Annotated in this window: 56 protein-coding genes, 1 tRNA gene and 1 riboswitch (1 of these 58 cut by a window edge); of the genes, 33 read left to right on the top strand and 24 right to left on the bottom strand. The window is 62.5% G+C overall.

Annotated features, from left to right (window positions below):
• Nucleotides 1-214 precede the first annotated feature (214 nt).
• From fdnG to J3B00_RS26185, 7 genes are all read left to right on the top strand, one after another.
• Nucleotides 215-3,283 carry a formate dehydrogenase-N subunit alpha gene (gene fdnG, locus J3B00_RS26215; protein ID WP_209874396.1) on the top strand — a complete coding sequence of 1,023 codons (3,069 nt, stop codon included), beginning with the start codon at nt 215-217 and terminating at the stop codon, nt 3,281-3,283.
• Nucleotides 3,283-4,233, top strand: coding sequence for a formate dehydrogenase subunit beta (fdxH, locus tag J3B00_RS26210; protein ID WP_209874393.1), 951 nt, complete (start codon nt 3,283-3,285; stop codon nt 4,231-4,233). Before fdnG ends, fdxH begins: the two co-directional genes overlap by 1 nt.
• Nucleotides 4,230-4,892 carry a formate dehydrogenase subunit gamma gene (locus tag J3B00_RS26205; RefSeq protein WP_209874390.1) on the top strand — a complete coding sequence of 221 codons (663 nt, stop codon included), beginning with the start codon at nt 4,230-4,232 and terminating at the stop codon, nt 4,890-4,892. Before fdxH ends, J3B00_RS26205 begins: the two co-directional genes overlap by 4 nt.
• A gap of 4 nt (nt 4,893-4,896) precedes the next feature.
• Complete coding sequence (fdhE, locus tag J3B00_RS26200; RefSeq protein WP_209874387.1) at nt 4,897-5,817, top strand: formate dehydrogenase accessory protein FdhE; 921 nt, start codon at nt 4,897-4,899, stop codon at nt 5,815-5,817.
• Nucleotides 5,818-5,976: 159 nt separating this feature from the next.
• Entirely contained in the window at nt 5,977-7,404 is a 1,428-nt protein-coding gene (gene selA / locus J3B00_RS26195) for an L-seryl-tRNA(Sec) selenium transferase (protein WP_209874384.1), read from the top strand.
• On the top strand, nt 7,401-9,323 hold the full coding sequence (gene selB, locus J3B00_RS26190; RefSeq protein WP_209874381.1) for a selenocysteine-specific translation elongation factor: 1,923 nt from the start codon (nt 7,401-7,403) through the stop codon (nt 9,321-9,323). Before selA ends, selB begins: the two co-directional genes overlap by 4 nt.
• A 6-nt stretch (nt 9,324-9,329) precedes the next feature.
• Nucleotides 9,330-9,425, top strand: a tRNA-Sec gene (locus J3B00_RS26185).
• Between the two features lie 15 nt (nt 9,426-9,440).
• Here the strand turns inward: J3B00_RS26185 and J3B00_RS26180 are convergent.
• Both J3B00_RS26180 and J3B00_RS26175 read right to left on the bottom strand, forming a co-directional pair.
• Nucleotides 9,441-10,430 (bottom strand): asparaginase, encoded by a 990-nt coding sequence (locus J3B00_RS26180; RefSeq protein ID WP_209874378.1) that lies wholly within the window; start codon nt 10,428-10,430, stop codon nt 9,441-9,443.
• A gap of 72 nt (nt 10,431-10,502) precedes the next feature.
• A complete protein-coding gene (locus J3B00_RS26175; protein ID WP_209874375.1) occupies nt 10,503-11,945 on the bottom strand; it encodes a sodium:alanine symporter family protein in 1,443 nt (480 codons plus the stop codon).
• Nucleotides 11,946-12,122: 177 nt separating this feature from the next.
• On the opposite strand from J3B00_RS26175, the gene J3B00_RS26170 reads away from it, so the two are divergent.
• Nucleotides 12,123-12,935 carry an XRE family transcriptional regulator gene (locus J3B00_RS26170; RefSeq protein ID WP_209874371.1) on the top strand — a complete coding sequence of 271 codons (813 nt, stop codon included), beginning with the start codon at nt 12,123-12,125 and terminating at the stop codon, nt 12,933-12,935.
• 6 nt (nt 12,936-12,941) lie between these two features.
• Here J3B00_RS26170 and J3B00_RS26165 read toward each other — a convergent pair whose 3' ends face one another.
• Complete coding sequence (locus tag J3B00_RS26165; protein ID WP_209874368.1) at nt 12,942-13,781, bottom strand: alpha/beta hydrolase; 840 nt, start codon at nt 13,779-13,781, stop codon at nt 12,942-12,944.
• Between the two features lie 299 nt (nt 13,782-14,080).
• On the opposite strand from J3B00_RS26165, the gene J3B00_RS26160 reads away from it, so the two are divergent.
• Nucleotides 14,081-14,965 (top strand): sugar nucleotide-binding protein, encoded by an 885-nt coding sequence (locus J3B00_RS26160; protein ID WP_209874365.1) that lies wholly within the window; start codon nt 14,081-14,083, stop codon nt 14,963-14,965.
• On the top strand, nt 14,958-15,890 hold the full coding sequence (locus J3B00_RS26155; RefSeq protein ID WP_209874362.1) for an NAD-dependent epimerase/dehydratase family protein: 933 nt from the start codon (nt 14,958-14,960) through the stop codon (nt 15,888-15,890). Before J3B00_RS26160 ends, J3B00_RS26155 begins: the two co-directional genes overlap by 8 nt.
• Before the next feature lie 162 nt (nt 15,891-16,052).
• On the opposite strand, the gene J3B00_RS26150 is transcribed toward J3B00_RS26155, so the two are convergent.
• The gene (locus tag J3B00_RS26150; protein WP_209874359.1) at nt 16,053-16,496 is read right to left on the bottom strand and encodes a helix-turn-helix domain-containing protein; all 444 of its coding nucleotides are present in this window, start codon (nt 16,494-16,496) and stop codon (nt 16,053-16,055) included.
• Nucleotides 16,497-16,598: 102 nt separating this feature from the next.
• Here J3B00_RS26150 and J3B00_RS26145 point away from each other — a divergent pair, with 102 nt between their 5' ends.
• Nucleotides 16,599-17,852: an MFS transporter gene (locus J3B00_RS26145; RefSeq protein WP_209874356.1), complete on the top strand. Its 1,254-nt coding sequence runs from the start codon at nt 16,599-16,601 to the stop codon at nt 17,850-17,852.
• On the opposite strand, the gene J3B00_RS26140 is transcribed toward J3B00_RS26145, so the two are convergent.
• The 5 genes from J3B00_RS26140 to J3B00_RS26120 form a co-directional block, all read right to left on the bottom strand.
• Nucleotides 17,840-18,523 carry an OmpW family outer membrane protein gene (locus tag J3B00_RS26140; protein ID WP_209874353.1) on the bottom strand — a complete coding sequence of 228 codons (684 nt, stop codon included), beginning with the start codon at nt 18,521-18,523 and terminating at the stop codon, nt 17,840-17,842. The genes J3B00_RS26145 and J3B00_RS26140 overlap by 13 nt on opposite strands.
• A gap of 109 nt (nt 18,524-18,632) precedes the next feature.
• Entirely contained in the window at nt 18,633-19,145 is a 513-nt protein-coding gene (locus tag J3B00_RS26135) for a DUF3299 domain-containing protein (RefSeq protein ID WP_209875176.1), read from the bottom strand.
• Nucleotides 19,146-19,183: 38 nt separating this feature from the next.
• Nucleotides 19,184-20,449, bottom strand: a complete 1,266-nt coding sequence (locus tag J3B00_RS26130; RefSeq protein WP_209874350.1) for an ABC transporter permease — start codon at nt 20,447-20,449, stop codon at nt 19,184-19,186.
• Nucleotides 20,449-21,159 carry an ABC transporter ATP-binding protein gene (locus J3B00_RS26125; RefSeq protein WP_209874347.1) on the bottom strand — a complete coding sequence of 237 codons (711 nt, stop codon included), beginning with the start codon at nt 21,157-21,159 and terminating at the stop codon, nt 20,449-20,451. Before J3B00_RS26125 ends, J3B00_RS26130 begins: the two co-directional genes overlap by 1 nt.
• Nucleotides 21,160-21,723 (bottom strand): DUF2796 domain-containing protein, encoded by a 564-nt coding sequence (locus tag J3B00_RS26120; RefSeq protein WP_209874344.1) that lies wholly within the window; start codon nt 21,721-21,723, stop codon nt 21,160-21,162.
• 132 nt (nt 21,724-21,855) lie between these two features.
• Between J3B00_RS26120 and J3B00_RS26115 the strand changes: the two genes are divergently transcribed.
• Complete coding sequence (locus J3B00_RS26115) at nt 21,856-22,200, top strand: hypothetical protein (RefSeq protein ID WP_209874341.1); 345 nt, start codon at nt 21,856-21,858, stop codon at nt 22,198-22,200.
• An 87-nt stretch (nt 22,201-22,287) separates the two neighbouring features.
• On the opposite strand, the gene trxA is transcribed toward J3B00_RS26115, so the two are convergent.
• Genes trxA through J3B00_RS26100 form a run of 3 tightly spaced genes read right to left on the bottom strand, consistent with a single transcriptional unit; the run spans nt 22,288 to nt 24,304 of the window.
• The gene (gene trxA, locus J3B00_RS26110; protein ID WP_209874337.1) at nt 22,288-23,160 is read right to left on the bottom strand and encodes a thioredoxin; all 873 of its coding nucleotides are present in this window, start codon (nt 23,158-23,160) and stop codon (nt 22,288-22,290) included.
• Nucleotides 23,161-23,191: 31 nt separating this feature from the next.
• Nucleotides 23,192-23,851 carry a 50S ribosomal protein L11 methyltransferase gene (locus J3B00_RS26105; RefSeq protein ID WP_209874334.1) on the bottom strand — a complete coding sequence of 220 codons (660 nt, stop codon included), beginning with the start codon at nt 23,849-23,851 and terminating at the stop codon, nt 23,192-23,194.
• Nucleotides 23,852-24,304, bottom strand: a complete 453-nt coding sequence (locus J3B00_RS26100; protein WP_209874331.1) for a YbaY family lipoprotein — start codon at nt 24,302-24,304, stop codon at nt 23,852-23,854.
• A gap of 105 nt (nt 24,305-24,409) precedes the next feature.
• Between J3B00_RS26100 and nrdR the strand changes: the two genes are divergently transcribed.
• The 12 genes from nrdR (at nt 24,410) to J3B00_RS26040 (ending at nt 33,217) form a co-directional block, all read left to right on the top strand.
• Entirely contained in the window at nt 24,410-24,874 is a 465-nt protein-coding gene (gene nrdR / locus J3B00_RS26095; protein WP_209874328.1) for a transcriptional regulator NrdR, read from the top strand.
• Nucleotides 24,875-24,876: 2 nt separating this feature from the next.
• Complete coding sequence (gene ribD, locus J3B00_RS26090) at nt 24,877-26,007, top strand: bifunctional diaminohydroxyphosphoribosylaminopyrimidine deaminase/5-amino-6-(5-phosphoribosylamino)uracil reductase RibD (RefSeq protein WP_209874325.1); 1,131 nt, start codon at nt 24,877-24,879, stop codon at nt 26,005-26,007.
• Nucleotides 26,008-26,050: 43 nt separating this feature from the next.
• The gene (locus tag J3B00_RS26085; RefSeq protein WP_209874322.1) at nt 26,051-26,716 is read left to right on the top strand and encodes a riboflavin synthase; all 666 of its coding nucleotides are present in this window, start codon (nt 26,051-26,053) and stop codon (nt 26,714-26,716) included.
• A gap of 18 nt (nt 26,717-26,734) precedes the next feature.
• The gene (gene ribBA, locus J3B00_RS26080) at nt 26,735-27,826 is read left to right on the top strand and encodes a bifunctional 3,4-dihydroxy-2-butanone-4-phosphate synthase/GTP cyclohydrolase II (protein WP_209874319.1); all 1,092 of its coding nucleotides are present in this window, start codon (nt 26,735-26,737) and stop codon (nt 27,824-27,826) included.
• 90 nt (nt 27,827-27,916) lie between these two features.
• Complete coding sequence (gene ribE, locus J3B00_RS26075; RefSeq protein ID WP_003255395.1) at nt 27,917-28,393, top strand: 6,7-dimethyl-8-ribityllumazine synthase; 477 nt, start codon at nt 27,917-27,919, stop codon at nt 28,391-28,393.
• Nucleotides 28,390-28,890 (top strand): transcription antitermination factor NusB, encoded by a 501-nt coding sequence (gene nusB, locus J3B00_RS26070; RefSeq protein ID WP_209874316.1) that lies wholly within the window; start codon nt 28,390-28,392, stop codon nt 28,888-28,890. The genes ribE and nusB overlap by 4 nt, the downstream gene beginning before the upstream one ends.
• 17 nt (nt 28,891-28,907) lie before the next feature.
• Nucleotides 28,908-29,873, top strand: a complete 966-nt coding sequence (gene thiL / locus J3B00_RS26065) for a thiamine-phosphate kinase (RefSeq protein ID WP_209874313.1) — start codon at nt 28,908-28,910, stop codon at nt 29,871-29,873.
• Complete coding sequence (locus J3B00_RS26060; RefSeq protein ID WP_209874310.1) at nt 29,870-30,373, top strand: phosphatidylglycerophosphatase A; 504 nt, start codon at nt 29,870-29,872, stop codon at nt 30,371-30,373. The genes thiL and J3B00_RS26060 overlap by 4 nt, the downstream gene beginning before the upstream one ends.
• A gap of 16 nt (nt 30,374-30,389) precedes the next feature.
• Complete coding sequence (locus J3B00_RS26055; protein WP_209874307.1) at nt 30,390-31,139, top strand: transporter substrate-binding domain-containing protein; 750 nt, start codon at nt 30,390-30,392, stop codon at nt 31,137-31,139.
• A 232-nt stretch (nt 31,140-31,371) separates the two neighbouring features.
• Nucleotides 31,372-31,989: a GTP cyclohydrolase II gene (gene ribA, locus J3B00_RS26050; RefSeq protein ID WP_119138138.1), complete on the top strand. Its 618-nt coding sequence runs from the start codon at nt 31,372-31,374 to the stop codon at nt 31,987-31,989.
• Nucleotides 31,986-32,405 (top strand): MFS transporter, encoded by a 420-nt coding sequence (locus tag J3B00_RS26045; RefSeq protein ID WP_209874304.1) that lies wholly within the window; start codon nt 31,986-31,988, stop codon nt 32,403-32,405. The genes ribA and J3B00_RS26045 overlap by 4 nt, the downstream gene beginning before the upstream one ends.
• Nucleotides 32,405-33,217, top strand: coding sequence for a cobalamin-binding protein (locus J3B00_RS26040; RefSeq protein WP_209874301.1), 813 nt, complete (start codon nt 32,405-32,407; stop codon nt 33,215-33,217). The genes J3B00_RS26045 and J3B00_RS26040 overlap by 1 nt, the downstream gene beginning before the upstream one ends.
• Here J3B00_RS26040 and J3B00_RS26035 read toward each other — a convergent pair.
• The 4 genes from J3B00_RS26035 to J3B00_RS26020 all read right to left on the bottom strand — a co-directional run bounded on the left by J3B00_RS26035 (nt 33,195) and on the right by J3B00_RS26020 (nt 38,360).
• Nucleotides 33,195-35,072 carry a TonB-dependent receptor gene (locus J3B00_RS26035; RefSeq protein WP_209874298.1) on the bottom strand — a complete coding sequence of 626 codons (1,878 nt, stop codon included), beginning with the start codon at nt 35,070-35,072 and terminating at the stop codon, nt 33,195-33,197. The two genes, J3B00_RS26040 and J3B00_RS26035, sit on opposite strands and share 23 nt — an antisense overlap.
• 107 nt (nt 35,073-35,179) lie before the next feature.
• Nucleotides 35,180-37,075, bottom strand: coding sequence for a 1-deoxy-D-xylulose-5-phosphate synthase (gene dxs / locus J3B00_RS26030; RefSeq protein ID WP_209874295.1), 1,896 nt, complete (start codon nt 37,073-37,075; stop codon nt 35,180-35,182).
• Nucleotides 37,076-37,233: 158 nt separating this feature from the next.
• Complete coding sequence (ispA, locus tag J3B00_RS26025; protein WP_209874291.1) at nt 37,234-38,121, bottom strand: (2E,6E)-farnesyl diphosphate synthase; 888 nt, start codon at nt 38,119-38,121, stop codon at nt 37,234-37,236.
• On the bottom strand, nt 38,118-38,360 hold the full coding sequence (locus tag J3B00_RS26020; protein ID WP_028690287.1) for an exodeoxyribonuclease VII small subunit: 243 nt from the start codon (nt 38,358-38,360) through the stop codon (nt 38,118-38,120). Before J3B00_RS26020 ends, ispA begins: the two co-directional genes overlap by 4 nt.
• A 285-nt stretch (nt 38,361-38,645) precedes the next feature.
• Between J3B00_RS26020 and J3B00_RS26775 the strand changes: the two genes are divergently transcribed.
• Entirely contained in the window at nt 38,646-38,960 is a 315-nt protein-coding gene (locus J3B00_RS26775; protein ID WP_245362631.1) for a hypothetical protein, read from the top strand.
• Nucleotides 38,961-39,034: 74 nt separating this feature from the next.
• On the opposite strand, the gene ribB is transcribed toward J3B00_RS26775, so the two are convergent.
• Both ribB and J3B00_RS26005 read right to left on the bottom strand, forming a co-directional pair.
• Nucleotides 39,035-39,685 (bottom strand): 3,4-dihydroxy-2-butanone-4-phosphate synthase, encoded by a 651-nt coding sequence (gene ribB / locus J3B00_RS26010; protein ID WP_209874288.1) that lies wholly within the window; start codon nt 39,683-39,685, stop codon nt 39,035-39,037.
• Between the two features lie 80 nt (nt 39,686-39,765).
• A riboswitch (FMN riboswitch) is annotated at nt 39,766-39,907 on the bottom strand.
• A 74-nt stretch (nt 39,908-39,981) separates the two neighbouring features.
• The gene (locus J3B00_RS26005; RefSeq protein WP_209874285.1) at nt 39,982-40,872 is read right to left on the bottom strand and encodes an alpha/beta hydrolase; all 891 of its coding nucleotides are present in this window, start codon (nt 40,870-40,872) and stop codon (nt 39,982-39,984) included.
• 522 nt (nt 40,873-41,394) lie between these two features.
• Between J3B00_RS26005 and J3B00_RS26000 the strand changes: the two genes are divergently transcribed.
• From J3B00_RS26000 to J3B00_RS25965, 8 genes are all read left to right on the top strand, one after another.
• Nucleotides 41,395-43,470: a type VI secretion system tip protein VgrG gene (locus J3B00_RS26000; protein ID WP_209874282.1), complete on the top strand. Its 2,076-nt coding sequence runs from the start codon at nt 41,395-41,397 to the stop codon at nt 43,468-43,470.
• Nucleotides 43,467-44,312, top strand: a complete 846-nt coding sequence (locus J3B00_RS25995) for a DUF4123 domain-containing protein (protein ID WP_209874279.1) — start codon at nt 43,467-43,469, stop codon at nt 44,310-44,312. Before J3B00_RS26000 ends, J3B00_RS25995 begins: the two co-directional genes overlap by 4 nt.
• On the top strand, nt 44,309-45,106 hold the full coding sequence (locus J3B00_RS25990; protein WP_209874276.1) for a hypothetical protein: 798 nt from the start codon (nt 44,309-44,311) through the stop codon (nt 45,104-45,106). The genes J3B00_RS25995 and J3B00_RS25990 overlap by 4 nt, the downstream gene beginning before the upstream one ends.
• A gap of 252 nt (nt 45,107-45,358) precedes the next feature.
• Nucleotides 45,359-46,156 carry a hypothetical protein gene (locus J3B00_RS25985; protein WP_209874273.1) on the top strand — a complete coding sequence of 266 codons (798 nt, stop codon included), beginning with the start codon at nt 45,359-45,361 and terminating at the stop codon, nt 46,154-46,156.
• Between the two features lie 251 nt (nt 46,157-46,407).
• On the top strand, nt 46,408-47,205 hold the full coding sequence (locus J3B00_RS25980) for a hypothetical protein (protein ID WP_209874270.1): 798 nt from the start codon (nt 46,408-46,410) through the stop codon (nt 47,203-47,205).
• Entirely contained in the window at nt 47,202-47,429 is a 228-nt protein-coding gene (locus J3B00_RS25975; RefSeq protein ID WP_209874267.1) for a hypothetical protein, read from the top strand. Before J3B00_RS25980 ends, J3B00_RS25975 begins: the two co-directional genes overlap by 4 nt.
• A 29-nt stretch (nt 47,430-47,458) precedes the next feature.
• A complete protein-coding gene (locus tag J3B00_RS25970) occupies nt 47,459-48,256 on the top strand; it encodes a hypothetical protein (RefSeq protein ID WP_209874264.1) in 798 nt (265 codons plus the stop codon).
• Nucleotides 48,253-50,577 (top strand): lipase family protein, encoded by a 2,325-nt coding sequence (locus tag J3B00_RS25965; RefSeq protein ID WP_209874260.1) that lies wholly within the window; start codon nt 48,253-48,255, stop codon nt 50,575-50,577. The genes J3B00_RS25970 and J3B00_RS25965 overlap by 4 nt, the downstream gene beginning before the upstream one ends.
• Nucleotides 50,578-50,922: 345 nt before the next feature.
• Here J3B00_RS25965 and J3B00_RS25960 read toward each other — a convergent pair whose 3' ends face one another.
• The 6 genes from J3B00_RS25960 to eutC form a co-directional block, all read right to left on the bottom strand.
• Nucleotides 50,923-51,621 carry a S24 family peptidase gene (locus J3B00_RS25960; protein ID WP_209874257.1) on the bottom strand — a complete coding sequence of 233 codons (699 nt, stop codon included), beginning with the start codon at nt 51,619-51,621 and terminating at the stop codon, nt 50,923-50,925.
• A gap of 184 nt (nt 51,622-51,805) precedes the next feature.
• Complete coding sequence (gene ppa, locus J3B00_RS25955; RefSeq protein WP_016497835.1) at nt 51,806-52,333, bottom strand: inorganic diphosphatase; 528 nt, start codon at nt 52,331-52,333, stop codon at nt 51,806-51,808.
• A gap of 93 nt (nt 52,334-52,426) precedes the next feature.
• Entirely contained in the window at nt 52,427-53,242 is an 816-nt protein-coding gene (locus J3B00_RS25950) for a M90 family metallopeptidase (protein WP_209874253.1), read from the bottom strand.
• 7 nt (nt 53,243-53,249) lie between these two features.
• The gene (locus J3B00_RS25945) at nt 53,250-53,897 is read right to left on the bottom strand and encodes a DedA family protein (RefSeq protein ID WP_209874250.1); all 648 of its coding nucleotides are present in this window, start codon (nt 53,895-53,897) and stop codon (nt 53,250-53,252) included.
• Between the two features lie 309 nt (nt 53,898-54,206).
• On the bottom strand, nt 54,207-54,665 hold the full coding sequence (locus J3B00_RS25940) for a GNAT family N-acetyltransferase (protein WP_209874247.1): 459 nt from the start codon (nt 54,663-54,665) through the stop codon (nt 54,207-54,209).
• A 108-nt stretch (nt 54,666-54,773) separates the two neighbouring features.
• Nucleotides 54,774-55,272, bottom strand: partial view of an ethanolamine ammonia-lyase subunit EutC gene (gene eutC / locus J3B00_RS25935; RefSeq protein WP_209874244.1) — the 3' portion only. 320 nt of this gene lie beyond the right edge of the window; only the last 499 of its 819 coding nucleotides appear in the window; the start codon falls outside the window, past its right edge; the stop codon is at nt 54,774-54,776.

The following is a 55,272-nucleotide window of genomic DNA, read 5'->3' as shown; positions in this document are numbered from 1 at the left end:
CACCACACCGAAAACCCGAGGCGTATGCCTCGGGTTTTTTTCTGGGTGGAAGAAAGTGTACGCCACCAAGCGCCTGCCCGACCCAGCAGCAAACAGGCACCTTGCCAATTCTTGACTAGTCTTATCCATTGACGGCCCATAACCAGCCGTCACCGTGATGACCTAGAGGCGCCGGCCCAGTGCTAGGTACCCGAACCCTGATCAGGAGTGCACGATGGACCTCAACCGTCGGCAGTTCTTCAAGGTCGCCGCTGTCGGCCTTGGAGGCTCGAGCCTCGCGGCGTTGGGCATGGCCCCGACACCGGCGTTCGCCGAGCAGGTGCGCCACTTCAAGCTGGCGCACACCAAAGAGACGCGCAACACATGCCCCTATTGCTCGGTCGGCTGCGGCCTGATCCTCTACAGCCAGGGCGATGGCGGCAAGAACGTCAAACAGAACATCATCCACATCGAGGGCGACGCGGACCACCCGGTCAACCGCGGCACGCTGTGCCCGAAAGGCGCGGGCCTGCTCGACTTTATCCACAGCCCCAGCCGGTTGACCTACCCCCAGGTGCGCAAGCCCGGCAGCAAGGAATGGACGCGGGTCAGCTGGGACGAAGCGCTCGAGCGCGTCGCCGGCCTGATGAAGCAGGACCGCGATGCCAACTTCATCGAGAAGAATGCTCAGGGCCAGACCGTCAATCGCTGGATTTCTACCGGTTTTCTGGCCGCTTCCGCTGCCTCCAGTGAAGCCGGCTACCTGACTCACAAGGTCGTACGCTCTTTGGGCATGTTGGGGTTCGATAACCAAGCGCGTGTCTGACACGGCCCGACGGTGGCAAGTCTTGCCCCGACGTACGGCCGTGGCGCCATGACCAACCACTGGTCGGATATCGCCAACGCGAATCTGATCCTGGTGATGGGTGGCAACGCAGCAGAAGCGCACCCTTGCGGCTTCAAATGGGTAACCGAGGCCAAGGCGCATAACCAGGCCCGGTTGATCGTGGTCGACCCGCGCTTTACCCGCACCGCTTCGGTGGCGGACTACTACGCGCCGATCCGCACGGGTAGCGACATCGCCTTCATGGGCGGGCTGATCAATTACCTGCTGGCCAACGACAAGATCCAGCACGAGTACGTGCGTAACTACACCGACGTATCGTTTGTGGTGAAGGAGAACTACGGCTTCGAAGATGGCCTGTTCAGCGGCTATGACGCCGACAAGCGGGTCTACGCCGACAAATCCGGCTGGGGCTACGAGCTCGGCGAGGATGGCTTTGCCGTGGTCGACCCGACCCTGCAGCACCCGCGCTGCGTGTTCCAGTTGATGAAGCAGCACTACAGCCGTTACACCCCGGAACTCGCCAGCATGACCTGCGGCATGCCGCAGGACGCCATGATGAAGATCTGGGAGGAGATCGCCACCTGCTCGCAACCGGGCAAGACCATGACGATCCTCTATGCACTCGGTTGGACCCAGCACTCGATTGGCGCGCAGATCATCCGCAGCGCAGCGATGGTCCAGCTGCTGCTGGGTAACGTCGGCATGCCCGGCGGCGGGGTCAATGCCCTGCGTGGGCACTCCAACATTCAGGGGCTGACCGATCTCGGGTTGTTGTCCAACTCGCTGCCCGGTTACCTGACCCTGGCCGGCGACGCCGAGCAGGACTACGCCACCTTCATCGACAAGCGGGCCATGAAACCGCTGCGCCCTGGCCAGCTCTCCTACTGGCAGAACTACGGCAAGTTCCACGTAAGCCTGATGAAAGCCTGGTATGGCGCCAATGCCACGGCTGAAAACAATTGGGGTTACGACTGGCTGCCGAAACTCGACGTGGGCGCCTATGACGTGCTGCGCATGTTCGAGATGATGAGCCAGGGCAAGGTCAACGGCTACGTGTGCCAAGGCTTCAACCCGATCGCCGCGTTGCCCGACAAGAACCGCGTCACTGCAGCGCTGGCCAAGCTCAAATGGCTGGTGATCATGGATCCGCTGGCCACCGAAACCTCGGAGTTCTGGCGCAACGCCGGACCCTACAACGATGTCGACACCGCCAATATCCAGACCGAAGTGATCCGCCTGCCCACCACCTGCTTTGCCGAGGAGGACGGCTCGCTGGTCAACAGCAGCCGCTGGCTACAGTGGCACTGGAAGGGCGCCGACGGCCCGGGCGAGACCCGTACCGATGTGCAGATCATGAGCGAGCTGTTCTTGCGCCTGCGCCAACGCTACCAGGCCGAAGGCGGCGCCTATCCAGAGCCGATGCTCAACATCAGTTGGCCGTACAAGATCCCCGACGAGCCGTCGCCGGAAGAGCTGGCCAAGGAAATGAACGGCTGGGCAGTTACCGACCAGACCGATCCGGCTGGCGCCGTGACCAAGGCCGGCCAGCAGTTGGCAGGCTTCGGTCAGCTCAAGGACGACGGCAGTACCGCCTCGGGTTGCTGGATCTTCGCCGGCAGCTGGACCGAGCAGGGTAACCAGATGGCCCGGCGTGACAACAGCGACCCGTTCGGCATGCACCAGGCGCAAAACTGGGCCTGGGCCTGGCCGGCCAACCGGCGGATTCTCTACAACCGCGCCTCGAGCGACCCGCAAGGCAAACCGTGGGACGCTGACAAGAAGCGCCTGGTGTGGTGGAACGGCAAGGCCTGGACCGGCACCGACGTGCCGGACTTCAAGGTCGACTCGCCACCGGAAGCAGGCATGAACCCGTTCATCATGAACCCCGAGGGTGTGGCGCGCTTCTTCGCCATCGACAAGATGGCCGAGGGGCCGTTCCCCGAGCACTACGAGCCGTTCGAAACGCCGATCGGGATCAACCCGCTGCACCCCGAGAACAAGAAGGCCACCAGCAACCCGGCCGGACGTATCTTCGACTCGGTGTGGGAAACCTTGGGTACCCATCAGGAATTCCCCTACGCAGCGACCACCTACCGGCTGACCGAACACTTCCACTTCTGGAGCAAACATTGTCGGCTCAATGCGATTGCCCAGCCCGAGCAATTCGTCGAGATCGGCGAGGTGCTGGCCAACGAGAAAGGCATCAAGGCCGGCGACCGGGTGCGGGTGTCGAGCAAGCGTGGACACATCGAAGCAGTGGCGGTGGTGACCAAGCGGATTCGTCCGCTCAAGGTCAACAACCAGACCGTGCACCAGATCGGCATCCCGTTGCACTGGGGCTTCACCGGCGCAACCCGGCATGGCTACCTGACCAACACCCTGGTGCCGTTCCTCGGTGACGGCAATACCCAGACGCCGGAGTCCAAGTCGTTCCTCGTCAACGTGGAGAAAGCCTGATGGCCAGCCAAGACATCATTGCCCGCTCGGCCACCACCACGCTGCCGTCCTCGGTACGCCAGCTGGAGGAAGTCGCCAAGCTGATCGACACCACCAAGTGCATCGGCTGCAAGGCCTGCCAGGTGGCGTGCTCGGAGTGGAACGAACTGCGGGATGAGGTCGGCCACAACCACGGCACCTACGACAACCCGCAAGACCTGACGGCCGAGACCTGGACGCTGATGCGCTTTACCGAGCACGAGCGTGACGACGGCAACCTGGAATGGCTGATCCGCAAGGACGGTTGCATGCACTGCGCCGAGCCAGGTTGCCTGAAGGCGTGCCCGAGCCCGGGGGCGATCATCAAGCACGCCAACGGCATCGTCGACTTCAATCAGGATCACTGCATCGGGTGCGGTTACTGCATCACCGGCTGCCCGTTCAACATCCCGCGGATTTCGCAGAAGGACCACAAGGCCTACAAATGCACCTTGTGTTCCGACCGCGTCAGCGTCGGCCTCGAGCCGGCCTGCGTGAAAACCTGCCCGACCGGCGCGATCGTGTTTGGCAGCAAGGAAGAAATGAAAGTGCACGCAGCCGAACGCGTGGTCGACCTGAAGTCGCGCGGCTATGACAACGCCGGGCTGTATGACCCGGATGGCGTCGGCGGCACCCATGTGATGTACGTGCTGCACCATGCCGACACGCCGCGACTGTATGCCGGGCTGCCTGATCAGCCAGTCATCAGCCCGCTGGTAGGGTTGTGGAAGGGCATCAGCAAGCCACTGGCATTGCTGGCAATGGGCGCAGCGGTGCTGGCGGGGTTCTTCCACTACGTGCGGGTCGGCCCGCAGCGGGTCGAGGAGGACGAACATCCCCAGCCTGTGGATAACAGCGTGCAGCAGGTGGACCCGGCGGTGCATATCTATGACCCGGGCAAACCCGGTGGGCAAGGGGAGCAGCGGCCATGAACAACCACCCACACAAGCCGATCCTGCGGTATACCGCCAATGAGCGGAGCAATCACTGGATCGTCGCCATCCTGTTTTTCATGGCCGGGCTGTCGGGGCTGGCGCTGTTTCACCCGGCGCTGTTCTGGCTCAGCCACCTGTTCGGTGGCGGGCCGTGGACGCGCATCCTGCACCCGTTCATGGGCGTGGCGATGTTCGTGTTCTTCCTCGGCCTGGTGGTGCGCTTCTGGCGGGCCAACTTCATCACCGCCAATGATCGCCTGTGGTTGCGGCGCATCGACCGGGTGATGCTCAACCAGGAAGAGGGCGTGCCGCCGATTGGCAAATACAACGCCGGGCAGAAATTGCTGTTCTGGACCCTGCTGCTGTGCATGCTGGTGCTGCTGCTCAGTGGCGTGGTGATCTGGCGGGCTTACTTCAGCCACCTGTTCGACATTGGCGCGATCCGCGTGGCGAGCTTGGCTCATGCCGTGGCGGGCTTCGTTCTGGTGCTCAGCATCATCGTGCACATCTACGCCGGCATCTGGATCAAGGGCTCGGTCGGCGCCATGCTGCATGGCTGGGTCAGTCGCGCCTGGGCACGCAAGCACCATGAACTGTGGTACCGGGATGTGACGGGCGACAAGAACCCGCCAGGCCCTGGCAGAAAAGAAGGATGAGCGCTTGAGCACGATACTTGAACCCGGCCAGATCGAAGCGGCTGCCACTGCGCCGCCGTTTATCCATCTGCCCGGCACCGATGTGTTTGCTGTACGTGCGGCGCGCCTGGAGCAGCTCGCCGAGGGCCATGCACTGGGTGACTACTTGCGCCTGATCGCCCGGCTCTGCCGTGTCCAGCAACAGTTGCTGGAGCAGCCACCGAGCGGATTGCCAATGGCTGCGGAGCGTCAGCGGCTGTGTATAAGCCACGGCTTGCCGCCGCTGGCGGCGGACAGCCTGGTTCGCGAAGGGCCGTGGCTTGATTGGCTGCAGGCACTGCTCGATCGCTTCGAGACGCAGGCGGAGGGCCCCTTGGGCGAGGCCTTGAGCTGTTTGCGCCAAAACGATCAGGCCCAACGCAAGGGCTGGGGCATCGCCTTGTTGGGCGGTCAGTACGACGCTGTGCCGGCCGCCCTGGTGCCGTTTATCGGTGCCGCCCTGCAAGCGGCCTGGAGCCACTGGTTGTTCAGCCTGCCAAGCCAGGATCTCAAACCTGTCGACAGCCTTGCGCAATGTCCGGCCTGTGGCTCGCCGGCGATGGCCGGTGTGGTGCGCAATCGCGGCCGGCATAACGGCCTGCGCTACCTGGCCTGCTCGCTGTGTGCCTGCGAATGGCACGTGGTGCGGGTCAAATGCGTGTACTGCGAGTCGAGCAAGGACCTGCGCTACAGCAGCCTGGAGGATGACCGCCACGCCCCCGGCAAGGCGCCCCTGCGCGCCGAGTGTTGCCCTGGCTGCAGCACCTACCTCAAGCAGAGCTACCTGGAGAACGACGCCCGCGCCGAGCCCTTGGCCGATGACCTGGCCAGCCTGGCCCTGGACATGCGCCTCGACGAGGAGGGCTTTCAACGCCTGGCGCCCAATCTGATGCTGGCGCCGGGTTGAAGATGAGTGTCTACACTGCAAGCTCGAGTCGCCCCTTTCACGGGGCAAGCCCGCCCCACAGGCACAGGCTCGCTGCAGGCATCACCCAGTACCTGCAGGAGCCGGCTTGACCCGCGAAGAGGCCAGAACAGACAACGGATCAGTTGAAGGTAGTACCTGATGTCTTCAAGCCCCGCCAGCGACACCCTACGCCTGCCCTCGATCGATACCCTCCTGCGCCACCCGGCCTGCCAACCGCTGACCGACCGCCATGGCCGCGATGCGGTGTTGGCCACCCTGCGCCAGCTGCTCGACGATTTGCGTGAGCCAACCCGTCTTGGCCAACTGAGTGCCGCCGAACTGGCGCTGCAAGTCCTGCTCGGCCGCGCCGGCGAGCGCCTGGCGCTTCAGCAGCGCAGCCAGGTCCGCCGCGTCTTCAACCTCACCGGCACCGTGCTGCACACCAACCTCGGCCGCGCCCTGTTGCCCGATGAAGCGATCGCGGCCATGCACACCGCTGCCCGCTATCCACTCAACCTCGAATTCGACCTCGCCACCGGCAAGCGTGGCGACCGCGACGACCTCATCGAAGGCCTGATTCGCGAGCTCACCGGCGCCGAGGCGGTCACTGTAGTCAACAACAATGCCGCTGCCGTATTGCTGGCGCTGAACAGCCTTGGCGCACGCAAGGAGGGCATCATTTCGCGTGGCGAGCTGATCGAGATCGGCGGCGCCTTCCGCATCCCGGACATCATGGCCCGCGCCAGTGTGCGCCTGCACGAGATCGGCACCACCAACCGCACCCATGCCCGCGACTACCAGGCAGCGATCAACCCGCGCACCGGCCTGCTGATGCGAGTTCACTGCAGCAACTACAGCATTCAGGGCTTCACCACCCAAGTGGCGACCGCCGAGCTGGCGCAGATTGCCCATGCCCACCAGTTGCCACTGCTGGAGGATTTGGGCAGCGGTAGCCTGCTCGACCTGACCCGCTGGGGCCTGCCCGCCGAGCCGACAGTGCGCCAGGCATTGGCAGACGGCGCCGACATCGTCACCTTCAGCGGCGACAAGCTGCTCGGCGGTCCGCAGGCCGGCATCATCGTCGGCCGCAAGGAGCTGATCGCCAAGATCAAGAAGAACCCGCTCAAGCGCGCCCTGCGCGTCGACAAGATCACGCTGGCAGCGCTCGAAGCGGTGCTGGCGCTGTATCGCGACCCGGACCGCCTGGCCGAGCGTCTGCCCAGCCTGCGCCTGCTGACGCGCGCCGAAGCCGATATCCGTGCCCAGGCCGAGCGCCTCGCGCCGGCCCTGGCAGCTCGCCTGGGCGCGCAGTGGACGGTTACTGTCGAGGCGGCGCTGGGCATGATCGGCAGTGGCAGCCAGCCGGTAGCGCGGCTGCCCAGCGCCGCCCTGTGCATGCGACCGCTCACCTCGAAGAAACTGCGCGGGCGTAGCCTGCATGTACTCGAGCGGGCCCTGCGCGAGCTGCCCGTGCCCGTGCTGGGGCGCATCGACGCTGACGCGCTGTGGCTCGACCTGCGCCAGTTGGACGACGAGGTCCAGTGGCTGGCGCAACTGCCTGAGCTGCACGTGGGGCCGGGGCAATGATCGTCGGTACCGCCGGGCATATCGACCACGGCAAGACCGCGCTGTTGCAGGCCCTGACCGGCCAGGCCGGTGACCAGCGCCAGGAGGAGCGCGCCCGCGGCATGACCATCGACCTTGGTTACCGCTACGCAGCGCTGGCCGAGGGCGCGCCGTTGACCGGCTTCATCGATGTGCCGGGGCACGAGCGATTTATCCACAACATGCTGGCCGGTGCGCAAGGCGTCGATCTGGTCCTGCTGGTGGTGGCTGCCGATGACGGCGTGATGCCGCAGACCCGCGAGCACCTGGCAATCATCGAGCTGCTGGGCATCCCCGAGGCGCTGGTGGCAATCAGCAAGTGCGACCGGGTCGAACCGGACCGGGTCGCCGAGGTGCAGGCGCAGGTTGCGGCGCTGCTGGCGCCAGGCCCGTACGCCCAGGCCGCGCAGTTTCCGCTGTCCAGTGTCACCGGCGCCGGCATCGAGCCCTTGCGTGAAGCCCTGCAGGCAGCTGAACGGCGGGTAGCGCAGCGCAGCAGTCAGGGCGGCTTTCGCTTGGCGGTGGACCGCGCATTCGCCGTCGCCGGTGCAGGCATCATAGTGACCGGTACGGCACTCGCCGGGCGGGTCAGTGCAGGCGATAGCATGCTGCTCGGCAAGGCTGGCAAAGCGGTGCGCGTCCGCGGGCTGCATGCGCAGAACCAGGCGGCGCTGGTCGCCGAGGCGGGACAGCGGGTTGCCTTGAACATCAGCGCCGAGCGGTTGGCGCTGGAGCAGATCCACCGCGGCGACTGGTTGGTTGCCGACTGGCTGCATGCACCGAGCACCCGGGTCGATATCGCGCTCAGCCTGCTGCCGAGTGAACTGCGCGGGCTTGAACATTTCAGCGCGGTGCACGTGCACCTCGGTACTCAGGACGTGACCGCGCGGGTGGCGTTGCTCGAAGGCGAGAAACTGTTGCCCGGCCAGCGCATGTTCGCCCAGTTGCTGCTCAATGCCCCGCTGCAGGCGGTGCATGGCGATCGTCTGGTCCTGCGGGATCAGCGCGCCCAGCGCACCTTGGGCGGCGGCCGGGTGCTGGACCCGTTCGCCCCCAGCCGCCAGCGGCGTAGCGCATTGCGCCTGCGCCAGTTGCAGGTGCTGCGCGATGCTGAAGACCTCGAGCAGGCCTTGCCAGCACTGCTTGCCGCCGCCCCGGCGGGCCTCGATCCGCAGCGGCTGGAACGCCAGTTCAACCGCTTGCGCGACAGCTGGCGGCTGCCTGAGGATGTCCTGTTCATCGCCACACGGCAGGGGCCGTTATTGTTCGCCCGCCCGCAGTGGCAGTCGCTCAAGCAGCAGGTGCTGGAACAGTTGGCGCGCTTCCACGAGCAGGAGCCGGATCAGTTGGGGCCTGACCGTGACCGGCTGCGACGCTTCGTGGCCCTGGCGCTGGAGCGCCCGGCGTTTGTCAGCCTGCTGGATGAGTTGCTGGCTGACGGGGCTATCAGCAGCAGCGGGCCTTGGCTGCATTTGCCCGATCATCAGGTACAGCTGAGCGAGGCGGATGGCGTGCTCTGGGCGCGCCTGCTGCCGTTGCTGCTCAAGGGTAAGTTCGATCCGCCCTGGGTCAGGACGCTGGCACAAAGCGAGGGCCAGGGCGAGGCCGAAGTGCGCCTGCTATTGCGCAAACTGGCGCGGTTGGGCCTGGTGCATCAGGTGGTGCGCGATCTGTTCTATCCTGAGGCAACCCTACAGCGCATGGCTGGCTTGCTGTTGCAGCATTCGGCCGCTGACCGCATAGTGCAAGTCGCGGGCTACCGTGACCTGTTAGGGATTGGGCGCAAACGCAGTGTGCAGATATTGGAGTATTTTGACCGTATCGGCCTGACGCGTCGGGTCGGTGACCAGCGTCTGGTCCGCGTCGAAAACGCGCTGGCCCAGCAACAGGCCGGGCCCTGAGTTCAAGGAAGGCAATCGCGCCCGGTGGCGCGGCCGGGCTTCAAACCCGGTTGGGGACGGCAGCCGTTCCCGGGCAGGTTCGACTCCCGCTGCCTTCCGCCATTTTTCGCTGGCTCGTCACGCCCGCTCACCACACAGGTCCAGCGCAAACCAGTGCTCCGCGGCCTGCACATCCAGACCTGCGCCGAGTAGCCCGAACAACTTGCCTAGCGCCGCCTCGCGGGTCATCCCGCCACCGCTGACCAAGCCGGTGTCACGCAGACGACTGCCCGCGGCATACGTGTCGAACACCACCGAACCCACCGGGCACTGGCTGATCGCAACAATCACCACGCCGCCCTGGCGGGCGTCATGCAGCGCATCGAGTAGCGCCTGATCATCGGACGGGCCAGTACCGCTGCCATAGCACTCCAGCACCAAACCCTGTACGCCGCTGTCGAGCAGGCCGCGCAGATGCTCGGCCTGCAAGCCGGGGAACACCGGCAATACGGCCAGCTTCACCGCTTGGCGCGGCTGGCGATAGTCCAGTACCGACGGAATGGCGGCAGCCCGTTCGCCCTGGCGATGACGGGGTAGGGCGGCAAAGGCATCGAAGGCTTCGCTACGCAGCTTCGAGGCCCGGCAGCCATGCAGCAATTGCTCGTGGAAATACAACTGTACGCCGTCTTCCAGGCCGCTTTCGAGCAGGCGCAGGGCGCCGATCAGGTTATCCCAGGCATCGCTGTTCGGCGCCCCTGCGGGCAGCATCGAGCCGGTCAGCAACACCGGCACCGGCAGGCCAAGCAACAGGAACGACAGTGCCGCAGCGCTGTAGGCCAAGGTGTCGGTGCCATGCAGCACCAGCACGCCGTCATGGCCGTCACGTTCCACCGCGTCGACGATGGCGTCACGCATGGCCAGCCAGTTGGCTTGCTGCATGTTGGCGCTGTCGAGCAGCGGGTTCATTTCCTGCAGTGTCCAGTGCAGTTGTGGTGCATCGGTCAGTTGGGCGAAGTGTTCGCGCATCCGCGCTTCAAAACCGCCAGCCGGCGCCAGGCCTTGGGCTGTTTCAAGCATGCCGATGGTGCCACCGGTGTAGAGGACGAGAAGATTCTTGACTGCACGCATGGAGCATTTCCGTAGCGATGAGCGGAGAAAGAAGCAGCCGCCCACGAACGGGGCGGCTGGCAGGGGAGCATATCAGCGCTGGGTCTGCGCCTGGCCGACAGCGTTGTCAGCGGTTGTTTCAAGCTGCGTAGATACAGGCCAGGCCGCACGGTCCAGATCCAGGTCCGGGAACTTGCTGGAGTCAAACACGGGCTGCTTGATACCGGCCTTGCGCTGCTCGTCGTAGTCGCGCATCACCCGCAGGCCAACTTTGAACAGCAGGACCAGGGCGACCAGGTTGACGAAGGCCAGGCAGGTCATGGTGATGTCGGCGAAGGCGAACACGGTCGACAAGTCTTGCACCGAACCCCACACCACCAGCGCCAGGACCAGGGCGCGGAACACCAGCAGGACCACGCGGTTGCGGCTGAGGAACTGCAGGCTGTTCTCGCCCAGGTAGTAGTTGTAGAGGATGCAGGTGAAGACGAACAGCGACAGCGCGACGCTGACGAACAGACGGCCCCAGTCACCGACCACGGCGGCCAGCGAGTTCTGCGTCAGGACGATACCGTCACCTTCGAAGCCCGGCGTGTAGAAGCCCGACAGCAGGATCAGCAGCGCGGTGCAGGTGCAGATCACGAAGGTGTCGAGGAACACACTGAAGGCCTGGACCACGCCCTGCGCACCGGGGTGTTTGACCGCAGCCACGGCGGCGACGTTGGGCGCACTGCCCAGGCCCGCTTCGTTAGCGAACACGCCACGCTTCACGCCCATGACGATGGCACTGCCGAGCAGGCCGGCAAAGGCGGGGTCGAGGCCGAAAGCGCTCTTGAAGATGGTTTCCAGCATGGCCGGCACGTGCTCGATCTGGGTGCCGATCACATACAGGGTCACGCCGATGTAGGCCAGGGTCTTGACCGGTACCAGCAGGTCGGACACAGCGGCGATACGCTTGATGCCGCCGAGGAACACCACTGCCAGCAGCACCGCCAGGGCGATACCGGTGTGGCTCGGGTCGAAGCCGAAGGCATTCTGCAGCGAATGGGTCACGGTGTACGACTGCAGGCCCATGAAGGCAAAGCCGTAGGTCACCAGCAACAGGATCGAGAAGACGATCGCCATGCTTCTCAGCTTCAGGCCGTGCAGGATGTAGTACGCCGGGCCGCCGCGGTACAAGCCGTCGCCGTCGGCGCGCTTGTAGACCTGGGCGAGGGTACATTCGAAGAAGCTGCTGGACATGCCCACCAGTGCGGTGACCCACATCCAGAACACCGCGCCTGGGCCGCCGAGGGTCACGGCGATGCCGACACCGGCGATGTTACCGGCGCCAACGCGGCCGGCCAGGCTCAGCATCAGGGCCTGGAACGAACTCAACTGGCCAGCCTGGCCACGCAAGGATTCCTTGAACACACCGAACATGTGGCCGAAGTGGCGGAACTGAACGAACCGGGAACGGATGGTGAAGTAGCCGCCCAAGCCTACGATAAGGACGATGAGCAGTTTCCCCGAAAGGAAATCGTTAATTACTTCGAGCATATGAAATGACCTCGATTCTTATTCTTCGCGTGAAATGACCAGCGGCGGCAAGCACGCACCGCTTTTCGTTGGGCGCATGGTTGGCCATGACAAGAGTGGTTACAATTTCGCGGGTTGCTCTGACTTGGCGCGACTTGATGCTATGATTGCGCCACTCGCATCAGCTGGACCTTTGCAATGAGCGATCATTTCGCTACCAACCTCAAACTGGCCTGCAGCCATTACCGCTCTATCTCCGAGGTTTGCCGACAGCTGTCGATCAACCGTGCCCAGTTCAACAAGTATTTGAGCGAGCAGAGCCGTCCGACGGCTTACAACCTCAAACGCATTGGCGACTTCTTCGGGGTCGAGGATTACGAGCTCAATCAGCCGCCCGAGCAGTTCGCCCGGTTGATCGGCGCGCGGATTCCGTCGGAGCAGGCCGGTTCGGCCACTGATCCGATCAGCGAGCTGTTCAAGCCGCTGCATGCCCAGGCCGGCAACCTCTCGCGTTACTGCGGCTATTACTTCGAGTATTCCAACTGCATGTCGGTGCCGGGGACGATCCTGGTGTCGCTGGTGCACCTGCGTGAAGAGCGCGGCAGTTTCCTGTTCGAGCGCCAGGAACGCCAGGAGCGCAGCAGTGCCAGCGACCTGCACGCCGAAGTGCGCTGCCGTTACCTGGGAGCGGCGTTCCAGTTGCAGGATCGGATGTTTCTTATCGACTATGAGTCGCTGACCCTCAACGAGATGAGCCAGACCATTCTCATCCCCAGCTTCAAGAGCCGCATCACCCGCCTCAACGGCCTCAAGACCGGGGTCTCCAGCGGTGACCGGCGCAACCCCGCGTGCACCCGGGTGGTCTGGGAGTTTCTTGGCGAAGAGATCAACCGGATCAATGCCTACCGTCAGGTCAGGCTGTACCGCCCGGACGATCCGCGCATCGATGACGACGTGCGTGAGCGGTTGAGTGTCGGCCCGTTGAGCAATGGCCTGTTCGAAATCGAATGACGGCGCTCAGTCGAGGATGAACCCGGCCACTACCTCGGCGACCTGATCTGTCACCTGCGGCGCCTCACGCAGGTGCGCGGCGATGCCATGATCGCAGTCGGTCAGCAGCAGGCACTGCACGTCTGGTGCAGGCACCGAGCGCAGCAGGGCGTGAGTGACTTCTTCGGGTATCGGGCTATAGCGCGACACGCCGGCCAGCGTCCGCGTGCCTGCCGAGGTACCTGGGCCTTGGCCGAAACGCTGGGAGTTGAGCCCATCGTACTCACCGATCACCAGCAGCACCTTGCCCCGGAACCCTCGCAGGAACGCGTAGCTGTCACACTCAAGAAACGCATAGGGTTGGCGAATCGCCGCGCTGAACGCCGGGCCGAACGGTGCATGGTGGGCTGCGTCGGGATAGACCGCCGGGCATATCAGCACCAGCTTGCGCACCGCCGGCAGTTGCGCGGCCATCTTCAAGGCGACGGCCGCGCCGAGGCTGTGGCCGACAAGTGTCTGGCAGTGCTCGGCGATGTGTCGATGAAAGCGCAGCGCTTCCTCCAGGTTGGTGGCGAGTGTAGGCGCTACGGCACCTGGTTCACTGGCCAGGCTGTGGCCCGACAGATTGCCGGTCAGCGAGCCGATCCCCTGCTCCTGCAAGCGATAGAGCAATGGGTTTAAGCGGGTGAAGTCCGAGCGTGCGCCGCCGACCACGAATGCTGCAGGGGCGCGTGGGCTATCCGCCAGCAGCAGCCGCGCCTGCTGCTGGTAACCATCGAAGGCCTCGGTGAAGAAGCACTCGTCACCTGGCGCTGGCTCGTCGTACTGCCAGCGTGAACGCTGCGCTCCGCCCACGTGTTGATCCATCCCCGTCTCCTAGAAAAGCCGCTGCAGCCACGCCCCCAGAGGATTGTCGGCGCTTAGCAGCTTGATTGCCATGATGCAACATACGCAGACTAGCAGCGGCTTATGAGCCGTTGCCACTGCCTCAGTAGTCAGCTCTTTCCGAGGTAGCTATAGGCCGTTTCCTAATACCCCGGAGAAGCAGCAAAGCACCTTGTATTCGCCGCAGAACTTAGGCATGGCCTAGCCGTGTTGGACTTCCCTAGCCGGAAACCGCAAAATGCTTTTTTCCTATCATTGATCTGAGCGGACCTTTTGACCCTATGCGTATGCGCCTGATGCTGTTGGGTGGTGGCAATGCCCTCGGGCAAGCGCTGATTCGTCTCGGGGCCGAGGAGGACATCGGATTCCTGGCGCCGCGCCCGCCGGAGAGCGGCTGGGACCCTGCCAGCCTGACCCTGCTGCTGGACGAACATCGCCCTGATGTGGTGATCAACCTCGCCTATTATTTCGACTGGTTCCAGGCCGAGTCGGTCAGCGAACAGCGCCTTGCCCAGCAGGAACGGGCAGTAGAGCGCCTGGCCGAACTGTGCCAGCACCACGAGATGATCCTCGTGCAGCCTTCCAGCTATCGCGTGTTCGATGGCTCGCGGGCAACCGCCTACAGCGAAAAGGACGAGCCGATACCGCTGGGTACGCGCGGCCAGGCACTCTGGCGGATCGAGCAGAGCGTGCGTGCGGCCTGCCCGCAACACGTGCTGCTGCGCTTTGGCTGGGTGCTCGACGAAAGCATCGATGGTGCACTGGGCCGTTTTCTGACCCGCGCCGAGCAACCCCAGGAACTGCTCCTGGCCGACGATCGCCGCGGCAACCCGACGCCGGTCGACGACGCCGCGCGGGTGATCCTCTCGGTGATCAAGCAGCTCGATTGCGCCGCACCGCTGTGGGGCACCTATCACTACGCCGGCAACGAGGCGACCACGCCGCTGGCGCTGGGCCAGGCGATCCTCAGCGAAGCGCAACAGTGGCACAAGCTGGCCGTGCAGGCACCCACTGCGCAGGCGCATGCCGCCCGCCCGGATGCCAGCGAAGAGCCGCAGAACGCCGTGCTCGCCTGCAAGAAAATCCTTCACACTTTTGGTATCAAGCCACGTGCCTGGCGCTCGGGCTTGCCGCCCCTACTGGACCGTTTCTACCGACATGGCTGATGCCCCCATCCTGATCACCGGCGGTGCCGGTTTCATTGGCTCGCACCTGTGCGATGCGTTGCTGGATAAAGGCTACGCAGTACGCATCCTTGATGACCTGTCCACTGGCAAGCGCGACAACCTGCAGCTCGGTCACCCTGGCCTGGAACTGATCGAAGGTGATGTTGCCGACGCCGCTCTGGTCGCCGGCGCGGCAGCCGGTTGCCAGGCGGTGGTGCATCTGGCCGCTGTTGCCTCGGTACAGGCGTCGGTGGACGACCCGGTGAAGACCCACCAGAGCAATTTCATCGGCACGTTGAATGTCTGCGAGGCGATGCGTGTCAATGGCGTGCGGCGGGTGTTGTTTGCCTCCAGCGCGGCGGTGTACGGCAACAATGGCGAAGGCCAGTCAATCGCCGAAGACACCCCCAAGGCGCCGTTGACGCCGTATGCGGTGGACAAGCTGGCGAGCGAGCAGTACCTGGATTTCTACCGTCGCCAGCATGGCCTGGAGCCGGTGGTATTCCGCTTCTTCAATATCTTCGGGCCGCGCCAGGATCCGTCCTCGCCCTACTCGGGGGTGATCAGCATCTTCAGCGAGCGGGCGACCCAAGGGCTGCCGATCACCGTGTTTGGTGATGGCGAGCAGACGCGCGACTTCCTTTATGTCGGTGACCTGGTCCGGGTGATGGTCCAGGCGCTGGAGCAGGCGCAGGTTGAAGAAGGCGCGGTGAATATCGGCCTGAACCAGGCGACCTCGTTGAACCAGTTGCTGGCAGCGTTGCAGCAGGTGGTCGGGAGCTTGCCTGAGGTGAGCTATGGCCCGGCGCGGTCGGGCGATATCCGTCATTCGCGGGCGGATAACGGGCGCTTGCTGGCGCGCTTTGATTTTCCGCAACCGACGTCGATGGTCGAGGGGTTGGCCCGGCTGCTGGGCACGGTTTAGGCAACTGAGGTTGTTCACTTCCGATCCTGGGGGCGCTTCGCGCCCCTTTCGCGACACAAGGCCGCACCCACAGGTTTTGTGAACGCCGCACCTCCTGGAGCGGCGGTGCGGCGATCCGACTTGCCCCGCGAAGAGGACCGAAACAACACGACATTGCCTAGCTCAGGAATGCCGCACCACCCGCCGATGACACTCCTCCGGGCCCACCGCCCGACCATCCCCGGCCCGCACCTGCAACGTCTCGATTGGCTGCCCCAAGACGTTATCCAGCACCTGCGAACGCGCTTCCCCCGCCTCAAACAAAAACCGCTCCCCCCACTGCCGCATGCCGATCACGATCGGAAACACCGAGCGCCCTTTCTCAGTCAGCACGTACTCCTTGTACGCGCTGCCATCGGAAGCCGGCTGCAGCGCCAACAGCCCACTCTCCACCAGCAGCTTTAGCCGCGAGGCGAGGATGTTCTTGGCCAGGCCAAGGTTTTTCTGGAATTCACTGAACCGGCGCAGGCCATCAAAGGCATCGCGCAGGACCATCAGCGCCCACCGATCGCCGATCACCTCAAGGGCTCGGGCCACTGGGCATTGGTTGTTGCGTTCATCGAGCATGCTGCACGCCTTGCGAGGGATTCTGGTTGCAGATTAAAACCACCTTTGCTAAAACGCCAGCAGGTGGTTTCAATTTGAAACCAGAATGCCAAGGATCGCCTCATGTCGTCCAGTCAGCACTCCATCCGGTGTGCAACCCAGTTGACTCGCCCTCTGACACTGTTGCTCGCCATGACCTGCGCATTGGCCGTGGCCTCGGTGTATTTCGCCCAGCCGCTGCTCGAGTCGATGGCGCAGAGCTTTGCGGTGCCGACCGAGCGGGTCGGCCTGGTGGTCGGGGCGACTCAGGCCGGTTACGCGCTGGGCCTGTTGCTGGTGGTGCCGCTGGGCGATCTGTTCGATCGCAAGCGGCTGATCCTGTGCCAGTTGCTGTGTTCGGCCTTGGCGCTGTTGGCGGTCGGCCTGGCCTGGCAGTGGGCATTCCTGTTGGCCGCCATGGCCGCGCTCGGGTTGATGGCGGTGGTGGTGCAGGTGGTGGTGGCGCATGCCGCGACCCTGGCAACGCCGGCCGAGCAAGGGCAGGCGGTGGGTACCGTCACCAGCGGGGTGGTGCTGGGTATTCTGCTGGCACGGCTGGTGTCGGGGGGCGTGGCCGATTTGGCTGGCTGGCGCAGTGTCTATCTGGGTGCGGCAGGGCTGTCGTCGCTGATGGCCCTGATGCTGTGGTGGGCGCTGCCCAGCGCCAGGCAGGTCGGCGCTAGCGGGAGCTATCTGCGGCTGCTGTCATCGGTGTTCGCCTTGTATCGACATGATCGCCTGCTGCGCCAGCGGGGCATGTTCGCGTTGTTGATCTTTGCCGCCTTCAGCGTGCTGTGGAGTGCCATGGTGTTGCCGCTGAGTGCTGCGCCGCTGGCCTTGAGTCAAGGCCAGATCGGCCTGTTCGGCCTGGCCGGGATTGCCGGTGCGTTGGCGGCGTCACGCGCGGGGCGGCTGGCCGACCAGGGCCATGGGCAGCGCAGCACGGGGCTGGCGCTGGTGGTACTGAGCTTGTCGTGGATCGCGAGTGCCTTCGTTGAGCAGTCGCTGCTGGCGCTGGTAGTGGGCGTGCTGATGCTGGACTTCGCGGTGCAGGCGGTGCATGTCACCAATCAGACACTGTTGCTGGCGGGCCGGGGTGACATGGCCAGCCGGTTGATCGGCGCCTACATGTGTTGCTATTCGGTGGGCAGTGGCTTGGGCGCAGTGGCGGCGAGCTGGGTGTATGCGCGCTGGGGATGGGGGGCGGTGTGCGGGTTGGGCGCGGGGGTGAGTGTGACGGCCTTGGCGTATTGGCTCTACCTATGGCGTGTTCACCACACCTGCAGGCGCTGCGCTGCGGCGCGCCTGCAGGGTCAGGCGGTGGATCAGAACTTGTAGCCGATACCGACCATGTAGACCCAGGGATCGACTTCCACATTCACCTTGGTCTTGCTGTAGCCCAGCGCGCTTGGGCCGTCGACGGTGGCTTTGGTGTCGATGTCGACGTACCAGACGGCGGCGTTGACCAGCAGGTTGTCGGTGAGCATGTAGTCCATGCCCACTTGCCCTGCGATGCCAACCGAGTCCTGCAACTTGAGGTTGCTGAAGCCCTGCTGCTTGCGCTCGCTGCTCAGGTCTTCATCGAAGAACAGCGTGTAGTTGATGCCGACACCCACATACGGCTGAAACTTCGACGCCGGCTCCATCGGGTAGTACTGCAGCGACAAGGTCGGTGGCAGTTGCTTGATGTCGGCCAGCTTGCCGTCCAGGCCGCCGCCCAGGCCCTTGACCCCTACGGTGTGCTGAAACGGCGTGGCTGCCAGCAGTTCAAGACCGATGTGGTCGGTGAGCATATAGGCGAAGGCAAGTCCCAGCTGGGTGTCGCTGTCCAGGGTTGCCTTGGTGCCCGACACCTTGTTGCCGTCGAACTTCAGATCGCTGCTGCTTTCGTTCGGGGCGGTGGTGATGGCGCCCGCGCGAAGAATGAAATCCCCCGCCTGGTGAGCGTGGGCAACAGGCGCTACGAGCGCCAAGGCAACGAGCGAGGCGCCGAGCAAGGACTTGTTCATGGAAGCTCCGAAAGGACGTTGGTAATCAAGTAGTCCAATGGTACGGAGCCGTCTAAACCAATTGTTTGACCCAGCTCAAAGAACGGGCTTCATAAACCGGGAACAGTTCTCATTTCAGCTCATAGGCGTAGATTTTCTCTGCGGCCATCTGGTATCCGGCATCCGCCAGTTCGCTGCTGGAGGCTTTGACCTGCATGCGGCCCTCGATCCAGTAGGGCTGGTAGAGGTCCTCCACGCGCACCCCCATCTCGCTGAAAATATGCACGATCTGGTTCGACGGCGGCGGCGGCACGTGGATGCAGGCGCCGTAGTACGGCACCAGGAGAAACTCGGTGGTGCGGCCTTCCTCGCTGACCTCCAGCGGCACGATGTAACCCGGCAGCTTGACCTGCTGATTATCCAGCGCTTTGACCACCGGGGCGTTGGGCGACTGCTGCTGGGCCGCGGGCGCGGCCTCGGCAGCGAGGGCGTCGCCGATCTGCGAGAGATCATGCAGTGGCGCCAGTTGCGGCGGGATCACCGGGGCGCCTTCGGGAATCAATGCCGGCCAGTCCAGCTCGCGCGGTTCGCTGGCCCACAGGGGTGTGGTCAGCAACATCAGCAGCAACAGGAGGCTCTGCAGCGGTCGCACAGTACTACTTGCACAAGACATGGCAATTCTCACAAATGGATCGACAGGCCATCAGCCAGCGACTGCCGATAGGCACGCCACGCCGGCACGCTGCCCATCAGCAACGCCGCCCCGAGGATGATAGCCAGCAACGTCCACTCGTGCGCGCTCGGCCAGGCTAGCGGCAGGTACAAGCCATAGTTGGCCTGCACGTAACCCTGCGCCAGGGCGATGCCCGCGTACAACAGGCCCAGCCCGGCAATGATCCCGGCCACGGCCAGTGCCAGCGCTTCGAGCACCAGCAAACCGGCGATGTGCCACGGCCTGGCGCCGACTGAGCGCAGAATGGCCATCTCCCGCCGACGCTCATTGAGACTGGTAAGAATCGCCGTGAGCATGCCTATCAGCCCGGTCAGCACGACGAACAGCGAGACCACGAACAGCGCCTGCTCGGCCGTGCCCATCAGGCTCCACAGCTCCTGCAGGGCGACCCCGGGCAGGATCGCCAGCAGTGGTTCGTTACGGAATTCGTTGATCTCGCGCTGCAGGCTGAAGGTGGCGATCTTGTTGTTCAGGCCGAGCATGAAGGCGGTGATTGCCGCCGGCTGCAGGTCCATGCCGCGCGCCTGCTCGGCACTGATCCGGCCGGCGCCACGCGCGGGCACGCCATTGTGCCAATCGACGTGGATGGCCTCCATGCCGGCCAGGCTGATGTGCAAGGTGCGGTCGACCGGGGTGCCGGTGCGCTTGAGCACGCCGACCACGGTGAACGGCTTGTCATCGTGCTTGACCAGGCTGATGGCGGCAACGCCATGGGCCAGCACCAGCTTGTCGCCAAGCGAGTAGTGCAAGGCATCGGCTACCTCGGCGCCGAGCACCACCTCGAACGGATCGTCGGCGAACGGCCGGCCCTGGCTGACCTCCAGGTGCTGGCGGCGACCATACTGGTAGTGGCTGAAGTAATCGCCGGTGGTGCCCATCACCCGATAGCCGCGGTGCGAGTCACCGAGTGAAATCGGGATCGCCCATTTCACCCGCGGGTCCTTGGCGTAGTGCTGGTAACTGTCCCAGCGGATGTTATTGGTGGCGTTGCCGATGCGAAACACCGAATACAGCAACAGGTTGACCGAGCCAGACCGGGCTCCGACGATCAGGTCGGTGCCGCTGATGGTGCTGGCAAAGCTGGCGCGGGCTTCGGTGCGCACGCGTTCGACGGCCAACAGCAGGCACACCGACAGGGCAATCGCAAAGGCCGTGAGAAAGGCGGTGAAACGCCGGTTGGCCAGGCTGGCCAGGGCAAGACGGAGCAGGTACATCAGGCCTCCCGGGGCGTGGCGGCGCGATTGAGTTCGGCCAGGGACAGGTGACGGTCGAACAGCGGTGCCAAGCTCTGGTCATGGCTGACGAACAACAGGCTGGAACCCGCCGCGCGGCACTCGTCGAACAGCAGGCGGATGAAGGCTTCGCGGGTATCGGCGTCGAGCGCCGAGGTCGGCTCGTCGGCAATCACCAACTCGGGCTGGCCGATCAATGCGCGCGCTGCGGCCACGCGCTGCTGCTGGCCGATCGACAGGTTGTCGGCGCGGCGTGCGAGCAGCGCCGGATCATCCAGGCCCAGATGCGCGAGCAGCACGGCGGCGGCCTGGTCGACACTGCCATGCCGCTGGCTGGCGCGTGCAGCACGGCTGCGCGAGAAGCGACAGGGCAGCTCGACGTTTTCCCGCACCGAGAGAAACGGCAGCAGGTTGAACTGCTGGAAGATATAGCCGGTGTGATCGACCCGAAAACGATCGCGGGCGCCTTGGCCTAGCTCGGCCAACGGCTGGCCGAGCAGGCTGATGCGGCCTTGCCGGGCCAGGTTGACCCCGCCGATCAGGCCGAGCAGGGTGGTCTTGCCACTGCCGCTGGGGCCTTTGAGGAACAGCGCCTCGCCAGCCTCCAGGCGGAACTGGGGGATATCCAGCAGGGGCGGTTGGCCGGGCCAGGCAAACACCAGGTCATGCACGTCGATCAGCGGCTGGCTCATTCAGAAGGCGACCACGGCCTTGGCGGGCGTGGCTTCGACACCCTTCTGGCCGTTAGGCCCGATCAGTTGCAGGTTGATTTTCTGGGTGGCCGGGAAGGCCTTGAACAGCGGGCTCAGGTCGATGCTGGCGAGCCTGTCCGGGGTCGCGCAGGTCAGCTGATAATGCGCGTGGATGTCGCTGTGTTGGTGCTCATGTGCATCGCCATCGGGTTCGCTGCCGAACAGCGGGCTTTCCAGCTCTTGCGCTTCTTCGCTGCAACCGGCTGCCTTGGCCAGGCCGAACAGCTTCAGCGGTTGTTCGAGCTGCTGGCGCACGGCGGCGACCTTGGCCTTGTCGGTGTCGCTGCTGGCGGCATGTTCGAAGCCGACCAGGTTCATCGCCGGGCTGTCCAGCTCGAGCTCCAGGGTTTTGCCTTCGAGCACCGCGTTCAGGCGCGCGACGCCGTGTTCGTGGGCACCGAGGCTGCCATGGGCATGGTCGTGATCGTGGTCATGCTCGTCGTGGGCATGGGCCACGGCCAGTGGAAGAAGAGCAAAGGGCAGGGCGAGGAGCAGGCGGCGCATGGACGACTCCGAGAGCAGGGGCTGAATATTTGGTTATGTTATAACAACTTTTCTCAAGCGCGCCAGCCGCTTGGCGAAGGTTTCATGTCGTGGGAGCATGCGGGTCATTGACCAGCATCGAGGAAAGGCACCGTGAGAATACGTGGAACGATCGGCGACTGGCCGGTGGATCTGACCATTGAGCTGGAGCCGGCGGAGTGGGCGCAGTTGGGGCGGCAGGTCGAGGTGCCTGAACAGGTGTCGACGGTTTCCGCTCCAGCAACGCCAATGCCGCGCCAGGATGATGGACAGTGGTCGGCGGCGCGCGCGGTACTGCGCGAGGCGGGGCAGATGAGCGGGCCTGAGTTGCTCGAGCGGCTGGAGGGGTTGGCCGGAAGCACGGCGGCGGGCAAGCGCTTGCTGGTGCGGTTGCGCCATAGCAGTGAGGTCAAAGTGGAAAGCGGGGCGGATGCGCCGCTGTATCACTGGATCGGCTAATGCCTGTGGCAGCGTCGGGGCAGCGCAGCGGCCCCGGCATTCTTAAGTGAACCGCATTGAGTATGGCCCCGCGAAGAGGCCTTCGGATCAGTACATCGCAGCAAACAGCTTGCGCCGATAAACACCCACCAGCGGATGCTCGTTCCCCAGCAGCTCGAACACCTGCAGCAAGGCCTTGTGCGGCAGCCCGTTCTCATAGCCACGGTTACGCTGGAACAACTTCAGCAACCCTTCCAGCGCCGCATCGTACTGCTGGCGCGCCAACTGCTGGATGCACAGCTGATACGCCGCCTCGTCATCCTGCGGGTTTTGCGCCAGGCGGGTCTTCAGCTCGGCGGCCTCCGGCAGGCTGGCAGCCTGGCGCAGGAAGGTCAGCTGGGCCTTGGCACCGGCCAATGCAGCCTTGTGCTCGTCGGTCTTGACCGCATCGAGGACCACCTCAGCTTCAGCCAGCTCACCACGCTCAGCCAGGCAGCGGCCATACAGGATCAACCCTTCGGCGTTGCTGTTGTCTTCGGCCAGCAGCGCCTTGAGTGTTGCCTCGGCATCGGCAAAACGGCTTTCGGCGAACAACGCCTTGGCCTGCTCCAGCGGCGAGGCGGTCGGCGGTGCAGGCAATTGCACATGCGGTTCGAGCATGGCGCGGATGGCCGACTCAGGCTGGGCACCGGCAAAACCGTCGACCGGTTGGCCGTCCTTGAACAGCACCACGGTCGGCAGGCTGCGGATGCCGAACTGGGCCACCACCTGCTGCTCGACGTCGCAGTTGATCTTGGCCAGCAGCAGCTCGCCCTGGTAACCCTCGGCGATCTTCTCCAGCAGCGGCATCAGTGCCTTGCACGGCGCACACCACTCGGCCCAGAAGTCCACCAGCACCGGCTTGTGGAAGGAGTTGTCGATGACCAGTTGCTGGAAGGTAGCGTCGGTGGCATCGAAAAGGTAAGGCAGGTCTTGGCTCATCGCGACTCTCGCAAATCTCTGGATGGCATCACTATAAAGGCTCGCGGCTGGCGTGGTACAGGCTGACCCGGCGGAATTCGTGCGGCTCGGCCAGGTCCGGCAGGGTCAGCGCGTCGAGCACGCCCAGCGGGCGGTACAGCGGGTGGCTGAAGTCGCGTACCCGCGAGTCGGCCACCAGCGCTTGGCGGCCTCGGCTGAGAAACTGGTCGAGCAGTGGCAGGTTGGCGCGGTCGTAGAGCACGTCGGCGACCAGAATCAGGTCGAAGCGGTCGGCCTCAGCGAAAAAATCGCTGCTGTAGCCAAGCTCGACATCATTCAAGGCCGCGTTGGCCCGGCAGGCGTCCAGCGCCAGTGGGTCGAGGTCGCAGGCGACCACCTCCAAGGCGCCGGCCCGTGCGGCGGCAATTGCGGCAATGCCCGACCCGGCACCGAAGTCCAGCACGCGTTTGCCGCGTACCCACGCTGGGTGCGCGGCCAGAAAGCGGGCCATGGCCAGGCCGCTGGCCCAGCAGAAGCTCCAGTAAGGCGGTTCCTCAAGGATGCGCCGGGTTTCATCGGGGCTGAATGCGCGGTCCATGTTCTCGGCATCGACCAGCCACAGCTTGAGTGCGCACTCGGGCAGAGCGCTGGCGACCAGCTGCGCTTCACCGATCAGGCCGCTGAGGGCCTGTTGCAAGTGCAGCGGCGGCATTTATGGCGCCTTTTCGAAACGCAGTGGCCCGGTGGCCTGGCTCGCGGCCTGGACGATGCGCTGCGCCGGCAGGTGCATGATCAATTGCCCGGAGCGGCTGGCGCGGCCACGCAGCTCAACCCGGGCACCGGCCGGGAAGGCCTCGGGGTTGAAGCGCAGTTGGTAGGGCAAGTCCTGGCCGGTGCCGACCAGGTTGCTGCTGGCCAGCAGGCGTTGCGGACGATCACGCTCGTCGATCACCAGCAGGGCCAGCTCGACTTCAGCCCCGGCCGGGACCTCCAGCAAGGTGCCGCTGATCTCGCGTTGATAGGCCGGCAACGGGCCGAGTGCGGGGGTGTTCTTGGCTACCTTCGGAGCGGGCGCCACAACGGCTTGCTCGGTCTTCGGTTTTTCGCTGCTGCAGGCCGTCATCAGGCCAGCGAGACAGAGCACGATGAGCGCTCGAGAGTGCATGGAGAAGTCCTTCACGGGCAGAATTCAATGGATGGTAACCCCTTTGGCTTGTCTTGCCAGTCGGATGCGCTACCATGGCCCTCCCTTTTTTTGTTGCCTGCCACCATGCACTGTCCCTTTTGCGGTGCCAACGACACCAAGGTCATTGACTCGCGCCTGGTCGCCGAGGGCGAACAAGTGCGTCGTCGTCGCGAATGCGTCGCCTGCGGCGAGCGCTTCACCACCTTCGAAACCGCCGAACTGGTCCTGCCCCGGCTGATCAAGCAAGACGGCACCCGCCAGCCATTCGATGAAGACAAGCTGCGTGCCGGCATGCAGCGTGCGCTGGAAAAGCGCCCGGTCAGTGTCGAGCGGCTGGAAGCAGCGCTGGCGCACATCAAGCACAGGCTGCGGGCGACCGGTGAGCGTGAGGTCAAGTCGCTGGTGGTGGGTGAGTTGGTCATGGGCGCGCTGCGCGAGCTCGACGAAGTCGCCTACATCCGCTTCGCCTCGGTCTACCGCCGCTTCCAGGACCTCGACGAGTTCCGCGAAGAAATCGACCGTCTGGCCCGCGAGCCAGCTAAAGAGTAAGCATGCCCAGCCAGACCGCGATTCTCGACGCCCACTATATGGCCCGCGCCCTGCAACTGGCCCGCCTGGGGCAGTACAGCACCCACCCCAATCCGCGCGTAGGCTGCGTGATCGTTCGCGATGGCGAGGTGGTCGGCGAAGGCTGGCACGTACGCGCGGGTGAGCCGCATGCCGAAGTGCATGCGCTGCGCCAGGCCGGTGAGCGGGCCAAGGGTGCCTGCGCCTATGTCACTCTTGAGCCATGCAGCCACCACGGCCGCACGCCGCCGTGCGCCGAGGCGCTGGTCAAGGCCGGCGTGACTCGCGTGGTCGCTGCAATGCAGGACCCCAATCCGCAAGTGGCCGGCCAAGGTCTGCGGCGTCTGGCCGAGGCCGGCATTGAAGTTGCCAGTGGCGTGCTTGAGCAGGACGCACGCGCGCTCAATCCCGGTTTCCTCAAACGCATGGAGCATGGCCTGCCGTTTGTGCGGGCCAAGCTGGCCATGAGCCTGGACGGCCGTACGGCAATGGCCAGTGGCGAAAGCCAGTGGATCACCGGCCCCGCTGCCCGGGGCGCGGTACAGCGTCTGCGGGCGCGGGCCAGCGTAGTGCTGACCAGCGCCGAGAGCGTGCTGGCCGACAATGCGCGGATGACCGTGCGGGCTGATGAGCTTGGCCTTGATGCCGAAACCACAGCCCTTGTCCTGTCACGCCCACCGCTGCGAGTGCTGATTGACGGCCGCCTGCGGCTGCCATTGAACGCGCCGTTCTTCCAGGCCGGCCCGTCCCTGGTAGTGACCGCAGCCGCCCCGGACCCGCGCTATGCCGAGGCCGGCCATGAGCTGTTGTGCCTGCCCGCAGGCGATGGCCGAGTCGACCTGCCTGGCCTGCTTGACGCCCTGGCCGCCCGCGGCGTCAACGAGATCCTGCTCGAAGCTGGCGCCGGCCTGGTTGGCGCATTCGCCCAGCACGGCCTGATCGATGAGTATCAGTTGTTCGTCGCGGGCACCTTCCTCGGCTCCCAGGCCCGGCCGCTGCTGGATTGGCCGCTGGCGAACATGAGCGAGGCGCCACGCCTGAAGATCACCGAAATGCGCGCCGTCGGCGATGACTGGCGGGTGACGGCCATTCCCCTGCCGGCCGCCGGCGTATAATGCCGGGCTTGCCTGGCGCAGACCCGTTTCCGAGGAGAACCCCATGTTCACCGGCATCATTGAATCCATCGGCACCATCCGTAGCCTGACCCCGAAAGGCGGTGACGTGCGCGTCTACGTCCAGACCGGCAAACTCGACCTGGCCGACGTCAAGCTCGGCGACAGCATTGCCGTCAACGGCGTCTGCCTGACCGCGGTCGAACTGCCCGGCGACGGCTTCTGGGCCGACGTCAGCCGGGAAACCCTCGACTGCACCGCCTTCATCGACCTCAAGAGCGGCAGCCCGGTCAACCTCGAAAAAGCCCTGACCCCGACCACCCGCCTCGGCGGCCATCTGGTCAGCGGCCACGTCGACGGTGTCGGCGAGATCATCTCGCGCAGCGATAACGCCCGCGCCATCCAGTTTCGCCTGCGCGCACCCAAGGAACTGGCCAAGTACATCGCCCACAAGGGCTCGATCACCGTCGATGGCACCAGCCTGACGGTCAACGTGGTCGATGGCGCCGAGTTCGAGCTGACCATCGTCCCGCACACCCTGTCCGAAACCATCATGGCCGACTACCGCCCAGGTCGTCGGGTGAACCTTGAGGTCGACCTGCTGGCCCGTTACCTGGAGCGTCTGCTGCTGGGCGACAAGGCTGCCGAACCGAGCAAGGGCAGTAGCATCACCGAAAGCTTCCTGGCCGCCAACGGCTACCTGAAATCCTGATCGAGAAGGGGGTGCCGCGTGGCGCTCAACAGCATTGAAGAGCTGGTGGAAGACATCCGCCAAGGCAAGATGGTCATCCTCATGGATGACGAAGACCGCGAGAACGAAGGCGACATCATCATGGCCGCCGAGTGCTGCCAGGCCGAGCACATCAACTTCATGGCCAAGCACGCCCGTGGCCTGATCTGCATGCCGATGAGCCGCGAGCGCTGCGAAACGCTCAAGCTGCCGCTGATGGCGCCGCGCAATGGCTCGGGCTTCGGCACCAAGTTCACCGTTTCGATCGAAGCCGCCGAAGGCGTCACCACCGGCATTTCCGCCGCCGACCGCGCGCGCACCGTGCAGGCTGCCGCGGCCAAGGAAGCCAAGGCTGAAGATATCGTCAGCCCAGGCCATATCTTCCCGCTGATGGCCCAGCCTGGCGGTACCCTGGCCCGTGCCGGCCATACCGAGGCCGCTTGTGACCTGGCGCGCATGGCCGGTTTCGAGCCAAGCGGGGTAATCTGCGAGGTGATGAACGACGACGGCACCATGTCGCGCCGCGCCGAGCTGGAAGTGTTTGCTGCCGAGCACGGCCTGAAAATCGGCACCATCGCCGACCTGATCCACTACCGGATGATCCACGAACGTACCGTTCAGCGGGTTTCCGAGCAGCCGCTGGACACCGAACAGGGTCCGTTCAACCTGGTCACTTACCGTGATTCGGTCGAAGGCGACGTGCACATGGCACTGACCCTGGGCAAGATCTGCGCTGAAGAACCGACCCTGGTCCGGGTGCACAACATGGACCCGCTGCGCGACCTGCTGATGGTCAAGCAGCCCGGCCGCTGGAGCCTGCGCGCCGCCATGGGCGCGGTGGCCGAGGCCGGCAGCGGTGTGGTTCTGCTGCTCGGCCATCCGCTGGATGGTGACGTGGTGCTGGCGCATATCCGCGAAAGCGCGGGCGAAACCCAGGTCAAGACGCCGAGCACCTACAGCACGGTTGGCGCCGGTTCGCAGATCCTGCGCGACCTCGGTGTGCGCAAGATGCGCCTGATGAGCTCGCCGATGAAGTTCAATGCGATATCCGGATTCGATCTGGAAGTTGTAGAATACGTGCCCTCCGAGTGACACAGGCGCGCTGATTGCCCTGACGCTCGTGTCCAAACCCTCCTGCAGGCCGCCTAGGGCGGCCTCGCTCTTTAAAATGAGAACACCGGAATGACCCTGAAGACCATCGAAGGTACCTTCATCGCCCCCAAAGGTCGCTATGCTTTGGTGGTTGGCCGCTTCAACAGCTTCGTCGTCGAAAGCCTGGTGAGCGGTGCCGTTGATGCCCTGGTACGCCATGGCGTCAGCGAAAGCGACATCACCATCATTCGTGCCCCGGGCGCCTTCGAGATCCCGCTGGTCGCACAGAAGGTCGCCCAACAAGGCGCCTACGACGCGATCATCGCCCTGGGCGCCGTGATCCGTGGTGGTACCCCGCACTTCGAATACGTAGCGGGCGAGTGCACCAAGGGCCTGGCCCAGGTGTCCATGGAGTTCGGTGTTCCGGTGGCCTTCGGCGTACTGACCGTCGACTCCATCGAACAAGCCATCGAGCGTTCCGGCACCAAGGCCGGCAACAAAGGTGCTGAAGCTGCCCTGTCCGCCCTGGAAATGGTCAGCCTGCTGGCGCAGTTGGAGGCCAAGTGATTAGCGACGAAAGCGATCGTTTCAACCCGCGCGATCCACAACCTGCGGATGCCGGCAAGCCCTCGAAGAGCGCCAAGCGCCGTGAAGCCCGCAAGCTCGCGACCCAGGCACTCTACCAGTGGCACATGGCTAAGCACTCGCTGAACGAGGTCGAGGCGCAGTTCCGGGTCGACAACGATTTTGCCGACATCGATGGCGCCTACTTCCGCGAAATCCTGCATGGGGTTCCGGCGAAGAAGAGCGAGATCGACGAGGCACTGACGCCGTGCCTGAACACCCCGCTGGATGAGCTCGACCCGGTTGAACTGGCGGTTCTGCGCCTGTCCACCTGGGAGTTCATGATGCGCGTTGACGTGCCGTACCGCGTTGTCATCAACGAAGGTGTGGAACTGGCCAAGATCTACGGCGCCACTGACGGCCACAAGTTCGTCAACGGTGTTCTGGACCAGCTTGCTCCGCGTCTGCGTGAAGCCGAAGTCAAGGCGCACAAGCGCTGATTGGGCGCTGACGAGCCATGGGTGAGTTCGAGCTGATCCGTCATTACTTCGCTGCCGCGCCGTGTGCGCAGGGTGGCGAAGGTGTGGCGTTGGGGATCGGCGACGACTGCGCCCTGCTGGACCTGCCCGTTGGTGAACAGCTGGCGGTGTCCACCGATACCTTGGTCGCCGGCGTGCATTTTCCTGCCGTCTGCGCACCGTTGCTGCTCGGCCAGCGCTCGCTCGCCGTAGCGGCCAGCGACCTGGCCGCGATGGGTGCCACACCCATCGGCTTCACGCTTGCGTTGACCTTGCCCGAGGTCAGCGCGGCGTGGCTGCAGGCCTACGCCGAAGGCCTCAACCACATGGCTCGCCACTGCGGCCTGAGCCTGATCGGTGGCGATACCACTCGCGGCCCTCTCAGTATCACCATGACCGTGTTTGGCCGGGTACCGGCCGGGCAGGCCCTGCTGCGCTCTGGCGCGCGGGCCGGTGATCTGTTGTGCGTCGGCGGCGAGCTGGGCAATGCTGCCGGCGCCTTGGCGTTGGTGCTTGGCGAACGCCAGGCCGAGCCTGGCGTTGCCGAGCCACTGTTGGCTCATTATTGGGCGCCATCGCCGCAGTTCGCCCTGGGCCAGGCCTTGCGCGGCAAGGCGACAGCGGCGCTGGACATCTCCGATGGCCTGCTCGCCGACTGTGGCCACATCGCCAAGGCCTCCCGGGTGGCGCTCGAGGTGAACCTGGCCGAGGTTCCAGTGTCACCTGCCTTACTCGGCTTTGTCGGCCGCGAGGCCGCCTGTCAGGCGGCCCTGACCGGTGGCGACGACTATGTACTGGCATTCACCTTGCCGCCGACTCAGCTTTCATCCCTGCGCGCTGCTGGCGTGCCCGTGCATGTCATCGGGCGTGTCCTCGAAGGCGAGGGCGTGAGCCTGCGCGACGCTCAGGGCCAAGACATCACCCCGCAGCAGCGGGGCTATCAACACTTTAGGGAGACACCGTGACCGACCACCCCAATCAGGTGCCTGCGGAGTTCGTTCCGCCTTCGGTCTGGCGCAACCCGTGGCACTTCATCGCCTTCGGTTTTGGCTCCGGTACTCTGCCCAAGGCCCCCGGCACCTGGGGCTCGCTGGTGGCACTGCCGTTCATCCCGTTGTGGCAGATGTTGCCCGACTGGGGCTACTGGCTGCTGCTTGGCGTGACCATGCTGTTTGGCTTCTGGCTGTGCGGCAAGGTGGCCACCGACTTGCGCGTCCACGACCATGAAGGCATTGTCTGGGATGAAATGGTCGGCATGTGGATCACCCTCTGGCTGGTGCCGGAAGGCTGGCAATGGTTGCTGGCAGGGTTCTTGATGTTCCGCTTCTTCGACATCCTCAAGCCCTGGCCGATTCGCTGGATCGACAAGCATGTGCACGGCGGGGTCGGGATAATGCTCGACGATGTTCTTGCGGGTGTGTTCGCCTGGCTGGGCATGCAGGTTCTGGTCTGGGCGGTTGCCTGATACAGGGAGCGTGGAGATGGCTATAAGGACGGCGTTGCTGGCGATAGTGCTGTTGCTCGGCGGCGTTGTAACGGCTGCCAGTGCACAGCAGCCTGTGCAGCAGATCCATCTGGTCAGTGAGGAGTGGCTCGACTACACCAACGCCGACGGGACTGGCCTGGCCTGGGATGTGCTGCGCAAGGTATTCGAGCCGGCGGGGGTCAAGGTCTCCCTGCAGAGCGCACCCTACAGCCGCGCAGTGGGCCTGGTGAAACGGGGCGAGGCGGATGCCTGGGTGGGCTCGTACAAGGATGAGAACGAAGACAACCTGTACCCGCGCTGGCACTTCGACATGGACCATATCTACGCGTTGGGCCTGGTCAGCAAGCCAGTGCCGACACCGGCGACCATCGGCCAGTATCGCTTGGCCTGGGTACGGGGCTACAACTACGGCAGCTATTTGCCCAATGTTCATCAGTACCGTGAAATACAGCGCCGTGAAGGCATCTTGCCGATGCTTGAACATGAGCGGGTGGATTTCTACATCGATGCACTGACCGAAGTGGAGTACGTGCAGGGCCAGGCGCCGCAGCCGGAGCGCTTCCGCCGTACCCATGTGGCCGAGCTGCCGTTGTACTTGGCGTTTGCCCGCAATGAACAGGGCAAGGCGCTGAGTGCATTGTTTGACCAGCGGATGGCGGTGCTGGTGCGTAGCGGCGAGCTGAAGGCGATCTTCGAGCGCTGGAAGCAGCCGTATCCGTTCAGCCCGGACAGTCGACCGCATTGAATCAGTGACGGCCTCTTCGCGGGGCAAGCCCGCTCCTACAGGTTTAGGCGGCGCTGCAAAACCCTGTAGGAGCGGGCTTGCCCCGCGAAGAGGCCGCCACTGACACCCTACAATGTTCAATAAGCATCGAACTTTTCGATCTTAAGCCGCGATATTCAGCCTGCGCACGCGCGTGAGCCTGCTGATACAATCTGCCAACGTGAAATTCCAAGTTACTAATCAGGAGCACAACGTGCCCGTCGTCTTTGTTGCCGCCTCGAAACTCCCGACTCCCTTCGCGACCTTCACCATGCATGGCTTTCTCGACGAAGCCACCGGCCGTGAGCACGTGGTGCTCAGCCTGGGTGATATCGCAGATGGCGAGCCGGTACTCGGGCGCCTGCATTCCGAGTGCCTGACCGGTGATGCCTTGTTCAGCCAGCGTTGCGACTGCGGCTCGCAGCTGGAAGCTGCCCTCCAGGCCATCGCCCGCGAAGGCCGCGGCGTGTTGCTGTACCTGCGTCAGGAAGGCCGTGGCATCGGCCTGCTGAACAAGATCCGCGCCTACGAGCTGCAGGATGGTGGTGCCGACACCGTCGAAGCCAACGAGCGCCTGGGTTTTGCCGCCGACCAGCGTGACTACGCCATGTGCCTGCCGATGCTCGAGCACCTCGGTATCAAGGCCCTGCGCCTGATGACCAACAACCCGCGCAAGGTCAAGGCATTGACCAGCATGGGCATCAACGTCGCCGAGCGGGTGCCGCTGCACACCGGTCACAACCCGCATAACCGCCTTTATCTGGCCACCAAAGCCGGCAAGCTCGGCCACATGATGGGCACTGAGCATCAAGGTGAGGTGCCTCAAGCGTGACCCGCAGTGAGGTCAAGCAGCGGCTGGCGCTGGCCTGGTGGCAGTACCTTGCCCTGGGCTTGCTGCCGTTGCCGGTGATGGCCTGGGCGTTTGGCGGTGGCGACGGCTTGATCCCGGTACTGGCGATGCCGCTGTTCATCGCCGGTGCGGCGACCATGTTTCTCAGCCTGCCGCGCTTTGGCGCGTACAAGCGGGCAGTGATCGCGACCTCGCAGGTGCTCGGGACGGCTGAAGAGCCGCCGGCCTGGATCGAGTTGGCCCGGGTGCGACGCATCGCCATGGTCTACGCCTGCATCCCTGCCTGGGTTGCCGCGCTGTCGGTTCTGGTCGGGCTCGAGGCGGTCGCACAGATTCTCTTGGCCTTGTCCACGGCCGTCCTGCTCTACCTCTATCGCATTCCGCGTCAGCTGGGCTGATGCGTCGGGTCCTTGGCCTGCTGCTGATGATGGCCGGCGGCGCTCAAGCCGCTGAGCCGTTACGGGTGATCAGCCTGGCGCCCTCAATGACTGAAATCATGCTCGAGTTGCAGGCGGATGACCTGTTGGTCGGCGTGCTCGATGGCAGTGAACGGCCTGCAGCCCTGGCGCAATTGCCGTCGGTGGGGCGCCATGGTCAGCTGAACATCGAGCGCCTGCTCAGTTTGCAGCCGGACCTGCTCTTGCTCTGGCCGGGCAGTGTCACAGCGGCCCAGCGCGACCAGCTTCAGCGCCTGGGCATCGCCACCTTCAGCGACGAAGCCAAGGACCTCGACCAGCTGATCGAACACATCGAGGCCATTGCGGTACGGGTCGGGCGAGCAGAGCAGGGGCGGCGTTATGCAGCGGGTTTGCGTCAACGGCTGCAGGGGTTGCGTGAGCGCTACCGGCGCGAGCGGCCGTTGACGGTGTTCTACCAGGTCTGGGACAAGCCGTTGTACACCTTGGGCGGGCAGCAGATTGTCAGTGCTGCCTTGCAGGTCTGTGGTGCGCGCAACGTGTTTGCTGATCTGCCACAACCTGCACCGTTGGTCAGCATCGAGTCGGTGCTGGCGCGTGATCCCGACGTGATTCTCGCGGCAGATGACGCGCAACTGCAGCCATGGCGTGCCTGGCCCAAGCTCAGCGCCAGCGCCGGCAAGCGCTTGCTGGTGGTGCCAGACAAAGGCCTGGAGCGGCCCAGCGGACAGATGATCGAGGCCACGGCCAGATTGTGTGCGCTGCTCGAGGCTAGAGTGCCGGCGTCCAGGTAAGGCTCAACAGCCAGGTACGGCCCTCTTCGCGGTAGCCGTAATTGGCGCCGTCGTAGCTGTACAGGGCGCGGCTGTAGCGCTTGTCCAGCAGGTTATCCAGCTTCGCCTCGAACTTCACCTCGCTGCTCGCCTGCCAACTGCTGCGCAGGCCGAGCAAGCCGTAGCCGGCAATCGAGTTGCGGTTGGCCTCATCATCGAAACTGCTGCTCACAGCCTGCCAGCTGGCGCCTACACCGAAGCGCTCGAACTGGCGATCCAGGTCCAGGCTCAGGGTGCGCTTGGCGCGGCGCGCCAGGGTGTGGCCGGAGTCGCGGTCACGCGGGTCGATCAGGGCCAGTCCCAATTGGCCCTGCCAGCCAGCCCATTGCTGCTGCAAAGCCAGCTCGAAACCATTGATTCGCGCCGAGGCCACGTTACGCGGTATCGAGTCCTGGCCGAAGATGATCGCGTCGCGCAGGTCGGTGCGGTACAGCGAGGTTTCCAGGCGCGTGCTACCGGTGAGCTGGCTGCGCCATTGCAGCTCGATGGTTTTCGAGTGCTCAGGGTCCAGCGCTGGGTTGCTGAACTGCGGGTAGTACAGATCATTGAAGGTCGGCGCGCGGAAGCCTTCGCTGTACGACAGCAGCACGTCGTTGTTCGGATTCAACGGCACGGTCAGGCTGCCGCTCCACGTAGTCTGGCCGCCGAACTGCTGGTTCTGGTCGCGGCGCACACCAAGCTCGGTGGAAAAATGCTCGCCGGTAAAGCGGTGCTGGAGAAAGGCGGCGCGGTTCCAGCGGCTGTCTTCGCTGAAGTCGGTACTGGCGTGCACCCGATCCTCATACCAGTCGCCGCCCACCAGCAGGTTGTGGCTATCGCCCAGCGCCAGGTCGTTCTGCCAGGTGAGCTGGTCGCGGTAAGTGTTGAACACGAAGCGCTCATCACTGAGCTTGTCGCGCTTGTCGTCGCGGTTTTCGCTGTGGGCCAGCTCAAGGCGCGAGTGCCAGGCGTCAGTGAGCTGCGCGTCGAGGTAAGTGCCCAGGCTGCTGACGCTGAAGTCGGTGTATGGCTGCTGGCCGAAGCTGTTGAAGCTGACTGGGTCGAAGCGACCGAACGGATTGTCGTATTCGCTGCGCCCCCGGCTATCGAGCAGATTCAGGCCGGCTTCCAGACGTTCGCCGAAGGTATGGCTGAGGCTCAGGTTGAGTGACTTGTTGCGGTACGCGTCATGCTCACCATCACTGGCGAAGGATGTCCCGGTCGAGTCGATACCGGCGGTTTCATCCAGGCTGGCGCCGAGGTTGAAGCGGGTGGCGCCGTCACCGCCCGACACGCCCAGGCTGCGCTGCCAGGTCTGGTTGCTGCCAGCCGCCAGGCGCAGGCGCGGTTGCAGGCCGGGGCCGCTGCTGCGGCGGGTGAAAATCTGGATCACCCCGCCGATGGCGTCGCTGCCGTAGACCGCCGAGCGCGAGCCGCGCAAGACTTCGATGCGTTCGATCTGGTCGATGTCGAGAAACTGCAGGCCGCTGTCGCCGGAGGTGGCGTTGGCGATGCGTACACCGTCGACCAGCACCAGGCTCTGGGCAGACTTGGTGCCGCGGATGAAGATACTCGGTTGGCCGCCGCGGCCACCGGTAGGCGCGACCTGCACGCCGGGAACGCGGGTGAGCAGGTCGGTGACGCTGGTGGGTTGCAGGCGGTCGATGTCGGTGCGGGTGAAGACCGTGTTGGCGGCGCTGGTGGCCGTGCGTGATTCGACCTGGCGGCTGGCGCTGATGAGGACGTCGGGCAGCTTCAGGGCGTCGTCACGGCCGGGTTCGGCGGCGAGCAGGGTCGTGGGCAGGCAGAGCAGGGTGGCAAGGGTGGGGCGCTTCATGGGCAGTTCCTTCGCATTCGCGGGACAAGCCCGCTCCTACAGGGCTTGCACCCATTCTGTAGGAGCGGGCTTGTCCCGCGAATGGGGCGCAAAGCGCCCCCAACATTTCAAAGACCGAGCTTGGCCATCCGCGCAACCACCGAAGCTTCGATCCCCGCCGCATCCAGCCCGCACTCGGCCAGCATCTGCGCAGGCTTGGCATGCTCGACATACACATCCGGCAGCCCCAGGTGCAGCAGCGGCTTGAGCAGCGCCTCGCTGGCCAGGAACTCACCGACTGCAGCGCCAGCGCCGCCCATGATGGCGTTTTCTTCGATAGTCACCAGCAGCTCATGACCGGCCGCCAGCTCACGGACCAACGCTTCATCCAGAGGCTTGACGAAGCGCATGTCGACCACGGTCGCATTGATCCGCTCGGCCACCTGCAGGGCCTCGGCCAGTTGTACGCCGAACACCAGCAAGGCGACCTTTTCGCCCTGGCGGCGAACCACGCCCTTGCCGATTTCCAACGGCAGCAGATCTGCGCTGATCGCTGCATTCGGGCCGGTCCCGCGTGGATAGCGCACGGCTGCCGGACCGTTGTAAAGATGGCCGGTGCTGAGCATCTTGCGCAGCTCGTTCTCGTCGCTAGGGGTCATCACCAGCATGCCCGGGATGCAACGCAGGTACGACAAGTCATAGCTGCCTGCGTGGGTCGGGCCGTCTTCGCCGACCAGGCCCGCGCGATCGATGGCGAACAGCACATCGAGGTTCTGCACCGCCACGTCATGAATCAACTGGTCATAGGCGCGCTGGAGGAACGTCGAGTAGATCGCCACCACCGGTTTGGCGCCCTCACAGGCCATGCCCGCGGCCAGGGTCACCGCGTGCTGCTCGGCGATGGCGACGTCGAAGTAGCGCTGTGGATAACGTTCGCTGAAGTCGACCAGGTCGGAGCCTTCCTTCATCGCCGGGGTGATACCGACCAGGCGATTGTCGGCGGCGGCCATGTCGCACAGCCACTGGCCAAACACCGCCGAGTACTTCGGCCCGCTGGCCTGTTTCGGCGCAACCGGTTTGTCGGCCGGCTCCAGCTTGGTGATCGCGTGGTAGCCGATCGGATCGGCCTCGGCCGGAGCGAAACCCTTGCCCTTCTTGGTTACCACGTGGAGGAACTGCGGGCCCTTGAGGTCACGCATGTTGCGCAGGGTGGCAATCAGGGTCGGCAGGTCGTGGCCGTCGATCGGGCCGATGTAGTTCCAGCCGAGTTCTTCGAACAGGGTGCCGGGGACCAGCATGCCCTTGGCGTATTCCTCGGTGCGGCGGGCGATTTCCCAGGCGCCGGGCAGACGCGAGAGGACTTTCTTGCTGCCCTCGCGCATGCTCGCGTAGGTACGGCTGGAAAGGATCTTGGCCAGGTAGTTGGACAAGCCGCCGACGTTGCGCGAGATCGACATGTCGTTGTCATTGAGGATCACCAGCATGTCGGCGTTGACCTCCTGGGCGTGGTTCAACGCCTCGAAGGCCATGCCCGCGGTCAGCGCGCCGTCACCGATCACCGCGATCGACTTGCGCGGGTTGTTCTGCAGGCGGGCGGCGATAGCCATGCCCAGCGCGGCACTGATCGACGTGCTGGAGTGGCCGACGCCAAAGGTGTCGTACTCACTTTCGACGCGCCGTGGGAAGGCGGCGACGCCGTCCTTCTGACGCAGGCTGAGCATGCGCTGGCGGCGACCGGTGAGGATCTTGTGCGGGTAGGCCTGATGGCCGACGTCCCACACCAGGCGGTCGTCGGGGGTATCGAAGACGTAGTGCAGGGCTACCGTCAGCTCGATGACGCCCAGGCCGGCACCAAAATGCCCGCCGGTCTGACCAACGGTATAGAGCAACTCCTGGCGCAACTCGTCGGCCAGGTTCTCCAGGTCGGCTTCAGCCAGCCGACGCAAACCGGCGGGCGTATCGGCGCGGTCCAGCAACGGGGTGACCGGGCGTTCGCGGGGGATCTCTTGAAACGTCGTGGGCATCAGGCGAGTCGTTATAGTTTGAAGACGGGGCAGTTTACCCCATTGTGTAGGAAGCTGCCCATGCAGACGGGTGTACGTGGGAGCATGCTTGCCCCGCGATTGCATGGCGGACTTCACCACCGCTATCGAGGGACAAGCCCGCGTCACGTTGCGCGTTTTTAGTGGCGGCGTTCGACGATGTAGCGGGCCAGCGCCCGCAGCGCCTCGGCGTTTGCGCCAAAGCCATTCAGCGCCTCTAGCGCCTGGTCGCGCAGTTCGACAGCATAGGCCTTGGCCGCGTCGAGCCCAAGCAGGGCCGGGTAGGTCGGTTTGTCACGGGCTATGTCAGCACCCTGGCGCTTGCCCAGGGTCGCGGTGTCGCTTTCGACGTCGAGAATATCGTCCTGCACCTGGAAAGCCAGGCCGATCGCCCGGGCATAGACCTGCAGGGCATCGAGCTGGGCCGGTTCGGCGCGGGCACTGGCCAGGGCGCCGAGGCGCACGCTGGCTTCGATCAGCGCGCCGGTCTTGTGCCGGTGCATGAATTCCAGCGCCTTCTGGTCGAGCTTCACGCCCACCGAACCAAGGTCGATCGCTTGGCCACCGACCATACCGGCCGGGCCTGCAGCCTGGGCCAGGGTCTGCACCATGGCGAGACGGATGGCATCGGACTGCGGGCTCAGCTCGGCGTCGAGCAGTGCGCTGAAGGCCAGGCTCTGCAGGCCATCGCCCGCGAGGATCGCGCAGGCCTCGTCAAACGCCTTATGCGTGGTTGGTTGGCCGCGACGCAGGTCGTCGTCGTCCATCGCCGGCAGGTCATCGTGAACCAGCGAGTAAGCGTGAATCAGCTCAACCGCGCAGGCCGCGCCGTTGGCCTGCTCGGCTGCGCTGCCAAAGGCTTCGCAAGCGGCGTAGGCGAGCAGCGGGCGCACGCGCTTGCCGCCGTTCATGACGCTGTAGCGCATGGCGGCATAGAGCCGTTGCAGTTCAGCGGACGGCGCCTGGAACAGCGGCTCGAGGGCAGCGTCGACGCGAGCCTGGCAGGTGGCCTGGTAGGCGCTGATCATGCCTCCGGCTCCGCATCGAAGGGCTGCGCGGCCAGTTCGCCGTCGCGTTCAAGGAGGATCTGCACCTTCTGTTCGGCCTGGGCGAGGGCGCCCTGGCAGTCTCGGGTCAGGGCGATGCCTTGCTCGAAGGCGGCCAGCGACTCTTCCAGCGACAACTCGCCGTTCTCCAGGCGCTCGACCAGCGCTTGCAGGTCAGCGAGGGATTGCTCGAAATCGATGGAGGTTTTTTTGCGGGCCATGGCGACTGTCTCGGTGGCATTCAGAACGGCGCGACACTAGCAGAGCGGGGCATTTGGAGCAAATTGGCGAGGCCGGGAGGGGGGGAGGGCTGGTTCATCAGCGGTAATGCGCAGGGCGGGAATTTTGACGCATTTTGTAGCATTAGCGTCGGAGAATTCGTATTGCAATCTGGGACCGATCCAGATTGTGACGCCTTGACCCAACTGACATAATCCCGCCCGCTCTGCGCTGCGGCCTACAGGGCCTTGCTGTCTCCTCTCTGACGTCATGTAACGGACGACGTTGTGAGCTTCCTTTCGATCGAATTTGGCCTGTGCTTCACGCTGTTCTTCATCCTCTACTGGAGCCTGTGCGGCAGTGTGCGAGTGCAGAACGCCCTGCTGTTGGCCGCCAGTTACGCCTTGGTGGCCAGCTTCAGCCTGCAGTCGCTGGGCATCCTGCTCGGCTACAGCGCGCTAGTCTATCTGCTGGGGCTGCTGGTCGGGCCGCCGGATTCGATCAAGCAGCGCAAGGCCCGTTCCGCTCCCACACTCAATCCGTGCCGTGCCCTGATCCACAGGCTGAACGCGGTAGATGTGGGAGATTCTGTCTTGCACTAAATCTCGAACTGGTGCGGTCTCTGTGGGAGCGGCCTTGTGTCGCGAAAGGACTGCGTAGCAGTCCCAGCGATCTATCAGGCAGGCACCGCTTCCTGCGCCACCAACACCTGACGATACTGTGCCAACTCTTCAATGGTCAGCATCGGCATGTTGTTCTCACGGGCATACAGCGCCACCTGCTCACCCCGGGCCATGCTGCCATCGGGATTCATCAGCTCGCACAGCACCCCGGCCGCACGCAGCCCGGCCAGACGCGCCAGGTCGACGGTGCCTTCGGTATGGCCACGACGGGTCAATACGCCGCCGTTGCGCGCACGCAGCGGGAACACATGCCCAGGGCTGACGATGTTGCGCTGTTCGGCCGTCGAGCTCAGCGCTGCGGCGATGGTAGTGATCCGGTCATGCGCCGAAACGCCGGTGGTGATGCCCTCTGCCGCCTCGATGGTGACCGTGAAACCAGTGCCATGGCGGGCCTGGTTGTTCTGCACCATCGGCGCCAGCTGCAGGGTGTCGACCGTGGTTTCGTCGAGGCACAGGCAGACGATCCCGCTGCAGTCGCGGATCATCATGGCCATGGTTTGCAGGGAGATGTTTTCTGCGGCGGCAACGATATCCGCTTCATCTTCGCGATCATTGTCGTCGAGCAGCAGGACGGGCCGGCCAGCCTGGAACGCAGCAATGGCTGCGGCGACATTGGGGAATTGCTGGTGATGCTTGGGGGACATGAAACGCTCCTCGTGAAAAGTCGATGAACGTCTCGGGGCGAATCAAAATGCGCGCGCAGGAGCACCCGATGGCTCCTACCTGACGCCTTCTTTCATCCGGACTATGACCGTCGGCCCTGGAATCTCACCAGATCTGCTGTCCCCCGACAGGGTCGGGGCGCTCGCGGGCTCATCTTTCGATTTACCGCCGGTGGGGAATTGCACCCCGCCCTGAAGACCGGCCAAGCATACCCCACACTGCCACCCTGCTGGCAAGCGGCCGGTCTACGACCTTCGGCGCTATGCGCCTTGGCTGGTCATTCAGACATCTGCTCGATCACCCACCCCAGTGACGCGGGCAACATCGGCCCATGGCCTAGCCCATCGAAGCGCTTGAAGCTCACCTGCACACCCGCAACCTTGGCCAGATCGGCCCTCAACCGCTGTGCCGGCTGCTCGCCGTCACCGTTGCTCGCCCCTCGCGGCTGCGACGGCTCGTCGCCACCGCGCATCAGCAACAACCGCGGACGGCTTTCGCCCAGACGCTGCTGCAGCCCTTGCGCCTCACGCACGATTGCGCCGTCATGCCACCACAATGACGGGCTCGCGGCGGCGTAAGCACTGAACTCACCCGGCCGGGTGAACAGCGCATGCAGCACTGCCAGGCCACCATAGGAATGCCCCCAGAGCGTCTGCCGCTGCTTGTCGATCGGTACAACGCTCGACAGCATCGGCCGCATGCGCTGGGTCAACAGGTCGAGAAACGCATCCACGCCGCCGCTGGGTAGCCCGGTCAATGGGTCGAGCTGCGCGCTCTGCCCTGGTAACGCCGGTGTGTAGTCGAAGGTGCGCGAGGCGCGGTCGATGCGTTGTTCGGTCTGGTACCCGACGGCGACCAGTAGAGGCGCCTGGCCGGTTGCGAGTGTCTTCAATTGCGCTGGCGTCAGCGCACCGAGCGCAGCATTGCCATCGAGCATCCACAACACCGGATAACCCGCGGCAGGCGCCGGGCGATCAGGCTTGCCGATCCACAGTTGGTAGTGGCGCTTGCCGTCCGTCGAGTCCAGCTTGAGTGACGTGAAGCGGTAGGCCAGGTCCTGGCGCTGCAGCAGGCTGCTGTCCATCTTCTGCTCCCGCTGCGGCTGCGCCAGGGCGGGTACGCCGACGCTGAGCAGGGATAGCGCGAGGGCAAAGGTTGAGGTTTTCATAAGTGGTTCTCGTCCGACTCGAAAATAGCGCTGTGCTTATTAGCAGAATATCGTGCGCAATAGCTATGCCTCGGGGGATTCGGCTGGGGGCGCAGAGTTGAACTTATCTTGGTGAATTATTGTTTCAAAAGCCCAGCGTGCTGGTTTTGCTAAAAAAGTATCTGGCAATTGCGTTGGTGCTTATGCCTGATCATTAATTTATAAGTGATGTGGAACTGTGATAGTTGCGATGGCTGAATAAGGATAGTTTCTGTTTTTCTCGCTGTGCGCGGATTCAAAATTGCGAATAGCTGAAAAGTCTGACGCATTTTAGGACGTTTCCTACAGCAATTATTTTTCTACTTTGTTAGCGTGCGCGTCAGTTTACCTTTTCTCAAGTCAGGTAAGGCGGAGGATTGATGCCTCCTGACTTACCCTTCCATTGCGTGCTGACGGGCCTCGTTACAACTCTTCAAGTTTAGTGCTGCAGCAGCAGGGCTTCTCTGTCACGCGTTTCTAGTTCCCCCGTTTAAGGACAAACGTATGTTCGCGTCGGCCGATACCGCGCAATTCGCGTTACTGATCCCCTCTGTACGCAACGACTTCAAAGTGCTGGCCTTTGATGGCCTTGAAGCCATCAGCACACTTTATGCGATCCAGGTTGAGCTGGTCAGCGAGTACCCTGACTTTGACCTGACGAATCTGCTCAATCAGCCGGCGTTTCTCCAGTTCGGCCTCAACGGTGAAGGCCTTCATGGCCGTATCGAAAACGTTTTTCTCGGGGACGCCGGGAAACGCCTGACCCGTTATCAACTGACCTTGGTACCGGCGCTGCATTACCTGCAGTTCAGCCACAACCAACGGATTTTCCAGCAGATGACGGTGCCACAGATCGTCGCTCAGGTCCTCAAGGGCCATGGTATCCAGGCCGATGCATTCACCTTCAATGTCCGCCATAGCCCCGAGCGTGAGTACTGCACCCAGTATGGGGAAAACGACTTCGAGTTCGTCCAGAGGCTGTGCAGTGAAGACGGGATCGCCTGGCATCACCAACACAGCCTGGATGGCCATCGGCTGGTGTTCACTGACGACCAGACCTTTTTTCCCAGGCTCGGTGCAATACCCTATCAGCAAGGCAGTGGGCTGGCTGCGGATCATCCGGTGGTCAGCCACTTTTCCATGCGTTTCAGCACCCGGACCAGTACGGTTGCCCGGCGCGACTATGACCTGAAGCGCCCGAGCTTTCTGCTGGAAAGCCAATTCACCGCGGAGTTCAGCCCGGCGCTAGAGGACTACCGTTACCCGGTGCACATGGACAGCCTGGAGCGTGGCAAGGTACTCGCCAGACAAGCACTGGAGCGTCACCGGACCGACTACCAGTTGGCCAAGGGGCAAAGCGATCAGCCGAGCCTGCGCAGTGGCCACTTTTTCAATCTGACCGAGCATCCGCGCCAGACGTGCAATGATTTGTGGTTGCTGCTGGGCGTCCACCACACCGGCAAGCAGCCTCAGGCACTTGAGGAGTCGGTCACCAGCGACAGCAAACCGGAAGACGGTTTCACCCAGGGTTATCGCAATACGTTCAGTGCGATTCCCTGGGATGTGTTTTACCGTCCGCCCCTGGTCACCCGCAAATCAATGCTGGCGAGCCAAACCGCCCGTGTTACGGGGCCGGCCGGAGAGGAAATCTTCTGCGACGAGTTCGGCCGAGTCCGCGTCGAGCTGCCCTGGGACAGAGCTGGGCTGGGCAGCGACAAGAGTAGCTGCTGGCTGCGCGTGTCCTCCAGTTGGGCCGGAGAGAACTTCGGCGCGGTAACCATTCCGCGCATCGGCATGGAAGTGGTGGTGACCTATCTGGAAGGCAACCCCGACCTGCCGTTAATTACCGGGTGCGTGGTGAACAAGGTAACCCCCACGCCGTACCCCTTGCCGGCGAACAAGACCAGAACCGTCTTGCGCAGTCACAGTTCGCCGCACAATGGCGGTTACAACGAACTGTCGATTGAAGACCGGGCCGGTCAGGAAAAAATCTACCTGCGTGCCCAGCGCGACATCGAGCAGCGGGTCCTCAACGACAGTGATATCCAAATCGGTAATGACCGCCGCGATCAGGTCAGCAGAGACAGCCATAGCCTGATCGGCCATGACCGTTTCGAACAGGTCGATAACAACAGCGCGAGCCTGATCAAGGGTGATGAGTTACATACCACTCAAGGCCTGCGTAACACCGCAGTGGGCGGCAATGATCTGATCTCCATCTCCGGCGACAGCAGCACCACGGCAAGCGGTACGTTGGTGATTCAGGCCGGTCCACAGGCCCATGTCACCGCCGCCAATGTGGTGATCGATGCCGGCATGAGCCTGACGCTCAGGGCGGGTGGTCAGCACATCGTCATCAGCGCGGGAGGGATCTTCAGCAGCGTGCCCATCGTTCAGGGTGGAGCGCCCGTTGCCGGTGTTCCACCATTACAGGCCACACGGGCGGGGGCCAGTACGCCGCAGGCCATCATCGCCACTCCGTTGTCCATCGTTGCCAGCGCCAAACAGCAAGCGGTGGACTACTGCCCCCTCTGCGAGGCCTGTCGCAATGGTCTGTGCGGCGCAGGAGAAATCGCATGAGTACGCTTGAGCAATGGTTGTATGTTCAAGCCAAGCTGGGGCGACACCTGTACCTGATGCTGGATTGCGATGGCCAAGTCGAAGAGTGCAATGTGCTGGCCGGCGAGCTTGGAATTGACCGGTACCGCAACCTGTACCTCGGCACCCCTGCTGATTCGTTGGCCAAGGTCGGGCCGCGTATTTTTTTTCTGGAGTCGACAGATCATCCAATTGTCCAGGCATTACTCAAGTCGCCTGAACGTCATTGGGGTTGGTTGGCCAGCACAGCAGATACTGACCTCGATGCGCTTACCAGCCATTGGCAAGAGCGCCTGGTAACCGGCGAGCGGCCGAATCAGGCGCTCTATCGCTTGCACGATAACCGCGTGCTGGGACGAGCATTAGCGTATCTGCGGCCCGAACAGTTCCCCGAATATCTAGGACCAATAACCAGTGTGTGTTACTGGCAGGCTGAGCAGTGGAGCGTCGCCGAGAATCCCGCGCCCAAGCAATACCCGCTGCCAGCCTCTCCCGCGTGGCTGAATACCCCCACACCGCCGACTACCTATGCAAACGTACTGTTCGATAACTGCCGGCGTTACCTGATGCGGGAGCATACGGGCACTCTGGTCGAGCTTGCCGCGCAACAGGATATCGACACTTGGCTGCGCAGCCTGCTCGACCTTGCAGGTTCCTGGGGCTGGCACGAGCCCGAACCTATCCATTTCTTGCTCACACAAAGTTTGCAAGCTCCGGGCTATGTACCGCCAAAGTCCTGGTTGCCTAGGCCCAATGAAACGCCGGCACTTCATTTTGAACGCTTGCATCAGGAAGCCGTGTTTTGGCAGGGAGGAGCCGTATGAAACGAGTGATCCAGAACTTGGCCCTTTGTGGGGGCATGGTTCTTGTCATGGGCTGTACTGCCCTAGGCAAGTCAGAGAGTTTTACCTTTACTTCTGACCTGCCTCCTGACTTCACGTTCGAAGTGACGGCCGAGTACGTTCCCGCCACTGGAGAAACATGCAGCGTGCCCGGGGGGAGAAATACGCATGTTGGATTCAATAAAAATGGTAAAGAGTACAAGTCCAGTATTGATGTCGTGCTGTACAGAACAGTGAGCGGCTGCCTGCTGATGTTGAATCTGGTTGAGGTCGAGGTCACGGGAGTCATTGCTAGAAGTGAAGAGCGCAGCTACACCGCCTATGACTACGCTCGATTTGCGGTGCGCCCTGAGTTAATGGAACGCTCCAAAGGCATCTTTAACGCGGCCGGGGAGAGTGAGTTCTCTGGGCAGTGCCAGTGGTTATTCCGCACGATCGGTCCCGATCGTTACATTACAAAAATTCTTACCTGTCGAAATACCGATACGCAGGGCAACGTTACCAAAAGTATCCCCTTTACGGCGTACACGCTGGACCAACTGCCGGGCAAGACCGTTAGGCTGAAAATCAAGCTGGCCGATGAGGAAAAGCCTGGTTGGGGGGATACATGGGTCAAAGTGCCTGGGGGGTGGAAGCGCTGTATGGGCGAGAGCTTTGAAGATCAGAGTGCTTATTGCAATGGTAACTACAAAGACTTCAGCTTCTTTCGAATGTTGGACGGGCGTGTCTGCACAATCTATCCCGGTTGTACTGAAAATAAGGGTGTCGCTCCATGACTTATGAACTCCTTTCGGACATTGATAAATCATCGTTTGCTGGCGGTATCAACCCCTGCCCCTTACACGGTCACTCAACCAACTTTCAGCTTGTAGATGACTTTTCCGATGATAAACCCTTGTTCAGGTTTGTTTCGTCAGGACACGGATTGCACTGCCTTAAGTAATCAACGGGCTTATGCTCGCGCTGCGAGGCTTGTCGCACGGGGCTATGCGAAATTGAAGGCATCTTTACTGGCAAGGATGAACTGTATGAAACGAGTGATCCAGAACTTGGCCCTTGGTGGGGGCATGGTTCTTGTCATGGGCTGTACTGCCCTAGGCAAGTCGGAGAGTTTTACCTTTATCCCTGATCTGCCTCCTGGCTTCACGTTCGAAGCAACGGCAGAGTACGTTCCCGCCACTGGAGAAACATGCAGCGTACCCGGGAGGAGAAATACAAAGCTTGGCTTCAATAAGCCGGGTAAGGAATATAAAACCAGTGTTGGTATCGTACTCTACAGAACAGTGAGCGGCTGCCCGCTGATGTTGAGTCTGGTTGAGGTCGAGGTCACGGGAGTCATTGCTAAAAGTGAAAAACGAAGCTACACCGCCTATGACTACGCTCGATTTGCGGTGCGCCCTGAGTTAATGGAACGCTCCAAAGGTATCTTCAACGCGGCCGGGGAGAGTGAATTCTCCGGGCAGTGCCAGTGGTTATTCCGCACGATCGGTCCCGATCGTTACATTACAAAAATTCTCTCCTGTCGAAAGACCGATACGCAGGGCAACGTTACCAAAAGTATCCCCTTTGCGGCGTACACGCTGGACCAACTGCCGGGCAAGACCGTTAGGCTTAAGATCAAGCTGGCCGAGGAGGAAGTCCCTTACATGGGAGGTACTTGGGTGAAGGTGCACGGGGGATGGAAACGCTGCATGGGCGAAAGTTTTGAAGATCAAGATGCATTTTGCCACGGCAATTACAAGGATTTCAGCACCTTCCGGATGCTGGATGAGCGAGTCTGCACCATCTATCCCGGTTGCACAGAAAATGGGGATGTAACTCCATGACTTATGAACTCCTTTCAGACATTGATAAATCATCGTTTGCTGGCGGTATCCACGCCTGCCCCTTACACGGTCACTCGACCAACTTTCAGTTTGTAGATGAATTTTCCGATGATAAACCCTTGTTCAGGTTTGTTTCGTCAGGACACGGATTGCACTGCCTAAAGTAATCAACGGGCTTATGCTCGCGCTGCGAGGCTTGTCGCACGGGCTGTGCGAAATTGAAGGCATATTTACTGGCAAGGATGAACCGTATGAAACGAGTGATCCAGAACTTGGCCCTTGGTGGGAGCATGGTTCTTGTCATGGGCTGTTCTGTTCTAGGCAAGTCGGAGAGTTTTACCTTTATCCCTGATCTGCCTCCTGACTTCACGTTCGATGTGACGGCCGAGTACGTTCCCGCCACTGGAGAAACATGCAGCGTACCCGGGGGGAGAAATACGCACGTTGGATTCAATAAAATTGATAGAGAATATAAGTCAAGTATCGATATCGTGCTCTATAGAACAGTGAGCGGCTGCCCACTGATGTTGGACCTGGTAGAAATCACTATCACGGGGGTTATTGGCAGAAGTCAAAAGGCCAGCTACACCGCCTATCACTACGCTCGAGTTGGGGTTTACCCTGAGTTGGACGAACGCTTCAAGGGCACCTTCAACGCAGCTGGGGAGAGTGAGTTCTCCGGGCAGTGCCAGTGGTTTTTCCGCACGATCGGTCGCAAACGTACCATCACAAAAATTCTCACCTGTCGAAACACCGATACGCAGGGCAATGTGACCAAGGGGCTCCCCTTTAAGGCGTACACGCTGGACCAGCTGCCGGGCAAGACCGTTAGGCTGAAGATCAAGCTGGCCGAGGAGGAGAAACCTGGCTGGGGGGATAATTGGGTCAAGGTGCCTGGGGGCTGGAAGCGCTGTATGGGTGAGCGCTTCGAAGATTCGACTGCTTATTGCAATGGCAATTACAAAGACTTCAGCACCTTCCGGATGCTGGATGGGCGTGTCTGCACCATTTACCCCGGTTGTATAGAAAATAAGGATGTTACGCCATGACTTATGAGTTCTTTTCGGACATTGATAAATCATCGTTTGCTGGCGGCATCCACGCCTTCCCCTTACACGGGCACTCGACTAACTTTCAGTTAGTAGATGACTTTGCCGATGATAACCCCCCTGTTCAGTTATTTTCGTCAGGACACGGATTGCACCGCCTAAAAGTAAGCAGCGGGCTAATGCTCGCGCTGCGAGGTTTGTCGCACGGGGCTGTGCGAAATTGAATGCATCTTTACTGGCAAGGATGAATTGTATGAAACGAGTTATCCAGAACTTGGCCCTTGGTGGGAGCATGGTTCTTGTCATGGGCTGTACTGCCCTAGGCAAGTCGGAGAGTTTTACCTTTATCCCTGATCTGCCTCCTGACTTCATGTTAGATGTGACAGCCGAGTATGTTCCCGCCACCGGAGAAACATGCAGCGTACCCGGGGGGAGAAATACGCACGTTGGATTCAATAAAAATGCTAAAGAGTACAAGTCCAGTATTGATATCGTGCTGTACAGAACAGTAAGCGGCTGTCCGCTAATGTTGGATTTAGTAGAAGTTAAGCTTAGGGGGATTATTGCTAGAAGTGAAGAGCGCAGCTACACCGCCTATGACTACGCTCGATTTGCGGTGCGCCCTGAGTTAATGGAACGCTCCAAAGGCATCTTTAACGCGGCCGGGGAGAGTGAGTTCTCTGGGCAGTGCCAGTGGTTATTCCGCACGATCGGTCCCGATCGTTACATTACAAAAATTCTTACCTGTCGAAATACCGATACGCAGGGCAACGTTACCAAAAGTATCCCCTTTACGGCGTACACGCTGGACCAACTGCCGGGCAAGACCGTTAGGCTGAAGATCAAGCTGGCCGAGGAGGAAAAGCCTGGTTGGGGAGATACATGGGTCAAAGTGCCTGGGGGTTGGAAACGCTGTATGGGCGAGAGCTTTGAAGATCAGAGTGCTTATTGCAATGGTAACTACAAGGACTTCAGCTTCTTTCGAATGTTGGACGGGCGTGTGTGCACAATCTATCCCGGTTGTACTGAAAATAAGGATGTCGCTCAATGACTTATGAACCCCTGGCGAAAGTTGACAAAGCATCGTTTGGCGGCCGTATACACGCCTGCCCATTACGCGATCACTCAAGCAGTTTTCAGTTGGTCGACGAGTTCGGTGATGGTAAGCCGTATGCAGGTTTAACTTATGAGATCACTGATTACGAAGGTGTGGTTTATAGTGGTCAGCTGGACTCGGCTGGATCCGGAAAAGTGCAGGGTCACCATTGTGGTCCGGTGCTGCTCAGATTGATAAAGCTCTATCAAGGTACAGAAAAATTTTATCAGGATTCAATAAGAAGGCCTCATTACCCGCTCCCCATCACCGAGCTGCAAGTCCGCGCTGAGAAAACTCGCTTCTTCAATGACACAGGCGTCCGTACGCGGCTCAATCCTGCTCAAGACAAGGCCGATGTTTTCCTCCAAGTTGAAGTGAGTGAGCTTGTGGAGCACATCGCACATTTGCCACCCCGGGTCGATCGCAACTTCCCGCCTAATAAGTATGTGCACGCGCTGTTTCGAAAACCGCCCCAACCCAAGACATCCACGACCCAGAACAATCGCGCTCCGGGAGCTGGGATGAACACAGTCGTCACCCCCACTGATCTGGCGATAGCTGAACTGGGGTTTGCCCCACCCCCGCCCACGGCAACAGGCATTGCCCTATTGCCGAACAAGCATCATGTGCTGGAAGTACGCCCGCTGCGGGCTTTGCGGCCGATGTTGTCGACCAGTAACGAGTTTTGCGCGCTGAACCTGTATCAACTGGCGCTGATGGCGACCCTGAGCTACACCGACTTTGGCCAGAACCCCAATGTACAACCGGTAGAAACCGACGATGTGAGCTTTCCAACTCAACCGAGTAGTGGAAACTGGTTCGGTCATGCCTTGCCGCAATTTGACGAACTGTGGCAGGTGGAAGCCTCCCAGGCCCATGGCAAGGCGTATTACCCGTTGTATGAGGAGGTGCCTTACTCCAGACGCTTGGAAGTGGTGCCGTTCGACCCTGTGCTATATCCCGGGGCTAACGATCCTCTCTTGGGTGACGCGCAGGAAAATCCCGCCAAGCTTCACTTTCTGGATGATCGTAAGCGCGCTGATAGTACAGACACGCAGGCCTTTATCACCCATCACGAAAACCTGATATTGATCTCAGTGCGCGGAACCAGTGAAGTTGTGCAAGACGGCCTCCGTGACGCCGATGCACGCCAAGTGCCTTTTGAAGAAGGGGTGGGCAAAGTGCATAACGGGTTTTACGGCGCGGCTAAAGTGGCGAGGACATTTGTCGCTGACTATCTGGAGAAATTTCACAGCGGTCAAAAGCTGGTGATTACTGGGCACAGCCTGGGCGGCGCAATAGCGTTGATCCTGGCTGAGATGTTGCGGCGTGATGAACGTTTTGATGCAGACATCGTGCTCTACACCTACGGCGCCCCACGCGCAGCCGATAAAACGTTTGTTGAAGGTGCCAGCGATCTTGTCCATCACCGAATCGTCAACCACAACGACCCGGTGCCGAGCGTACCTGCAACGTGGATGAACACCTCAGAACCGAAGCATCTTGCGGCGAGAGGGGCGGTAACTCTTCTCAGTGCGCCCGCTGGGTTGGCGTTGCTCATTACCGGCGTGGTCAACTTTGCGGGCGAACCCTACGCGCATCACGGCAGCCTGCGCCATTTCATGCCGGTGAATTTCGGCGCTGGAGAAAAGTCCTCCATCCTCTGGGCGCCAGGCTGTAGCACCATCCTTGATCATGGCTGCGCTCGCGTACTGCGAGAAACTGATGGATTGCCGGTCCGTGGATCAATTCTGCGCCAATTGTTGGATAACGCCGATCACAAGATGGTCGCCAGCTACATTCCCAATTGCTGGGCTAGCCTGCGTCGCTGGCAGGAATCACGCGCGTTCAACCGCTCGCTGGTTACCGAGCGCGAGTTTGCCTGGGTCGATAATGCTTTAAAAAGCATTACTCACCAATTGCGCGACCTCACGCGTAGTCTGAGGGCGCGCCCGGATATGTATGTTCAATCTCAACAGGCCACCACCCTTAGACTTCACAATGAGATCGAGCAACTGCATATGACACGAGCCCGGCTGGGTCTATTAAGGGGAAAAAGGGTGACCGAGGGTGATATCTATGGCGTATTCGCAGGCCAGCCCGAGTTGCTGGAAGAGAGCCTGCCTCGCTGGAATGCTCACGTGGAAAATCTTGCACCAGAGCAGTTGGCAATGATCCCTCCAGCGGCCGACGACGATGAACGGGCGATTGCTGCAATAACAGGAGGCCACGTGGTGGGTGCTCCCTTCCACTTGGATATTGATTCGATCATCTAGGCGCGAAGAACAGTTGGATTGTGAAAGTATGAGCGAGGTTTTGGGTGCTGAGTGACGCCCATCACCATGGTCATAGGTGCCGGATTACGCCATTTCCGAGTGTTTATGTCAGGCATTAAAAAGCCGGCTTGTGGCCGGCTTCTCGGGGACGATCTTGGCTCATTTTTGGTAAGCCGCAACCGCCTTAAACGGTATGACCTCAAGGGCCATGAAAAGAAGGCAGACGGCTGTGTCAGGCGTCGCCGAGCCCTCTGGAGAGCGGCCTGGGCCGGTCTGGGGCGTAATGTGCGCAGAAGCATACTAGGGCTGGCGCGGGTTGCCCAGCAAAAAATGGCACAGGGTGTTTCATTCGCTCGGCGGCTGGCTGAAATACGACCAGTGGAACACCCAGCCGAGAATTTCCAGGCCTTGGGCGATGCGTTGGGCGCGGCTGTAGCGTTGCACGGCGTAGTTACGCCGGTCGTGGCTGTGCAGGCAAAGGGTGTGGTTGTGGCCGATGCTCAGGCTGTGGACCTTGAGCTGGCCATTGTGCAGCAGGGCATAGACCTGACCGTCGACCACCTCGGTCTTGCCCCGGTCGATGGCGACGATGGCATCCATCGGGATCAGCGGCGCCATGTTGGCGGCCGGCATGGTCAGGCAGATGGCCTGCTCGGGATCGATGCCGAGGGTTTCCAGGGCGTGGCAGGGCAATGGCAGGTGGGCCTGAGCCTCGGGCAGGAGGCGCTGGGCATGCAGCCTGTGCAGCGGAATATGCACCAAGCGGTCGTCGTGGTTGAGCAACGGTGTTGCGCGATCCCGGACGGGCCTGGTAGGGCCCTGGCGGAAAATCGCACTGGGGTATTTGGGCCCGTCGCCAGTGAGCAGCCAGCGCCGATGGACACAAAACAGGTCGGCGGTCTCGTCCATGCGGGCCAGCGGCACGCCACGCTTGAACCAGTTGTTGACGTGCTGCGGCGTTACCCCGCGCTGTGCGGCGAAGTCGGAGGGGGTCATGTGGCACTCCAGGAGGAGGGCCTTGAGGCGGTCGCCGGAAGTAGTCATGCGGCCGAGTGTAGCGGCCTTGGGCTAGCAGGGAAATGAACCCGGGGTTTGAGCGTCGTGTAGGAAACTGGGTGAATTGCGGGAAGTGTCCTAGGACCGTGTAGGGCCTTTTACCGGGGCAGTTTTACAAGATGTCCAGACATGAAAAAACCCGCCGAAGCGGGTTTTTCTAATGCAGTCGAGCTCAGCCTTTGTAGGCAGCAACCGACTTGGTGATCGCAGCGCGGGCAGCGTCAGCGCCGTCCCAGCCTTCGATCTTGACCCACTTGCCCTTCTCGAGATCTTTGTAGTTCGCGAAGAAGTGCTCGATCTGCTGGATCAGCAGCGCCGGCAGGTCGGTGTATTCCTTGACGTCGACGTACAGCTGCGACAGCTTGTCGTGCGGTACGGCGATGACTTTGGCGTCGCCGCCGCCGTCGTCGGTCATGTTCAGGATGCCGACCGGACGGGCGCGGATCACCGAACCTGGCGCAACCGGGTAAGGGGTCACGACCAGCACGTCGAGCGGATCACCGTCATCGGCCAGGGTGTTGGGGATGAAGCCGTAGTTGGCCGGGTAGAACATCGGGGTGGCCATGAAACGGTCGACGAACAGGGTGTCGCTATCCTTGTCGATCTCGTATTTGATCGGCGCGTGGTTAGCTGGGATCTCGATGGCGACGTAGATGTCGTTCGGCAGGTCTTTGCCAGCCGGAATCTTGCTGTAGCTCATTGGGCAGTGCCCCCGTGTCTGATCAGAAAATTGGCGGCGATTATAGACACATTCCACCCGGGCACGCCACGCCCTGCCTGATGTGCGGGCAGGTCACTGCTGGCCTTGGCGATACTCGGGATGTTCGGCCTGCAACTGGCTGAGGCGGGCCAGCGGGTCCTGGCGGTAGAACAGCGCCAGTTGCTGGTACACCTGTGGATAAGCCTGCTGCAGCAGGTCGGGGCCGCTGAAGAAGTACTCGCTGGTGACGGCAAAGAATTCTGCGGGGTTCTCGGCGGCGTACGGGTCGATGGCGGTCTCGGCGTCGGGGTTGGCGTCCAGCTGCCGGTTGAGACCGTCATAGGCCTGTTGCATGGCGCTGGACCACTCACCGACCTGCATGCCGTGGTGCAGTGGCGGCAGGCCGTTGGCGTCGCCGTTGAGCATGTCGAGTTTGTGCGCCAGCTCGTGGATCACCAGGTTGTAGGCCTCCCAGCCGCCACCCCCGAGTACCCCATCCCAGGCCAGGATCACCGGGCCCTGTTGCCAGGCTTCGCCGCTGTGTTCGCCGTCGTACACGTGCTCGACGCCGCTCGCGTCGCGGTGGCGTTGCGGGCTCTTGAAGTCGTCCGGGTAGAGAATGATCTCGTGGAAGCCTTGGTACCAGTCAAGGTCGCCCAGGTGCAGCAAGGGCAGTTGCGCTTGGGCGGCGAGGAGCAGGCGCTGCTCGTCGTCCAGTTCGACCCCGGGCAGGGTGGTCAGGTGCTTGGCCGCCAGAAACAGTACGCAGGCCTCGCGCAGCCAGCGGTCTTCTGCGTCAGTGATGCCATCGAGCAGCGGCAGCCGATCGCGCACGGCCTGCCACAGCGGCGCAGCAATCGGATAACGAGCCAGGGTGCGCCGGCGGCGCCAGGCGCGAAACGACCACATGGGGCGGTCAGTGCGCCTTGGCGGCGCGGCCGAAACGCCCGCGCAGCAGGCCGAGAATCATCGGCACCAGCGACAGGACAATGATGGCGACGACCATCAGCGACAGGTGCTGCTTGATGAACGGCACATTGCCGAAGAAGTAGCCCAGGGTCACCAGGCCGCCGACCCACAGCAACGAACCGGCAATGCTGAAGGTAAGGAAGCGCGGGTAGTGCATGTGGGCGATGCCCGCGACGAACGGCGCGAAGGTGCGCAGGATCGGCAGGAAGCGCGCCAGGGTCACGGTCTTGCCGCCGTGGCGGTCGTAGAACTCGTGGGTCCGTTGCAGGTAGTCGCGGCGGAAGATCTTCGAGTTGGGCTTGTTGAACAAGCGTTCGCCGGCCGTTCGGCCGATCACGTAGTTGGTACTGTCGCCCATGATCGCCGCGGCCATCAGCAGGCCCGCCAGCAGTACCGGATCCATGCCACCACCGGCGGCTACCGCGCCCGCAATGAACAGCAGCGAGTCGCCTGGCAGGAATGGCATCACCACCAGGCCGGTTTCGCAGAAGATCACCGCGAACAGGATGGCGTAGATCCATGGGCCGTAGTTGGTGACCAGCAGGTCGAGGTAGGCATCGAGATGGAGGATGAGATCCAGCGGGTTGAAATCCATGTACAGCACCTGTGTTCTTGACCCGCGACTACGGGCGCGCAAAGACGGAAATCGGCAAGGGGCGTAGGCTTTTTTACCTGCGGAGGCGTAAATATTCACATATGTAGGAAGGGGATTATACGGAGAAGACGGGATTGTGCCCGGAGAGATTGTAGCGGCGGGTTACGAGGGGCGTGTCGGCGGGGGGGGGGGTACGCCGTGTGGGCCTCTTCGCGGGGCCAGCCCGCTCCTACAGGTTCACCGCTGTTCTGAAAACCGCGGTGAACCTGTAGGAGCGGGCTGGCCCCGCGAAGAGGCCCACACAGGCAGTCAATCCTGACTGATCGGCAAGATGTAGTTCTTGAACTCGGTATCTTCGCGAAACCCCATGGATTCGTAGGTCTTCTTCGCCACTTCGTTGTCATTGCTGGTCGAAACGCGCAGGCGTACAGCATTGGTTTCCTTGGCCATCTTCTTGGCTTCACGCATCAGGTGGTCGGCCACCAGCATGCGTCGGGCGTCTTCGGCCACGTAGATGTCATTGAGGATCCACACGCGCTTGAGCGACAACGAAGAGAAGCTCGGGTAGAGCTGGCAAAAGCCCAGCAGGCGGGCGTCATCGTCATCCGCCAGGGCCAGGTAGATCACCGACTCCTTGAGCCTCAGGCGCTTTTCAAGAAAGCTGCGCGAACTGTCCGGATAGGGCAGTTGCCCATAGAACTCGCGGTATTTGACGAACAGCGGGTTGAGCAGGTCGAGGTGTTCCAGGGTTGCCTTGATGATGCGCATGTGCGGCCCTCAGAGTCCATTTGGGGAAACAGCGGATTGCCAGCAGGTGTCACCGGCATGCTGCCGAATGCAGGCTAGAAGCGCAATCCACCTTCCGTGACACGATTGTTACTCTTCTCCGAGTAGGAAGTTTCCGCTTTTGCCGGTGGAATGTTCGCTGTCGATGCTATGGACCTCCGCTTCGTCCTTGAGATTCACACCCGAAAGCTGGCGCCGACAAGCTTCGCGCATCAGGTAGAGCAAACGGTGGGCGGCCATGCCGTAGCTCAGGCCTTCCAGGCGCACGTTGGAAATGCAGTTGCGGTAGGCGTCGGTCAGGCCGACCTTTGGCGCGAAGGTGAAGTACAGGCCGAGGCTATCCGGCGAACTGAGGCCGGGGCGCTCGCCGATGAGCATCACGGTCATGCGTGCGCCGAGCAACTCGCCGATCTCGTCGGCCACCGCCACCCGGCCCTGTTCGACCAGCACCACCGGGGCGCTGCTCCAGCCATCACTGGCGGCCTGTTCTTCGAAACGCGCGATGAACGGCAGGCTATGCCGGTGCACGGCAAGCGCCGACAGGCCATCGGCCACCACGATCGCCAGGTCGACGCCACCCGGATTGGCC

The organism is Pseudomonas sp. BP8, assembly GCF_017875955.1.
GTDB lineage: Bacteria > Pseudomonadota > Gammaproteobacteria > Pseudomonadales > Pseudomonadaceae > Aquipseudomonas.
The sequence above is the reverse complement of the archived record's forward strand: the minus strand, read 5'-3'. Positions and strand labels throughout refer to the sequence as shown.

Excerpts from the sequence above, each read along its gene's own strand:
- fdxH (WP_209874393.1), top strand. The coding sequence starts at position 3,283 with ATGGCCAGCCAAGACATCATTGCCCGCTCGGCCACCACCACGCTGCCG.
- J3B00_RS26205 (WP_209874390.1), top strand. The coding sequence starts at position 4,230 with ATGAACAACCACCCACACAAGCCGATCCTGCGGTATACCGCCAATGAG.
- selA (WP_209874384.1), top strand. The coding sequence starts at position 5,977 with ATGTCTTCAAGCCCCGCCAGCGACACCCTACGCCTGCCCTCGATCGAT.
- selB (WP_209874381.1), top strand. The coding sequence starts at position 7,401 with ATGATCGTCGGTACCGCCGGGCATATCGACCACGGCAAGACCGCGCTG.
- J3B00_RS26180 (WP_209874378.1), bottom strand. The coding sequence starts at position 10,430 with ATGCGTGCAGTCAAGAATCTTCTCGTCCTCTACACCGGTGGCACCATC.
- J3B00_RS26175 (WP_209874375.1), bottom strand. The coding sequence starts at position 11,945 with ATGCTCGAAGTAATTAACGATTTCCTTTCGGGGAAACTGCTCATCGTC.
- J3B00_RS26170 (WP_209874371.1), top strand. The coding sequence starts at position 12,123 with ATGAGCGATCATTTCGCTACCAACCTCAAACTGGCCTGCAGCCATTAC.
- J3B00_RS26165 (WP_209874368.1), bottom strand. The coding sequence starts at position 13,781 with ATGGATCAACACGTGGGCGGAGCGCAGCGTTCACGCTGGCAGTACGAC.
- J3B00_RS26160 (WP_209874365.1), top strand. The coding sequence starts at position 14,081 with ATGCGTATGCGCCTGATGCTGTTGGGTGGTGGCAATGCCCTCGGGCAA.
- J3B00_RS26155 (WP_209874362.1), top strand. The coding sequence starts at position 14,958 with ATGGCTGATGCCCCCATCCTGATCACCGGCGGTGCCGGTTTCATTGGC.
- J3B00_RS26150 (WP_209874359.1), bottom strand. The coding sequence starts at position 16,496 with ATGCTCGATGAACGCAACAACCAATGCCCAGTGGCCCGAGCCCTTGAG.
- J3B00_RS26145 (WP_209874356.1), top strand. The coding sequence starts at position 16,599 with ATGTCGTCCAGTCAGCACTCCATCCGGTGTGCAACCCAGTTGACTCGC.
- J3B00_RS26140 (WP_209874353.1), bottom strand. The coding sequence starts at position 18,523 with ATGAACAAGTCCTTGCTCGGCGCCTCGCTCGTTGCCTTGGCGCTCGTA.
- J3B00_RS26130 (WP_209874350.1), bottom strand. The coding sequence starts at position 20,449 with ATGTACCTGCTCCGTCTTGCCCTGGCCAGCCTGGCCAACCGGCGTTTC.
- J3B00_RS26125 (WP_209874347.1), bottom strand. The coding sequence starts at position 21,159 with ATGAGCCAGCCGCTGATCGACGTGCATGACCTGGTGTTTGCCTGGCCC.
- J3B00_RS26120 (WP_209874344.1), bottom strand. The coding sequence starts at position 21,723 with ATGCGCCGCCTGCTCCTCGCCCTGCCCTTTGCTCTTCTTCCACTGGCC.
- trxA (WP_209874337.1), bottom strand. The coding sequence starts at position 23,160 with ATGAGCCAAGACCTGCCTTACCTTTTCGATGCCACCGACGCTACCTTC.
- J3B00_RS26105 (WP_209874334.1), bottom strand. The coding sequence starts at position 23,851 with ATGCCGCCGCTGCACTTGCAACAGGCCCTCAGCGGCCTGATCGGTGAA.
- J3B00_RS26100 (WP_209874331.1), bottom strand. The coding sequence starts at position 24,304 with ATGCACTCTCGAGCGCTCATCGTGCTCTGTCTCGCTGGCCTGATGACG.
- nrdR (WP_209874328.1), top strand. The coding sequence starts at position 24,410 with ATGCACTGTCCCTTTTGCGGTGCCAACGACACCAAGGTCATTGACTCG.
- ribD (WP_209874325.1), top strand. The coding sequence starts at position 24,877 with ATGCCCAGCCAGACCGCGATTCTCGACGCCCACTATATGGCCCGCGCC.
- J3B00_RS26085 (WP_209874322.1), top strand. The coding sequence starts at position 26,051 with ATGTTCACCGGCATCATTGAATCCATCGGCACCATCCGTAGCCTGACC.
- ribE (WP_003255395.1), top strand. The coding sequence starts at position 27,917 with ATGACCCTGAAGACCATCGAAGGTACCTTCATCGCCCCCAAAGGTCGC.
- thiL (WP_209874313.1), top strand. The coding sequence starts at position 28,908 with ATGGGTGAGTTCGAGCTGATCCGTCATTACTTCGCTGCCGCGCCGTGT.
- J3B00_RS26055 (WP_209874307.1), top strand. The coding sequence starts at position 30,390 with ATGGCTATAAGGACGGCGTTGCTGGCGATAGTGCTGTTGCTCGGCGGC.
- J3B00_RS26040 (WP_209874301.1), top strand. The coding sequence starts at position 32,405 with ATGCGTCGGGTCCTTGGCCTGCTGCTGATGATGGCCGGCGGCGCTCAA.
- J3B00_RS26035 (WP_209874298.1), bottom strand. The coding sequence starts at position 35,072 with ATGAAGCGCCCCACCCTTGCCACCCTGCTCTGCCTGCCCACGACCCTG.
- dxs (WP_209874295.1), bottom strand. The coding sequence starts at position 37,075 with ATGCCCACGACGTTTCAAGAGATCCCCCGCGAACGCCCGGTCACCCCG.
- ispA (WP_209874291.1), bottom strand. The coding sequence starts at position 38,121 with ATGATCAGCGCCTACCAGGCCACCTGCCAGGCTCGCGTCGACGCTGCC.
- J3B00_RS26020 (WP_028690287.1), bottom strand. The coding sequence starts at position 38,360 with ATGGCCCGCAAAAAAACCTCCATCGATTTCGAGCAATCCCTCGCTGAC.
- ribB (WP_209874288.1), bottom strand. The coding sequence starts at position 39,685 with ATGTCCCCCAAGCATCACCAGCAATTCCCCAATGTCGCCGCAGCCATT.
- J3B00_RS26005 (WP_209874285.1), bottom strand. The coding sequence starts at position 40,872 with ATGAAAACCTCAACCTTTGCCCTCGCGCTATCCCTGCTCAGCGTCGGC.
- J3B00_RS26000 (WP_209874282.1), top strand. The coding sequence starts at position 41,395 with ATGTTCGCGTCGGCCGATACCGCGCAATTCGCGTTACTGATCCCCTCT.
- J3B00_RS25995 (WP_209874279.1), top strand. The coding sequence starts at position 43,467 with ATGAGTACGCTTGAGCAATGGTTGTATGTTCAAGCCAAGCTGGGGCGA.
- J3B00_RS25990 (WP_209874276.1), top strand. The coding sequence starts at position 44,309 with ATGAAACGAGTGATCCAGAACTTGGCCCTTTGTGGGGGCATGGTTCTT.
- J3B00_RS25985 (WP_209874273.1), top strand. The coding sequence starts at position 45,359 with ATGAAACGAGTGATCCAGAACTTGGCCCTTGGTGGGGGCATGGTTCTT.
- J3B00_RS25980 (WP_209874270.1), top strand. The coding sequence starts at position 46,408 with ATGAAACGAGTGATCCAGAACTTGGCCCTTGGTGGGAGCATGGTTCTT.
- J3B00_RS25975 (WP_209874267.1), top strand. The coding sequence starts at position 47,202 with ATGACTTATGAGTTCTTTTCGGACATTGATAAATCATCGTTTGCTGGC.
- J3B00_RS25970 (WP_209874264.1), top strand. The coding sequence starts at position 47,459 with ATGAAACGAGTTATCCAGAACTTGGCCCTTGGTGGGAGCATGGTTCTT.
- J3B00_RS25965 (WP_209874260.1), top strand. The coding sequence starts at position 48,253 with ATGACTTATGAACCCCTGGCGAAAGTTGACAAAGCATCGTTTGGCGGC.
- J3B00_RS25960 (WP_209874257.1), bottom strand. The coding sequence starts at position 51,621 with ATGACTACTTCCGGCGACCGCCTCAAGGCCCTCCTCCTGGAGTGCCAC.
- ppa (WP_016497835.1), bottom strand. The coding sequence starts at position 52,333 with ATGAGCTACAGCAAGATTCCGGCTGGCAAAGACCTGCCGAACGACATC.
- J3B00_RS25950 (WP_209874253.1), bottom strand. The coding sequence starts at position 53,242 with ATGTGGTCGTTTCGCGCCTGGCGCCGCCGGCGCACCCTGGCTCGTTAT.
- J3B00_RS25945 (WP_209874250.1), bottom strand. The coding sequence starts at position 53,897 with ATGGATTTCAACCCGCTGGATCTCATCCTCCATCTCGATGCCTACCTC.
- J3B00_RS25940 (WP_209874247.1), bottom strand. The coding sequence starts at position 54,665 with ATGCGCATCATCAAGGCAACCCTGGAACACCTCGACCTGCTCAACCCG.